General features: G+C 55.7%; 44 protein-coding genes, 4 tRNA genes and 1 pseudogene (2 of these 49 cut by a window edge). 17 read left to right on the forward strand and 32 right to left on the reverse strand.

Annotated elements, in window-relative coordinates:
• On the forward strand, positions 1-375 hold the 3' end of the coding sequence (locus ACOTX7_RS06265) for a MurR/RpiR family transcriptional regulator (RefSeq protein ID WP_221256403.1). The gene continues 450 nt to the left of window position 1, outside the view; 375 of the gene's 825 nt are visible here — the last part of the coding sequence; its start codon lies beyond the left edge, outside the window; the stop codon is at positions 373-375.
• 52 nt (positions 376-427) lie between these two features.
• Here ACOTX7_RS06265 and eno read toward each other — a convergent pair whose 3' ends face one another.
• From eno to rlmD, 5 genes are all read right to left on the reverse strand, one after another.
• A complete protein-coding gene (eno, locus tag ACOTX7_RS06270; RefSeq protein WP_006811784.1) occupies positions 428-1,726 on the reverse strand; it encodes a phosphopyruvate hydratase in 1,299 nt (432 codons plus the stop codon).
• A gap of 82 nt (positions 1,727-1,808) precedes the next feature.
• Positions 1,809-3,446, reverse strand: a complete 1,638-nt coding sequence (gene pyrG, locus ACOTX7_RS06275; protein WP_003862718.1) for a glutamine hydrolyzing CTP synthase — start codon at positions 3,444-3,446, stop codon at positions 1,809-1,811.
• A 223-nt stretch (positions 3,447-3,669) separates the two neighbouring features.
• On the reverse strand, positions 3,670-4,461 hold the full coding sequence (mazG, locus tag ACOTX7_RS06280) for a nucleoside triphosphate pyrophosphohydrolase (protein ID WP_006811785.1): 792 nt from the start codon (positions 4,459-4,461) through the stop codon (positions 3,670-3,672).
• Between the two features lie 66 nt (positions 4,462-4,527).
• Positions 4,528-6,759 carry a GTP diphosphokinase gene (gene relA / locus ACOTX7_RS06285; RefSeq protein ID WP_221256404.1) on the reverse strand — a complete coding sequence of 744 codons (2,232 nt, stop codon included), beginning with the start codon at positions 6,757-6,759 and terminating at the stop codon, positions 4,528-4,530.
• A gap of 51 nt (positions 6,760-6,810) precedes the next feature.
• Positions 6,811-8,109, reverse strand: a complete 1,299-nt coding sequence (gene rlmD, locus ACOTX7_RS06290; protein ID WP_221256405.1) for a 23S rRNA (uracil(1939)-C(5))-methyltransferase RlmD — start codon at positions 8,107-8,109, stop codon at positions 6,811-6,813.
• 57 nt (positions 8,110-8,166) lie between these two features.
• Between rlmD and barA the strand changes: the two genes are divergently transcribed.
• Positions 8,167-10,926 carry a two-component sensor histidine kinase BarA gene (barA, locus tag ACOTX7_RS06295; protein WP_006811787.1) on the forward strand — a complete coding sequence of 920 codons (2,760 nt, stop codon included), beginning with the start codon at positions 8,167-8,169 and terminating at the stop codon, positions 10,924-10,926.
• A gap of 49 nt (positions 10,927-10,975) precedes the next feature.
• Here barA and ACOTX7_RS06300 read toward each other — a convergent pair whose 3' ends face one another.
• From ACOTX7_RS06300 to syd, 8 genes are all read right to left on the reverse strand, one after another.
• Positions 10,976-12,121 carry a glycerate kinase gene (locus ACOTX7_RS06300; RefSeq protein WP_000706496.1) on the reverse strand — a complete coding sequence of 382 codons (1,146 nt, stop codon included), beginning with the start codon at positions 12,119-12,121 and terminating at the stop codon, positions 10,976-10,978.
• A 77-nt stretch (positions 12,122-12,198) separates the two neighbouring features.
• Entirely contained in the window at positions 12,199-13,536 is a 1,338-nt protein-coding gene (gene gudD / locus ACOTX7_RS06305; RefSeq protein ID WP_006811788.1) for a glucarate dehydratase, read from the reverse strand.
• 15 nt (positions 13,537-13,551) lie between these two features.
• Positions 13,552-14,892: an enolase C-terminal domain-like protein gene (locus tag ACOTX7_RS06310; RefSeq protein WP_221257283.1), complete on the reverse strand. Its 1,341-nt coding sequence runs from the start codon at positions 14,890-14,892 to the stop codon at positions 13,552-13,554.
• The gene (gudP, locus tag ACOTX7_RS06315) at positions 14,892-16,247 is read right to left on the reverse strand and encodes a galactarate/glucarate/glycerate transporter GudP (protein ID WP_006811790.1); all 1,356 of its coding nucleotides are present in this window, start codon (positions 16,245-16,247) and stop codon (positions 14,892-14,894) included. Before gudP ends, ACOTX7_RS06310 begins: the two co-directional genes overlap by 1 nt.
• 334 nt (positions 16,248-16,581) lie before the next feature.
• Positions 16,582-17,031 (reverse strand): flavodoxin, encoded by a 450-nt coding sequence (locus tag ACOTX7_RS06320; RefSeq protein WP_047353856.1) that lies wholly within the window; start codon positions 17,029-17,031, stop codon positions 16,582-16,584.
• 15 nt (positions 17,032-17,046) lie between these two features.
• A complete protein-coding gene (gene truC, locus ACOTX7_RS06325; protein WP_006811793.1) occupies positions 17,047-17,832 on the reverse strand; it encodes a tRNA pseudouridine(65) synthase TruC in 786 nt (261 codons plus the stop codon).
• Positions 17,829-18,158: a YqcC family protein gene (locus ACOTX7_RS06330; protein WP_006811794.1), complete on the reverse strand. Its 330-nt coding sequence runs from the start codon at positions 18,156-18,158 to the stop codon at positions 17,829-17,831. Before ACOTX7_RS06330 ends, truC begins: the two co-directional genes overlap by 4 nt.
• 632 nt (positions 18,159-18,790) lie before the next feature.
• Positions 18,791-19,336 carry a SecY-interacting protein gene (gene syd / locus ACOTX7_RS06335; RefSeq protein ID WP_221256406.1) on the reverse strand — a complete coding sequence of 182 codons (546 nt, stop codon included), beginning with the start codon at positions 19,334-19,336 and terminating at the stop codon, positions 18,791-18,793.
• A gap of 69 nt (positions 19,337-19,405) precedes the next feature.
• Between syd and queF the strand changes: the two genes are divergently transcribed.
• The 5 genes from queF to xni all read left to right on the forward strand — a co-directional run bounded on the left by queF (position 19,406) and on the right by xni (position 25,821).
• Positions 19,406-20,248 (forward strand): NADPH-dependent 7-cyano-7-deazaguanine reductase QueF, encoded by an 843-nt coding sequence (gene queF, locus ACOTX7_RS06340; RefSeq protein WP_221256407.1) that lies wholly within the window; start codon positions 19,406-19,408, stop codon positions 20,246-20,248.
• A gap of 116 nt (positions 20,249-20,364) precedes the next feature.
• Positions 20,365-21,729 carry a nucleotide 5'-monophosphate nucleosidase PpnN gene (gene ppnN, locus ACOTX7_RS06345; protein ID WP_221256408.1) on the forward strand — a complete coding sequence of 455 codons (1,365 nt, stop codon included), beginning with the start codon at positions 20,365-20,367 and terminating at the stop codon, positions 21,727-21,729.
• 504 nt (positions 21,730-22,233) lie between these two features.
• Positions 22,234-23,523: an HAAAP family serine/threonine permease gene (locus ACOTX7_RS06350; protein WP_032674027.1), complete on the forward strand. Its 1,290-nt coding sequence runs from the start codon at positions 22,234-22,236 to the stop codon at positions 23,521-23,523.
• A gap of 62 nt (positions 23,524-23,585) precedes the next feature.
• Positions 23,586-24,953, forward strand: a complete 1,368-nt coding sequence (locus tag ACOTX7_RS06355) for an L-serine ammonia-lyase (RefSeq protein ID WP_221256409.1) — start codon at positions 23,586-23,588, stop codon at positions 24,951-24,953.
• A gap of 112 nt (positions 24,954-25,065) precedes the next feature.
• The gene (gene xni, locus ACOTX7_RS06360; protein WP_006811800.1) at positions 25,066-25,821 is read left to right on the forward strand and encodes a flap endonuclease Xni; all 756 of its coding nucleotides are present in this window, start codon (positions 25,066-25,068) and stop codon (positions 25,819-25,821) included.
• 88 nt (positions 25,822-25,909) lie between these two features.
• Here xni and rlmM read toward each other — a convergent pair whose 3' ends face one another.
• The 4 genes from rlmM to ACOTX7_RS06380 all read right to left on the reverse strand — a co-directional run bounded on the left by rlmM (position 25,910) and on the right by ACOTX7_RS06380 (position 28,933).
• A complete protein-coding gene (gene rlmM / locus ACOTX7_RS06365) occupies positions 25,910-27,010 on the reverse strand; it encodes a 23S rRNA (cytidine(2498)-2'-O)-methyltransferase RlmM (RefSeq protein ID WP_006811801.1) in 1,101 nt (366 codons plus the stop codon).
• Positions 27,003-27,398, reverse strand: coding sequence for a DUF423 domain-containing protein (locus ACOTX7_RS06370; RefSeq protein WP_003862756.1), 396 nt, complete (start codon positions 27,396-27,398; stop codon positions 27,003-27,005). The genes rlmM and ACOTX7_RS06370 overlap by 8 nt, the downstream gene beginning before the upstream one ends.
• A gap of 39 nt (positions 27,399-27,437) precedes the next feature.
• Entirely contained in the window at positions 27,438-28,355 is a 918-nt protein-coding gene (gcvA, locus tag ACOTX7_RS06375) for a glycine cleavage system transcriptional regulator GcvA (protein ID WP_003862758.1), read from the reverse strand.
• Positions 28,356-28,705: 350 nt separating this feature from the next.
• Complete coding sequence (locus tag ACOTX7_RS06380; RefSeq protein ID WP_003862759.1) at positions 28,706-28,933, reverse strand: YgdI/YgdR family lipoprotein; 228 nt, start codon at positions 28,931-28,933, stop codon at positions 28,706-28,708.
• 192 nt (positions 28,934-29,125) lie between these two features.
• Between ACOTX7_RS06380 and csdA the strand changes: the two genes are divergently transcribed.
• The gene (gene csdA, locus ACOTX7_RS06385) at positions 29,126-30,331 is read left to right on the forward strand and encodes a cysteine desulfurase CsdA (protein ID WP_205921523.1); all 1,206 of its coding nucleotides are present in this window, start codon (positions 29,126-29,128) and stop codon (positions 30,329-30,331) included.
• Positions 30,331-30,777, forward strand: coding sequence for a cysteine desulfurase sulfur acceptor subunit CsdE (csdE, locus tag ACOTX7_RS06390; protein ID WP_006811803.1), 447 nt, complete (start codon positions 30,331-30,333; stop codon positions 30,775-30,777). Before csdA ends, csdE begins: the two co-directional genes overlap by 1 nt.
• Here the strand turns inward: csdE and tcdA are convergent.
• Positions 30,768-31,574 (reverse strand): tRNA cyclic N6-threonylcarbamoyladenosine(37) synthase TcdA, encoded by an 807-nt coding sequence (gene tcdA / locus ACOTX7_RS06395; RefSeq protein ID WP_006811804.1) that lies wholly within the window; start codon positions 31,572-31,574, stop codon positions 30,768-30,770. The genes csdE and tcdA overlap by 10 nt on opposite strands.
• A 75-nt stretch (positions 31,575-31,649) precedes the next feature.
• Positions 31,650-32,747: a murein transglycosylase A gene (gene mltA, locus ACOTX7_RS06400; protein WP_006811805.1), complete on the reverse strand. Its 1,098-nt coding sequence runs from the start codon at positions 32,745-32,747 to the stop codon at positions 31,650-31,652.
• Positions 32,748-32,955: 208 nt separating this feature from the next.
• Between mltA and ACOTX7_RS06405 the strand changes: the two genes are divergently transcribed.
• The 4 genes from ACOTX7_RS06405 (at position 32,956) to ACOTX7_RS06420 (ending at position 33,522) form a co-directional block, all read left to right on the forward strand.
• Positions 32,956-33,032: transfer RNA gene (locus tag ACOTX7_RS06405), tRNA-Met, on the forward strand.
• 171 nt (positions 33,033-33,203) lie between these two features.
• A tRNA-Met gene (locus ACOTX7_RS06410) sits at positions 33,204-33,280 on the forward strand.
• Between the two features lie 44 nt (positions 33,281-33,324).
• A tRNA-Met gene (locus ACOTX7_RS06415) sits at positions 33,325-33,401 on the forward strand.
• Positions 33,402-33,445: 44 nt separating this feature from the next.
• Positions 33,446-33,522, forward strand: a tRNA-Met gene (locus tag ACOTX7_RS06420).
• Positions 33,523-33,610: 88 nt separating this feature from the next.
• Here the strand turns inward: ACOTX7_RS06420 and amiC are convergent.
• Positions 33,611-34,864, reverse strand: a complete 1,254-nt coding sequence (amiC, locus tag ACOTX7_RS06425; protein WP_003862766.1) for an N-acetylmuramoyl-L-alanine amidase AmiC — start codon at positions 34,862-34,864, stop codon at positions 33,611-33,613.
• 227 nt (positions 34,865-35,091) lie between these two features.
• Here amiC and argA point away from each other — a divergent pair, with 227 nt between their 5' ends.
• A complete protein-coding gene (gene argA, locus ACOTX7_RS06430) occupies positions 35,092-36,423 on the forward strand; it encodes an amino-acid N-acetyltransferase (RefSeq protein WP_221256410.1) in 1,332 nt (443 codons plus the stop codon).
• A 33-nt stretch (positions 36,424-36,456) separates the two neighbouring features.
• On the opposite strand, the gene recD is transcribed toward argA, so the two are convergent.
• The 12 genes and pseudogenes from recD to rppH form a co-directional block, all read right to left on the reverse strand.
• Entirely contained in the window at positions 36,457-38,277 is a 1,821-nt protein-coding gene (gene recD, locus ACOTX7_RS06435; RefSeq protein ID WP_221256411.1) for an exodeoxyribonuclease V subunit alpha, read from the reverse strand.
• Positions 38,274-41,816 carry an exodeoxyribonuclease V subunit beta gene (gene recB, locus ACOTX7_RS06440; protein ID WP_221256412.1) on the reverse strand — a complete coding sequence of 1,181 codons (3,543 nt, stop codon included), beginning with the start codon at positions 41,814-41,816 and terminating at the stop codon, positions 38,274-38,276. The genes recD and recB overlap by 4 nt, the downstream gene beginning before the upstream one ends.
• Positions 41,813-44,695: a pitrilysin gene (gene ptrA, locus ACOTX7_RS06445; protein ID WP_205924572.1), complete on the reverse strand. Its 2,883-nt coding sequence runs from the start codon at positions 44,693-44,695 to the stop codon at positions 41,813-41,815. The genes recB and ptrA overlap by 4 nt, the downstream gene beginning before the upstream one ends.
• Before the next feature lie 139 nt (positions 44,696-44,834).
• The gene (gene recC, locus ACOTX7_RS06450; RefSeq protein ID WP_047353865.1) at positions 44,835-48,209 is read right to left on the reverse strand and encodes an exodeoxyribonuclease V subunit gamma; all 3,375 of its coding nucleotides are present in this window, start codon (positions 48,207-48,209) and stop codon (positions 44,835-44,837) included.
• Positions 48,210-48,221: 12 nt separating this feature from the next.
• A pseudogene (locus ACOTX7_RS06455) lies at positions 48,222-48,545 on the reverse strand (prepilin-type N-terminal cleavage/methylation domain-containing protein).
• Positions 48,530-48,928: a DUF2509 family protein gene (locus tag ACOTX7_RS06460; RefSeq protein WP_032674030.1), complete on the reverse strand. Its 399-nt coding sequence runs from the start codon at positions 48,926-48,928 to the stop codon at positions 48,530-48,532. The pseudogene ACOTX7_RS06455 and the gene ACOTX7_RS06460 overlap by 16 nt, the downstream one beginning before the upstream one ends.
• Complete coding sequence (locus tag ACOTX7_RS06465) at positions 48,925-49,485, reverse strand: prepilin peptidase-dependent protein (RefSeq protein ID WP_221256414.1); 561 nt, start codon at positions 49,483-49,485, stop codon at positions 48,925-48,927. The genes ACOTX7_RS06460 and ACOTX7_RS06465 overlap by 4 nt, the downstream gene beginning before the upstream one ends.
• Positions 49,476-49,940, reverse strand: a complete 465-nt coding sequence (locus tag ACOTX7_RS06470; protein ID WP_221256415.1) for a prepilin peptidase-dependent protein — start codon at positions 49,938-49,940, stop codon at positions 49,476-49,478. The genes ACOTX7_RS06465 and ACOTX7_RS06470 overlap by 10 nt, the downstream gene beginning before the upstream one ends.
• 184 nt (positions 49,941-50,124) lie before the next feature.
• Positions 50,125-50,919: a thymidylate synthase gene (thyA, locus tag ACOTX7_RS06475; protein ID WP_006811817.1), complete on the reverse strand. Its 795-nt coding sequence runs from the start codon at positions 50,917-50,919 to the stop codon at positions 50,125-50,127.
• A 6-nt stretch (positions 50,920-50,925) separates the two neighbouring features.
• On the reverse strand, positions 50,926-51,801 hold the full coding sequence (lgt, locus tag ACOTX7_RS06480) for a prolipoprotein diacylglyceryl transferase (RefSeq protein WP_045342379.1): 876 nt from the start codon (positions 51,799-51,801) through the stop codon (positions 50,926-50,928).
• A 209-nt stretch (positions 51,802-52,010) separates the two neighbouring features.
• On the reverse strand, positions 52,011-54,257 hold the full coding sequence (gene ptsP / locus ACOTX7_RS06485; protein WP_006811818.1) for a phosphoenolpyruvate--protein phosphotransferase: 2,247 nt from the start codon (positions 54,255-54,257) through the stop codon (positions 52,011-52,013).
• 12 nt (positions 54,258-54,269) lie between these two features.
• Positions 54,270-54,800: an RNA pyrophosphohydrolase gene (gene rppH / locus ACOTX7_RS06490; protein ID WP_003862791.1), complete on the reverse strand. Its 531-nt coding sequence runs from the start codon at positions 54,798-54,800 to the stop codon at positions 54,270-54,272.
• Positions 54,801-55,483: 683 nt separating this feature from the next.
• Between rppH and mutH the strand changes: the two genes are divergently transcribed.
• The 3 genes from mutH to ACOTX7_RS06505 form a co-directional block, all read left to right on the forward strand.
• Positions 55,484-56,176, forward strand: a complete 693-nt coding sequence (gene mutH, locus ACOTX7_RS06495) for a DNA mismatch repair endonuclease MutH (protein ID WP_421626065.1) — start codon at positions 55,484-55,486, stop codon at positions 56,174-56,176.
• A gap of 128 nt (positions 56,177-56,304) precedes the next feature.
• Positions 56,305-56,523, forward strand: coding sequence for a YgdI/YgdR family lipoprotein (locus ACOTX7_RS06500; protein ID WP_003862794.1), 219 nt, complete (start codon positions 56,305-56,307; stop codon positions 56,521-56,523).
• Between the two features lie 132 nt (positions 56,524-56,655).
• Positions 56,656-57,671: the 5' portion of an NADP(H)-dependent aldo-keto reductase gene (locus tag ACOTX7_RS06505; protein WP_221256417.1), read on the forward strand. It continues 25 nt past the right edge of the window; 1,016 of the gene's 1,041 nt are visible here — the first part of the coding sequence; its start codon is at positions 56,656-56,658; its stop codon lies beyond the right edge, outside the window.

A 57,671-nucleotide genomic window follows, 5' to 3' on the forward strand; every position in this document is an offset into this window, starting at 1 on the left:
AAACCTGCACAGCTATTTAGCGATATGCATCGTGCCGCCATGAATGCGACGACGCTCACGAAAGAGACGCTGGTCGTGGCTATCTCAAGCTCTGGCTCGACACGGGATCTGCTTCACGTGGTGAAACTCGCCCGCAAGCGCGGCGTTAAGGTACTGGCGCTCAGCAATACGCCACGCAGCCCGCTGGCCTCCCTGAGCGATTTACAGCTGGTTGCAGCCAAGCCCGAGGGACCGCTGAGCGCGGGTGCGCTCAATGCCAAGGTTGGCGTGATGCTGCTGGTTGAACTGCTAACCACGTCCCTTATTGCAATAGACAGCCATTACGGTGACGTCAGCCAGCAAACGGCAAGCGCCACGCTGCCGCTTCTGCTTTAGAAAATAAAAAACCCGCCGAAGCGGGTTTTTTCATCAGAACGAAGGTTCAGGCTTATGCCTGGCCTTTGATCTCTTTACGACCATTGTATGGTGCTTTTTCACCCAGCGCTTCTTCGATACGAATCAGCTGGTTGTATTTAGCAACACGGTCAGAACGGCTCATAGAACCGGTTTTGATCTGGCCAGCAGCAGTACCCACCGCCAGGTCAGCGATGGTAGCGTCTTCAGTTTCGCCAGAACGGTGAGAGATAACAGCGGTGTAGCCAGCGTCTTTCGCCATTTTGATCGCAGCCAGCGTTTCGGTCAGAGAACCGATCTGGTTGAATTTGATCAGGATGGAGTTAACGATGCCTTTCTCGATGCCTTCTTTCAGGATCTTGGTGTTGGTTACGAACAGATCGTCACCAACCAGCTGGATTTTGTCGCCCAGTACTTTGGTCTGGTATGCGAAACCATCCCAGTCAGACTCGTCCAGACCGTCTTCGATAGAAACGATTGGGTACTGTTTGGTCAGGTCTTCCAGGAAGTGGGTGAACTCTTCGGAGGTGAACGCTTTGTTGCCTTCGCCAGCCAGAACGTATTTACCGTCTTTGTAGAATTCAGATGCTGCACAGTCCATCGCCAGGGTGATGTCTTTACCCAGCTCGTAGCCTGCTGCTTTAACCGCTTCAGCGATAACAGCCAGTGCTTCTGCGTTAGAACCCAGGTTTGGCGCGTAGCCACCTTCGTCACCAACAGCGGTGTTCATACCTTTAGCTTTCAGAACTTTAGCCAGGTTGTGGAACACTTCAGAACCCATACGAACCGCTTCTTTCAGGGTTTTCGCGCCAACTGGCTGAATCATGAATTCCTGAATATCAACGTTGTTGTCTGCGTGCTCACCACCGTTGATGATGTTCATCATTGGTACAGGCATGGAGTATTTGCCTGGAGTGCCGTTCAGTTCAGCGATGTGCTCGAACAGTGGCATACCTTTAGCAGCCGCTGCTGCTTTGGCGTTCGCCAGGGAAACCGCCAGGATTGCGTTCGCACCGAAGTTAGATTTGTTTTCAGTACCGTCCAGATCGATCATGATCTTGTCGATGCCAGCCTGATCTTTAGCATCTTTGCCAACGATAGCCTGAGCAATAGGACCGTTCACAGCGCCAACCGCTTTCAGTACGCCTTTGCCCATGAAACGGGATTTGTCGCCATCACGCAGTTCCAGCGCTTCGCGGGAACCCGTAGAAGCACCTGATGGAGCCGCTGCCATACCGACGAAACCACCTTCCAGATGAACTTCAGCTTCAACGGTCGGGTTACCACGGGAGTCGATGATTTCACGACCGATGACTTTAACGATTTTGGACATTAGATTTTCCTCAGTACAAGTTAAACTAAAACTCCAGACAAACAACGCGTACCAAAGGTACGCGTTGCCGTTCTAACTTTTTTTACTTCGCCTGACGCTTCTGGTACTCGCTGGCGGCTTTCACGAAGCCTGCAAACAGCGGATGTCCGTCACGCGGCGTTGAAGTAAATTCCGGGTGGAATTGGCAGGCCACGAACCACGGATGGTTAGGCACTTCGATGATCTCGACTAACTGATCATCCCCGGAACGGCCCGCAACACGCAGACCCGCAGCTTCAATTTGTTTCAACAACATGTTGTTGACTTCATAGCGGTGACGATGGCGCTCGGTAATGACCGGCTCGCCGTACAGCTTGCGAACCACGCTATCGTCGGACAGCTGGCAGGCCTGTGCGCCAAGACGCATGGTGCCACCCAGATCGCTCTTCTCGGTACGGACTTCGACGTTACCGTCTTCGTCGCGCCATTCCGTAATCAGCGCCACGACAGGGTACTTACAGTCTGGCACAAATTCCGTAGAGTTCGCGTTTTCCATTCCCGCTACGTTGCGCGCAAATTCAATCAGCGCAACCTGCATACCCAGGCAGATGCCGAGGTATGGAATATTGTTTTCACGCGCATAGCGTGCAGTGGCGATCTTGCCTTCAACACCACGGTAGCCGAAGCCGCCAGGGATGAGAATCGCATCCAGATCTTTGAGAATTTCGACGCCGCGCGTTTCAACATCCTGCGAATCAATCAGCTTGATGTTGACGGAGACGCGATTCTTCAGACCACCGTGTTTCAGCGCTTCGATAACGGACTTATAGGCATCCGGCAGTTCGATGTACTTGCCGACCATACCGATAGTCACTTCACCGCCCGGATTGGCTTCTTCGTAGATCACCTGTTCCCATTCAGACAGGTTAGCTTCCGGACAGTTCAAGCTGAATCGTTTACAAATATAATCGTCCAGACCCTGTGATTTCAACAGGCCCGGGATTTTATAAATGGAATCGACATCTTTCATTGAAATAACGGCTTTTTCAGGCACGTTACAGAACAATGCAATTTTCGCACGTTCGTTCGCCGGAATGGCGCGATCGGAACGGCAAACCAGGATGTCTGGCTGAATACCGATAGAGAGCAGCTCTTTAACAGAGTGCTGAGTCGGTTTGGTTTTCACTTCACCCGCGGCTGCCATGTAAGGCACCAGCGTCAGGTGCATGAACAGCGCGTGCTCACGACCAATATCTACCGCCAGCTGACGAATCGCTTCGAGGAACGGCAGGGATTCGATATCCCCTACGGTACCGCCGATTTCAACCAGCACAACGTCATGCCCTTCGCCACCGGCAAGGACACGCTCTTTGATAGCGTTAGTGATGTGTGGGATAACCTGCACGGTCGCGCCCAGATAGTCACCGCGGCGCTCTTTACGCAGAACGTCAGAGTAGATGCGGCCAGTCGTAAAGTTGTTACGACGGGTCATTTTGGTACGAATGAAACGCTCGTAGTGGCCAAGATCCAGATCGGTTTCAGCGCCGTCTTCAGTAACGAACACTTCCCCGTGTTGGGTTGGGCTCATGGTGCCAGGATCGACGTTGATGTACGGATCCAGTTTCATCATGGTCACATTGAGGCCACGGGCTTCAAGAATGGCTGCGAGGGAGGCTGCGGCAATGCCTTTACCCAGAGAGGATACGACCCCGCCGGTCACAAAAATATAGTTCGTTGTCATGCTGAACCTGAGAAGTTAGGGTGAAACGATGGAATAACCAGGACGGGAAAGTAGTATACCCGAACACGACGAGCGCCACAAACTTTCATTCTCCGTCTCCTTCCCAGGCCATGACAAACATAAGGAGTGAGAAAATAGCCCCTTTTGGGTAAATGTTTTTGACGCAAATCAAGCGCTTGTCATTTAAAAAATCACACAAATTGCGCTTGATCGCAAAATTTCGTTAGAGATCATGTTCCTGGCGTTTTACTTCCTGCCAGACTTCTTCCATCGCGTCGAGGTCAATCCCGCTCATTTCCAGGCCGCGCGAGGCCACAATCCGCTCTACTTCACGAAAGCGTCGTTCGAATTTGATGTTCGCTTTTTGCAGAGCGGTTTCCGCTTTTACACCGAGGTGGCGCGAAAGGTTGACGGTCGCAAACAGCAGATCGCCCATCTCCTCTTCCAGTTTTGCTTCATCCACAACGGCCTGCTGCGCTTCATGCATCACTTCGTCGATCTCTTCGTGCACTTTTTCCAGCACCGGACCGAGAGAGGTCCAGTCAAACCCTACCGCCGAGCAGCGCTTTTGAATTTTGTGGGCACGCATCAGCGCGGGAAGGTTAAGCGGGATATCGTCCAGCGCCGAGTGCTGGGATTTTTCAGCGCGCTCGGCGCTTTTGATCTGCTCCCAGCGTGCCAGCACTTCCGCACTGTTGCCTGCGCTGGCATCGCCAAAGATATGCGGATGACGACGCTCCAGCTTGTCGCTGATAGCGGCGCAGATATCGTCAAAATTAAAGCGCCCTTCTTCCTGCGCCATCTGGGCGTAAAACACCACCTGGAACAGCAGGTCGCCCAGCTCACCGCGCAGGTCGTCGAAATCTTCGCGCGAAATCGCGTCCAGCACTTCGTAGGTCTCTTCAAGGGTGTAAGGCGCGATGGTGGCGAAAGTCTGCTCTTTGTCCCACGGGCAGCCGTTTTCCGGGTCCCGCAGGCGTTTCATGATGCCGAGCAGGCGCTCGATTTGAGTCATAGTTCTGTCCTGATGTCAAAATGCCGGGTGGCGGCATTGCCTTACCCGGCCTAAAGAAGAGGATGTTTAGCCGCCGTGCAGACGACGCGCGTCAATCACATCCGGCACCTGGTTCAGTTTGCCGAGTACGCGGCCCAGCACCTGAAGGTTATAGATTTCGATAGTCATATCGATGGTGGCAAGCTGCTCCCGGGTATCGCTGCGGCTGGCAACGCCCAGCACGTTGACCTTCTCGTTAGCGAGAATCGTGGTGATGTCGCGCAGCAGGCCGCTGCGGTCGTTGGCAGTGACGCGCACCACCAGCGAGTAACCCGCCGAATAGCTCTCCCCCCAGACGGCTTCCACGATACGTTCCGGCGCATGCGATTGCAGCTCTGCAAGCTGATCACAGTCGGAGCGGTGAATCGAGATCCCGCGCCCCTGGGTAATAAAGCCGACAATATCGTCCCCCGGGATCGGCTGGCAGCAGCGGGCAATATGGTGCATGAGGTTACCCACCCCTTCGACCACCACGCGGCCATTGTCTTTGCTGCGCTGCTGCGGAGCGTAGGTTTTCTGCTGTAGCTGTTTCAGCGCTGCCGCATCCTGCTCTGCCGCGCTTGGCTCATTAAACTGCGCTTGCAGGAAATTCACCATCTGATTCAGACGGATATCGCCGCCACCAATCGCCGCCAGCAGTTCATCCAGCTCGTTGAAGTTGTAGCGCGGCAGCAGGAATTTCTCCGCCTCTTTCAGGCTAATCCCGATATGCTCCAGCTCGTCGTCAAGGATCTGGCGACCGGCAAGGATATTCTTGTCACGATCCTGCTTACGGAACCAGGCGTGAATTTTTGAGCGCCCACGGCTGGTGGTGACATAACCGAGGTTCGGATTCAGCCAGTCGCGGCTTGGGTTTGGCTGCTTCTGGGTGATGATTTCAATCTGGTCGCCCATCTGTAGCTGGTAGGTAAACGGTACGATACGTCCGCCGATCTTCGCCCCGATGCAACGGTGTCCCACATCGCTGTGGATGTGGTAGGCGAAATCGAGCGGCGTGGAGCCTGCCGGCAGATCAACCACATCCCCTTTCGGGGTAAAGACGTAGACGCGATCGTCGAAGACCTGACTGCGCACTTCGTCGAGCATTTCGCCAGAGTCAGCCATCTCTTCCTGCCACGCAATCAGCTTACGCAGCCAGGCGATACGATCCTCGTGACCCGAGCGACCGCCGCCGGAGGTCCCCTCTTTATATTTCCAGTGCGCCGCCACGCCCAGCTCGGCGTCTTCGTGCATCTGTTTGGTACGGATCTGAATTTCCACCGTTTTGCCGCCAGGGCCGAGCACCACGGTATGAATAGACTGATAGCCGTTTGGTTTGGGGTTGGCGACGTAGTCATCGAACTCATCCGGCAGATGGCGGAAGTGAGTATGTACTATCCCCAGTGCGGCATAGCAGTCCTGGAGACGCTCCGCCACGATACGCACGGCGCGCACGTCAAACAGCTCGTCAAAGGCGAGATGTTTCTTCTGCATTTTGCGCCAGATGCTGTAGATGTGCTTCGGACGCCCGTAAACCTCAGCGCGCACATTCTCCTCTTTCATCGACTGGCGCAGCCCGCTGACGAATTCCTCGATATAGTGCTCACGGTCAATGCGGCGTTCGTGCAGCAGTTTTGCGATGCGTTTGTATTCCGCCGGATGCAGGTAGCGGAAGCAGTAATCTTCCAGCTCCCACTTCAGTTGCCCGATACCGAGACGGTTCGCCAGCGGAGCATAGATATTCGTACACTCTTTGGCGGCCAGGACGCGCTCGTCTTCCGGCGCATCTTTCACTTCGCGCAGATGGGCAACCCGTTCGGCCAGCTTGATAACCACGCAGCGGAAATCATCTACCATCGCCAGCAGCATACGACGGACGTTATCCACCTGCTCGGAAGAGACAGAATCCGTTTGCGCGGCTTTTAGCTGTCGGATGGCGGCCATGTCACGCACGCCGTGGATGAGCGCCACAACGGACTGGCCGACGCTTTCACGCAGCACGTCTTCCGTCACCACGTCGGCGTCCGCCAGCGGGAACAACAGTGCAGCCTGTAGCGTTTCGATGTCCATATTCAGCATGGAGAGAATTTCAACCATCTCCACGCCGCGCCACAACAGCAGTTCCGCATCCGGATGCCCCTGCGTTGTGCGTAAACAATAGGCCCAGGTTTCGGTTAAGCGTTCACACGACTGCTGGCTGGAAATCCCCAGACTTGCGATCCATTTTTGAGGGTCAAACTCACCAGCTTTATTTAAATGTGCACTTCTTACCGCAACCATCGTCCTCTCCTTTAGGGACAAGGGCCTGTCGAAGTCGACAAGCCAAACTCATTAGATGTGCTCGAACAACACCATCGATTCCAGATGTCCAGTGTGCGGGAACATGTCCAGCATTGCCAGACGCCGAATCTGGTAACCCCCGCTCAATAATGCTTCGCTGTCACGGGCGAGCGTCGCCGGGTTACAGGAAACATAGACCACGCGTTCAGGCGCGAGTTTAATTATATGCTGCATCACGCCCGGCGCACCTGCGCGCGCCGGATCGAGCAGGATCTTATCAAAGCCCTGCTTAGCCCACGGTTGCTGCGTAACATCATCTTCAAGATTCTGATGAAAGAATGTCACATTTTGCAAGCCGTTCTGCCGGGCGTTCTCCTGGCCTTTCGCCACCAGCGCCTCAACGCCTTCCACCCCGACCACGCTTGCTGCTTTACGGGCCAGCGGCAGGGTAAAGTTCCCCATACCGCAGAACAGATCGAGCACCCGATCGACAGGCTGTACGTCCAGCCACGCCAGCGCGTTCGCCACCATTTGCTGGTTCACGCCGTCGTTAACCTGGATAAAATCCCGCGGGCTGAACGTTAAGCGTAGCCCGTCTGACGCATACCAGGGCGCTTCTCCGGTGACCTGCTCAAGTATCTCGCTTTGCGGCGCGAGGAAAAGCGCCAGCTCATGAGAATGCGAAAAGCGTTCCAGTTTTTCGCGATCTGCCTTTGACAGCGGCGCGGTGTGGCGCAGCACCATCAGCGAGCCACTGTTGGCCTGCACCAGTTCGACATGGCCCAGCGAACGCACCCCATCCAGCGATGCAAGACAGTGGTGCACATCCGGGAGTAACGCCTCAAGATGGGGCACCAAAACAGGGCACTGCGTAATGGAGACGATATCGCTGGCGCCGGCTTTGCGAAAACCCATCTCCAGCCGCTCGGTTTTTGGCTGGTAGCTGAGGCTCAGGCGAGCGCGGCGACGGTAGCCCCAGGGCCGATCGGCAATAATGTCATTAACGTCGTGACCGACCAGGCGGGCCAGCGCGCTGCTTTTACTTTTTTGCTGTAATTCTGTGCTGGCATGCTGTTGCTGACAGCCCCCACAGACGCCAAAATGGGGACAGCGAGGCGTCACGCGCTCCGGGCTATCATTAAGACGGCGCTTGACCTGGGCGCGCGCATACTGACGTTTGTCTTCCGTCAGCGTAATATCTGCACGTTCTCCTGGCAGCAAACCTGTGATAAACAGTGTCTTACCCTTGTGACGCGCCACCCCCTGTCCAAAGGGATCGAGGTCAGTGGCTTCAACAGTTATGATCTGACGCGTCGTCACGCGTCGTTTTGCAGAGTAGAATTGCGCCATCGCCGAGATTGTTCTCAAATAAACATAATTAGCCTGATTGTCCCATAACGGAACTCCATGACCAACTACAGCCTGCGCGCGCGCATGATGATTTTGATCCTCGCTCCTACCGTTCTCATCGGTTTGCTGCTGAGCATTTTCTTTGTGGTGCATCGCTATAACGATTTGCAGAGACAGCTTGAAGATGCCGGGGCCAGCATAATCGAACCGCTGGCCGTCTCCAGCGAGTACGGCATGAACCTGCAAAACCGTGAATCCATTGGTCAGTTAATCAGCGTGCTGCACCGCCGTCATTCAGAGATCGTGCGCGCCATTTCCGTTTACGATGAGCATAACCGCCTGTTCGTTACCTCGAATTTCCATCTGGATCCCACGTCGCTGAAAATTCCGGAAGGAACCCCCTTCCCGCGCCATCTGACGGTGCTGCGGCGCGGCGATATCATGATCCTGCGCACGCCGATTATCTCCGAAAGCTATTCACCCGATGAATCCGCCCAGTCCGATGCGAAGTCCAGCAATAATATGCTGGGATATGTGGCGCTGGAGCTGGATCTCAAGTCGGTGCGGCTCCAGCAGTACAAAGAAATTTTCATCTCCGGCGTGATGATGCTGTTCTGTATCGGCATCGCGCTGATCTTCGGCTGGCGACTGATGCGCGACGTCACGGGGCCTATCCGCAACATGGTGAATACCGTTGACCGGATCCGCCGGGGTCAGCTCGACAGCCGCGTAGAAGGCTTTATGCTCGGCGAGCTGGATATGCTGAAAAACGGCATCAACTCAATGGCGATGTCGCTGGCGGCTTATCACGAAGAGATGCAGCACAACGTTGACCAGGCCACCTCTGACCTGCGCGAAACGCTGGAACAGATGGAGATCCAGAACGTGGAGCTGGATCTGGCGAAAAAACGTGCGCAGGAGGCGGCACGTATTAAGTCTGAGTTCCTGGCGAACATGTCGCACGAGCTGCGAACGCCGCTGAACGGCGTGATTGGCTTTACCCGCCTGACGCTTAAAAGCGAGCTGAACCCGACCCAGCGTGACCACCTGCATACCATTGAACGATCGGCCAACAACCTGTTGACCATTATTAACGACGTACTGGACTTCTCGAAGCTGGAGGCGGGCAAGCTGATTCTGGAGAGTATCCCCTTCCCACTGCGCAGCACGCTGGATGACGTGGTCACGCTTCTTGCCCACTCATCGCATGACAAGGGTCTGGAACTGACGCTTAATATTAAAAATGATGTGCCGGATAACGTCATTGGCGACCCGCTACGCCTGCAACAGGTCATTACCAATCTGGTGGGTAACGCCATTAAGTTCACCGAAAGCGGCAACATTGACATTCTGGTCGAAAAAAGGTCGCTCAGTAATAACAAAGTCCAGATTGAAGTGCAGATCCGGGATACCGGCATTGGTATTCCGGAGCGCGATCAGACGCGTCTGTTCCAGGCTTTCCGCCAGGCCGATGCGAGCATTTCCCGTCGTCACGGCGGAACGGGCCTGGGGCTGGTGATCACCCAAAAGCTGGTGAAAGAGATGGGCGGCGATATCTCCTTCCACAGCCAGCCTAACCGAGGCTCAACCTTCTGGTTCCATATCAATCTTGATCTTAACCCGAACGTGCAGACCGACGGTCCGGTCACCGGCTGCCTGAAAGGGATGCGTCTGGCCTATGTGGAACCGAACGCTGCGGCGGCACAGTGTACGCTGGATGTATTAAGCAGCACGCCGCTGGAGGTCGTCTACAGCCCGACCTTCTCCGCGCTGGCGAACGACCATTACGATATCCTGTTGTTGGGTATTCCGGTGACGTTTACCGGAGAACTGACCATGCAGCAGGAACGCCTGGCGAAAGCGGCCTCAATGACGGACTACCTGCTGCTGGCGCTGCCGTGCCACGCCCAAATCAACGCCGAAGAGCTGAAAAACGACGGGGCGGCGGCATGTCTGCTGAAACCGCTCACCGCCACACGGCTGTTACCTGCGTTGACCGAATATTGCCGTCTGACGCATCAGTCCCTGCCGCTGGAGAACGACGAACATAAGCTGCCGATGACGGTGATGGCCGTGGACGATAACCCGGCGAACCTGAAGCTGATTGGCGTGCTGCTTGAGGATCAGGTTCAACACGTGGAGCTGTGTACCAGCGGTGCCGAAGCCGTCGAGCAAGCCAAACAGATGCAGTTCGACCTGATCCTGATGGATATTCAGATGCCGGGGATGGATGGCATCCGCGCCTGTGAATTGATTCGTCAGCTTCCGCACCAGCAGCAGACGCCGGTGATTGCCGTGACGGCGCACGCGATGGCGGGACAAAAAGAGAAACTGCTGGGTGCGGGCATGAACGATTATCTGGCGAAACCGATCGACGAAGAGAAGCTGCACAGCCTGCTGCTGCGCTACAAGCCGGGTCACATTGGCGGGACATACACCATTACAGCTGAAGCACCGGAAATTAGCGTTAACCAGAATGCCACGTTTGACTGGCAACTGGCGCTGCGGCAGGCGGCGGGCAAACCCGATCTGGCCCGCGATATGCTGCAAATGCTGGTGGACTTCCTGCCTGAGATTCGTAACAAGGTTGAAGAACAACTGGTGGGTGAAAACCCTGAAGGACTGCTGGAAGCCATTCATAAATTGCACGGCAGCTGCGGCTACAGCGGCGTACCGCGGCTGAAAAACCTCTGCCAGCTGCTTGAACAGCAGCTTCGTGCGGGTACGCCAGAATCCGATCTCGAACCGGAGTTCCTGGAGCTACTGGACGAGATGGACAACGTGACGCGGGAAGCAATGAAGGTGCTGGGGAGCTAAGACAAAGCCCGGTGGCGCTTCGCTTACCGGGCCTACAGGAGCATGAACGTTAACGGGACATCCCCTGCCCCATCTTTATCACCGCCGCAATATTCCTTGCGGCCATCTGCACATTCTGTTGCGCATTTTCCAGCGCATCTTCCAGCGAGCAGATGGTGTAAATCACACTGAATACGGCATCCAGTCCGTGCTCATGCACCACGCCAACATCCGCCGTCAGGCTGCCGGCAATGCCGATAACCGGTTTGTTATAGCGTTTCGCGACTCTCGCTACGCCAACGGGCACCTTGCCGTGGATCGTCTGGCTGTCGATACGCCCTTCGCCCGTGATCACCAGATCGGCGTCTGCGACCTGTTCATCGAGATGCAGGGCATCGGTGACAATTTCAATTCCCTGACGGAGCTGTGCGCCGCAAAATGCATACAGCGCCGCACCCATGCCGCCAGCCGCACCGCCGCCCGCCAGGTTTAAGACGTTAATATCCAGATCCCGGGCGATAATTTTTGCATAATGCGCAAGCGCGTCGTCCAGCGTTCTGACCATCTCCGGCGTCGCCCCTTTCTGCGGACCGAATACCGCAGAAGCGCCAGTCTCACCGATCAGGGGATTGGTCACATCGCAGGCCACTTCAATTCGACAGTCTGCCAGTCGCTTATCCAGCCCGCTAAGATCGATATGCGCAAGGCCTGCCAGTTCGCCGCCGCCCGGCCCAACGGGCTGCGCTTTCGCATCCAGCAGTTTTACGCCCAGCGCCTGCACCATGCCTGCGCCACCGTCATTGGTCGCGCTGCCTCCAATACCAATAATGATATGCTTAACGCCTGCATCCAGCGCATGACGGATGAGTTCTCCGGTCCCCCACGAGGTGGTGATTAACGGATTACGCTTTGCGGGAGCAACAAGCTCCAGGCCGCTCGCTGCCGCCATCTCGATAAAGGCGCTTTTCCCGTCTCCGGATAACCCGAAAAACCCTTCCACCCGTTCACCCAAAGGCCCGGTAACGGGAACATGGACAAGACGCCCATGCGTGGCGGCTACCATTGCTTCCACCGTCCCTTCGCCACCATCGGCAACCGGTAATTTGACATAGTCCGCTGACGGGAAAATGTCGCGAAAACCGACCTCTATCGCTGTCGCTACCTCCAGCGCGCTCAAGCTTTCCTTATACGAGTCCGGAGCGATAACAATTTTCATAAGCCATCCTTACGCATGTTAGTTACGTTAAGCATACACCACGTAAGGGACCACTCGTGGGAGCGGTCCCAATGCGCTTATCGTACCATGCACGGACGTTTATTGTCGAATGTCCACTCTGGGATCAGGTATTGCATCGCCAGGGCGTCATCACGCGCGCCCAGACCGTGTTTCTGATACAGCTCGTGCGCTTTCATGACCTGATCCATATCCAGCTCAACGCCCAGACCCGGCGTGGCAGGCACCTGCACCATGCCGCCTTTGATTTCAAACGGCTGTTTGGTCAGGCGCTGGTTGCCCTCCTGCCAGATCCAGTGGGTGTCGATGGCGGTAATGTTGCCCGGCGCAGCAGCCGCCACATGGGTGAACATCGCCAGCGAGATATCGAAGTGGTTATTGGAGTGCGAGCCCCAGGTCAGGCCAAACTCATGACACATCTGCGCCACGCGAACCGAGCCCTGCATCGTCCAGAAGTGCGGGTCTGCCAGCGGGATATCCACCGATTGCAGCGAGAGCGTATGCCCCATCTGACGCCAGTCGGTCGCGATCATATTCGTGGCGGTCGGCAGACCGGTGGCGCGACGGAACTCCGCCATCACTTCCCGGCCGGAGAAGCCCTGCTCTGCACCGCACGGATCTTCCGCGTAGGCCAGCACGCCTTTAAGCTGCTTACCGATTTTGATCGCCTCATCAAGCGACCAGGCACCGTTCGGATCCAGCGTGACGCGCGCCTGCGGGAAGCGCTTCGCCAGCGCGGCGATCGCCTCTGCCTCTTCTTCACCCGCCAGCACACCGCCTTTCAGCTTGAAGTCATTAAAGCCATATTTTTCATACGCGGCTTCCGCCAGGCGCACCACCGCGTCCGGGGTCATCGCTTCATCGTGACGCACACGATACCAGTCGCATTTTTCGTCTGGCTGGCTCTGGTACGGCAGCGGGGTGAGTTTGCGGTTGCCGATAAAGAACAGGTAGCCGAGCATTTCCACTTCGCTGCGCTGTTGGCCGTCTCCCAGTAGGGAGGCGACATTGACGCCCAGATGCTGGCCTAACAGATCCAGCATCGCGGCTTCAATGCCCGTGACCACGTGGATAGTGGTGCGCAGATCAAACGTTTGCAGGCCACGACCGCCCGCATCACGATCGGCAAAGGTAGTACGCACGCTTGTCAGCACATTTTTGTACTCGCCCAGCGTTTTACCCACCACCAGCGGAATGGCGTCCTCCAGCGTTTTACGGATCTTCTCCCCACCCGGGATTTCACCGACACCGGTATGCCCTGAGTTGTCCTTGATCACCACGATATTACGGGTGAAGAACGGCGCATGGGCGCCGCTCAGGTTCATCAGCATGCTGTCATGCCCCGCGACAGGAATGATCTGCATGGAGGTGACTACAGGGGTAGAAAATGTGCTCATCGTTCGATCCTTTTATCAGTGACGTCCAAATACAGGGCGCTTACGGTCAAATGTCCAGCCGGGGATAAGGTACTGCATCGGGCCTGCGTCGTTGCGCGCGCCGCCTGGCAGTTTTTTATACGCTTCATGCGCCTTGTGGATCTGATCCCAGTCAAGCTCCACGCCCAGCCCCGGCGTATCCGGTACGGCAATTTTGCCGTTTTTGATTTCAAGTGGATTTTTGGTCAGGCGCGCTTCGCCTTCCTGCCAGATCCAGTGCGTATCGATGGCGGTCGGGTTGCCCGGCGCCGCTGCGCCAACGTGGGTAAACATCGCCAGCGAAATGTCAAAATGGTTATTGGAGTGGCAGCCCCAGGTAAGCCCCCAGTCATCGCACAGCTGCGCCACGCGCACCGCGCCGGAAAGGGTCCAGAAGTGCGGGTCCGCCAGCGGAATGTCCACCGCATTCAGCATTACCGCATGGCCCATTTCACGCCAGTTGGTGGCGATCATGTTGGTTGCGACCGGCAGTCCGGTGGCGCGGCGGAACTCCGCCATCACCTCCCGGCCCGAGAAGCCCTGCTCTGCGCCGCACGGATCTTCCGCGTAGGTCAGCACATCGCCCAGCCCTTTGCACAGCGTGATAGCTTCATCCAGCAGCCATGCGCCGTTCGGATCGACGGTGATGCGCGCCTCCGGGAAGCGTTTTTTCAACGCGCGCACGCTGTCAATCTCCTGCTCGCCTGGCAGAACGCCGCCTTTCAGCTTGAAGTCTTTAAAGCCGTAGCGATCCTGCGCCGCCTCTGCCAGACGCACCACCGCCTCGCCAGAGAGCGCCTCCTGATGACGCAGGTGATACCACTCATGGCTGCCCGGTGAGCGTTCCAGATACGGCAGATCGGTTTTAGTCCGGTCGCCAACATAGAACAGATAGCCCAGCACCGTTACCGCATCACGCTGTTTGCCCGGCCCCAGCAGTTCGCAGACCGGCACGTTCAGCGCCTTGCCGAGTAAATCGAGGAGAGCCGCCTCCAGCGCCGCCACCGCGTTAACGCGCAGTTCAAAGGTCCAGGCGCCTTTTCCGAAGGTATCAAAATCCGCCGACTGGTTGCCCTTATGTACTCGCTGAACCACTTTGTTCAGGCGGGCCACTTCCTGCCCAACCACCTGCGGGATGGCGTCGACCAGCGTCTGGTAAATCACCTCTCCGCCAGGCGCTTCCCCGACGCCGGTATTCCCTGCGCTGTCGGTCAGTACCACGATGTTGCGGGTAAACCAGGCATTATGCGCGCCACCAATGTTGAGCAGCATGCTATCCTGCCCCGCAACCGGGATGACCTTCATCTCCGTCACGATCGGGCTTGATTGCGTCGTCATCATCCGCGCTCCACAACAGGTTTCAGTTCGATACGTTTGATGTCACCCACCAGCACCAGGTAACTGAGTACCGCCACCAGCGCATGGACGCCTACATAAATCAGCGCACCATTGAAGGAGCCGGTGGTGCCGACGATGTAACCGATAGCGATTGGCGTGACAATGCCGGAAATGTTGCCAAACATGTTGAACAGACCGCCGCTCAGACCGCTGATCTCTTTCGGCGCGGTATCCGCCATGACTGCCCAGCCCAGCGCGCCAATGCCTTTACCGAAGAAGGCCATCGCCATGAAACCGATAATCATCCACTCCGCGTTGACGTAGTTACAGAACACCATGGTCATGGAGAGCAGCATGCCGAGCACGATTGGCGTTTTACGCGCGATATTCAGCGAACCGGTACGACGCATCAGCCAGTCGGAGATGACCCCGCCAAGCACCCCGCCCACGAAGCCGCAGATGGCCGGCACGGAGGCGACAAACCCCGCCTTCAGAATCGACATCCCACGCGCCTGCACCAGGTAAACCGGGAACCAGGTGATGAAGAAGTAGGTTAAGGCGTTGATGCAGTACTGGCCGAGATAGATACCGATCATCATCCGTGTGCCAACGAGCTGTTTGATCTGCGCCCATTTCTGGCTGAACGGGACTTTTACTTTCTGGGTTTTCTGATCCATGTTGATCAGCGCCCCACCTTCAGCAATGTAGTCCAGCTCTTTCTTGTTCACGCCCGGATGCTGATTTGGTTCGTGGATCACTTTCAGCCAGATGAAGCTGATGACGATCCCCAGCCCGCCCATGAAGAAGAAGACGTGTGACCAGCCCACTTCGTGCGTCAGCCAGCCCATGATGGGTGCGAAAATCACTGTCGCAAAGTATTGCGCCGAGTTAAAGATCGCGACCGCCGTTCCCCTCTCCTGCGCCGGGAACCAGGCGGCCACAATGCGGCTGTTGCCAGGGAAGGATGGCGCTTCCGCTAAGCCCACCAGGAAGCGGAGGGTAAAGAGCGCAATGATGATGCCGAAGCCGCTGAAGATATCCACGAAGCCCTGTAAGAGGGTAAACATCGACCAGATAAAAATGGACCAGAAATAGACCCGTTTTGAACCAAAGCGGTCCAGCAGCCAGCCGCCAGGGATTTGGCCGATTACGTAGGCCCATGAAAATGCGGAGAAAACATAACCCATACCCACCGGGTCAAGTCCGATGTCCTTTGCCATCTCAGAGCCGGCAATGGACAACGTGGCGCGGTCGCCGTAGTTGAAAGAGGTGACGATAAACAGCATCACCACTATCCAGTAGCGAGCGTTGGTGCGCTTCTCAGCGCTGCTCGCCGCGTGGCTTAATGTACTCATTGTGGCACTCCTGAAACATAGCTTTCGCCTGGTTCATTCTGTACAGCACCTGTAGGGTAATCAGAATGAGAGATTTGTGTTTGGTTTTGGTACGGCCAGAAGCCGTTTTATAGTGACGGGAAAAGTATATGAAGGAGTGACAGGTTCTCTCACCGTGCAGGAACACAACATTGAAGGGTGTGGGGAACGTGGTTTGGGGCATAAGCCCAAAGTGGTGGAAGATACTTCACGGAATTGAGGATTTAGTGCGGTTTCGATGCCGGGTGGCGGCTTCGCCTTACCCGGCCTGAAAGACCCGCAGGCCCGCGCAAGCGAAGCGCCGCCGGGCAGAATGTTATTTGAGAAGTGTGGCCCAGTTCTCCACCCACGGGTTCGACTCGCTTTCTGGCTCCGGGTGCTCGCCCGCATCAATCAGCAACATCTCCCCGACGCGCTGGGCGCTCTGCTCCTGCAACAGCGCGTCGAACTGCTTACCGCCGCCGCAGAAGTTAGCGTAAGAGCTATCACCGAGGGCAATGATGCCGTAGTGCACATCTGGCTGATAGCCAAGCTGGTCTTTAATGCCCTGGAAAAGCGGGGTAATGCTGTCCGGAAGATCGCCCTGCCCGGTGGTGGAGGTCACCACCAGAATGTATTTATCTTTATATTTTTCCCAGTCTGCCAGCTCCGGGTCTTCATACACCGTTGCTTTATGGCCCTGATTTACGAGGATTGCTTCCGCCTCCTCCGCCACCAGCAGCGAGTTGCCGTACATCGTGCCGACAAAAATGCCTACTTCAGCCATGCTTTGCTCCCGTCATTATTGCGTTTGCTGTTCATCCTGAACGTTGCCTGCGGCAAACTCAACCCTTTCATTTTCGGGGAGTTGTCCCAGCCAGCCAAACTGTGACAGCGCCTGCATCCAGACCTCATCCAGCCCCGCGCGGATCATCAGCGGTTCGCCGGTAAACGGGTGCGTCAGGGTCAGCTCGCTGGCGTGCAGCATCAGCCGGTTGCAGCCAAAATGCGCTGCCGCGCTGCGGTTCTGGCGCAAATCGCCATGCTTACTGTCGCCGATAATCGGGTGGCGCAGGTGCGCAAGGTGACGGCGAAGCTGGTGCTTGCGTCCGGTTTTGGGCAAAAGCTCAACCAGACTGTATCGCGTGGTCGGGAATTTGCTGGTCGCCACCGGCAGTTCTGTGGTCGCCATACCGCGATAGTCGGTTACCGCAGGCTGCGGGCCTTTATCTTCACGGGCAAATTTATCGGCAATTTTATCCAGCTCCTCCACCAGGGGATAATCAAGCGTGGCGGCGTCTGTCAGCCATCCACGCACAATGGCGTGATAGCGTTTCTGGATCTGGTGCTGTTCAAACTGCTGCGCCAGCAGGCGCCCGGCCTCACTGGAAAGCCCCATCAGCAGAACGCCGGAGGTGGGCCGATCCAGACGGTGGGCGGTAAAGACGTGCTGACCGATTTGATCGCGCACGGTCTGCATGACCACCACTTTCTCATCGCGATCGAGCCAGCTTCGGTGCACCAGCCAGCCGGACGGTTTATTCACCGCCACTAACCACTCATCCTGATAAAGGATCTCAAGCGTCATGCATCGTCACCGGCGAAAAGCGCATCCAGCTTTTCCAGCTCCACCAGCATCATCGCGCGCGCCGGGTGGGTCGCTTCCAGCGCCATTTCGTAATAGGGAGAGACGGCAAAAGACGCGGGCAACGCGTGGCCACCTTCCAGCAGCGCGTGCATACGCGGAATTAAGACCCACTGGAGCCACTCGAACGGGGCCAGCGTATCCAGACAAAACGGTTGGGTGCTGGCGAACGCTTCTGGCTGCGGCGCGTTATCCTGCCACAGCTGATGCTGGCGCATAAGGGCTTCGATGGCGTGCAACTGCGCACGAACGCTATCGTGATGCGACATATATACCTCAACTGAAAAACGGAATGGCGCGAAGCATAGCATTGCGGAAGACAGAAATAAAAAAAGGGAGCACTGTAAAAACAGTGCTCCCGGTTCGTTTCGCAGCATTCCAGCTACAATACGTGCTCCCTGCTCATCCGTGACAACTTTTCCTGATGCCCGAAGGCCCGGTCATCCCTTTACCTTTTGCGTCCTGCTCACATCATCCTGATGTGTAGGTTTCATCCTGAAACGTCCTGGCCATCCTGACCCACCGACCATCCTGACCGGCTCTCGTTCTCCTTCCTGGAGGTGTCCCTTACGCATCCTGCGTGATCCCCTTTGCTTCATCCTGAAGCCTTCCTGCGGCGTCGTCCTGACGTGTTCCTGGTAAGAAACGTCATCATCCTGATGTTCGTTTCTCGTGTCGGCATCCTGTCGACACAGATAGAATCCGCTATTCTGCCTCGTCTTACAACCCACCCTGTGAGCAATGTAAGCCAGGCGAAACGGGAGATCTTCTTTCAGAAAAACACTAACCCATTGAAAGAGAAGTTAATATTAATCTGAAATTCCCAAGACAATGCTAATTGTTTCAGTGATGTCTCACAGAGCGTGTAAGAGATCTCTCACACGCTCTGTAGCATAATGGATTACAGAAGCGGCTCAAGTTGGGTAAGGAAATCCGCAAGTGAAGGCGCGAGAACGTCGCGATTGCGGGTGCCGAGCGTTTCTTTAATGACCTCACCAGACAGGTTGCAGACAGAAATGACGTCCAGTTCACTGTCGAGCGTCGCAATAAAGAGAGTCGGAGAGAGCTTAAGGCGTTTTTGCGTGACCAGGTGACCAATGAGGTTTTCCTGAACGCGTTGAAGATCGTCTTCGCTCCAGGTTTGCAGCAGCGTCAGCGGCTGTCGTGCAAAACATGCCGTCATATCCCCGGCAAACTGCGTGGTATAAAATGCATGAAGCGCAGGTTGTACCACAATGTCCATTGCGCGTTCAACCGCATTTACATTCTGCTCGCCCGCGAACGGTTTCGGTTGCCAGATTACGTAATCATCCTGCGAAGCGATAATGCACGGTGACGGCACGCCATATAAATCAGTACTTTGTGGCCACGTCCCCCGCTTTTCATGCCAGGCATCGCAGTAGCGGGTCGTGAAGGACGTCAGGGCATTTGCAGTTTCGATATCCACCGATTTCTCTCTTCTTGTAAGACAGGATAAACTCAGCCCATAAGTGTACCTGTAAAGTGGCTATGAAACATGTCTTACGAAAATCATCAGGCGTTAACGGGCTTAACGCTGGGTAAATCGACCGATTACCGCGACACCTACGATGCAAGCCTGTTGCAGGGCGTGCCGCGCAGTCTGAACCGCGATCCGCTCGGCCTGCACGCTGACGCGCTGCCGTTTTTCGGCGGCGACATCTGGACGCTGTACGAACTCTCCTGGCTGAATGCGCGCGGTCTGCCGCAGGTGGCCGTGGGCCACGTCGAGCTGGATTACGCCAGCGTAAATCTGGTCGAATCCAAGAGCTTTAAGCTCTATCTCAACAGCTTTAACCAGACCAAATTTAACAGCTGGGACGAGGTACAACAGACGCTTGAGCGTGATTTAAGCGCGTGCGCGCAGGGAAACGTGACCGTCTCGTTATACCGTCTGCATGAGCTGGAAGGACAGCCCATCGCCCATTTCCACGGCACCTGCATCGACGATCAGGACATTGAGGTGGAGAGCTATGAATTTAGCACTGACTACCTGGAAAACGCGGCGGGCGGAAAAGTGGTCGACGAGACGCTGGTCAGCCATCTGCTGAAATCCAACTGCCTTATCACTCATCAGCCGGACTGGGGCTCGGTGCAAATTCAGTATCGCGGCCCAAAAATTGACCGTGAAAAGCTGCTGCGTTACCTGGTGTCTTTCCGTCATCATAACGAATTCCACGAGCAGTGCGTGGAACGCATCTTCAATGACATCCAGCGTTTCTGCCAGCCTGAAAAGCTGAGCGTTTACGCCCGCTATACCCGTCGCGGCGGCCTGGACATTAACCCGTGGCGCACCAATACCGATTTTGTGCCTGCCACCGGACGGCTGGTGCGCCAGTAAGATAAATATTTTCACAATATGCGGGCGGTATTCCGCCCGAAGTGTTGTGAAACGTCATAAGCCAGGGCTATTGTAATCAACAGGGAAAGACGATAATCGTCCCGTAAGGAGCTCACTTGATTACACATATTAGCCCGCTTGGCTCTATGGATATGTTGTCGCAGCTGGAAGTGGACATGCTTAAACGCACTGCCAGTAGCGACCTTTATCAACTGTTTCGTAACTGTTCACTTGCCGTACTGAACTCCGGAAGCCTGACCGACAACAGTAAAGAGCTGCTGTCCCGCTTCGAAAGTTTTGATATCAACGTGCTGCGCCGCGAGCGCGGGGTGAAGCTGGAAGTGATCAACCCGCCGGAAGAGGCGTTTGTCGACGGGCGTATTATCCGCTCACTACAGGCCAACCTGTTTGCCGTGCTGCGCGACATCCTGTTCGTTAACGGGCAGATCAGCAACGCCGGTCGTTTCCAGCATCTGGACCTGGAAAGTTCCGTTCATATCACCAACCTGGTCTTCTCCATTCTGCGTAACGCCCGTGCCCTGCACGTGGGCGAAGCGCCGAACATGGTCGTCTGCTGGGGTGGTCACTCCATTAATGAAACCGAATACCTGTATGCCCGCCGCGTGGGAACGCAGCTTGGCCTGCGTGAACTGAATATCTGTACCGGTTGCGGTCCTGGCGCGATGGAAGCGCCAATGAAAGGCGCGGCAGTAGGACACGCGCAGCAACGCTATAAAGAAGGCCGTTTTATTGGCATGACCGAGCCGTCGATCATCGCCGCTGAGCCGCCTAACCCGCTGGTTAACGAACTGATTATTATGCCGGATATCGAAAAACGTCTTGAGGCGTTTGTCCGTATCGCGCACGGCATCATCATCTTCCCGGGCGGCGTGGGGACGGCCGAAGAGCTGCTTTATCTGCTGGGGATCCTGATGAACCCGGCCAACAAAGATCAGGTTCTGCCGTTGATCCTGACCGGCCCGAAAGAGAGCGCCGACTACTTCCGCGTGCTGGACGAGTTTATCGTGCATACGCTGGGCGAAAATGCGCGCCGTCACTACCGCATTATCATTGACGATGCCGCAGAAGTGGCCCGTCAGATGAAAAAAGCGATGCCGCTGGTGAAAGAGAACCGTCGTGATACCGGGGATGCCTACAGCTTTAACTGGTCCATCCGTATTGCACCGGACCTCCAGATCCCCTTCGAACCGTCGCATGAGAACATGGCGAACCTCAAACTCTATCCGGATCAGCCGGTAGAAGTACTGGCAGCCGACCTGCGTCGCGCCTTCTCTGGCATCGTGGCGGGGAACGTGAAAGAGGTAGGGATCCGTGCAATTGAGGAGTTCGGGCCGTATAAGATCCACGGTGACCCGGAGATGATGCGCCGCATGGATGACATGTTGCAGGGCTTTGTCGCCCAGCACCGCATGAAGCTTCCTGGCTCTGCCTATATTCCGTGTTACGAAATCATCAAGTAACGCGTCCTTTCCCTCCTCCCAGGCCGGATCGTCATCCGGCTTTTTTATTCGTGATGCAATTCATAGCGTTCTTCAATGGTATTAACAAATCTGACGCCAGCGCAAACGATTACCTCGTTTTTGAAACCATAAATAATCAGCCTTAATCGAAATTACCCGCCAGAAAATCCTAAAATCCCATTTCTTTACAGCGAAAGACACCTATCTCGCGGGGCCACCTTTTCTAAAACATGTCGTTAATGGTAGCCTTCGCGCCCGTAAATTCTCTTTGATGTTTTTTTAACAGATAAATGGTCTAAAGATACCCACATCATAAGTGGATTATTGCATTTGGGATCGCGATCACTGATAGATTCATAACTAGAATGTATCTTTCCGCCCGCCAATAGTTACGGGCAAAAATTATTAAAAAACCGTCACTGAACGAATTTCATATTACCGTCAGGCACTTTTTCATCGGATTTGACTAAAAACCTGACAATTTGCTTCCTCCAGGAGATACAGATGGAAACCACTCAAACCAGCACCGTTGCTTCGATTGAATCCCGAAGCGGTTGGCGCAAAACGGATACCATGTGGATGCTTGGCCTGTACGGCACAGCAATCGGCGCTGGTGTACTGTTCCTTCCTATCAACGCAGGTGTCGGCGGTCTGATCCCGCTGATCATCATGGCCATCATCGCCTTCCCGATGACTTTCTTTGCACACCGCGGTCTGACCCGCTTCGTGCTGTCCGGTAAAAACCCGGGCGAAGACATCACTGAAGTCGTTGAAGAACACTTCGGCGTCGGCGCAGGTAAGCTGATTACCCTGCTCTACTTCTTCGCGATTTACCCGATTCTGCTGGTGTACAGCGTCGCTATCACCAACACCGTTGAAAGCTTCATGATGCACCAGCTTCAGATGACCCCGCCGCCGCGTGCGATTCTGTCTCTGATCCTGATCGTCGGTATGATGACCATCGTGCGCTTCGGCGAGCAGATGATTGTGAAAGCGATGAGCGTGCTGGTGTTCCCGTTTGTGGCGGCTCTGATGGTGCTGGCTCTGTACCTGATCCCACAGTGGAACGGCGCAGCGCTGGAAACCCTGTCTCTGAGCAGCGCATCCGCGACCGGCAACGGCCTGCTGCTGACCCTGTGGCTGGCGATCCCGGTAATGGTGTTCTCCTTCAACCACTCGCCAATTATCTCTTCCTTCGCGGTGGCGAAGCGTGAAGAGTACGGCAATGGCGCAGAGAAGAAGTGCTCCAGCATCCTGGCTCGCGCGCATATCATGATGGTCCTGACCGTAATGTTCTTCGTGTTCAGCTGCGTGCTGAGCCTCTCCCCGGCGGATCTGGCGGCGGCGAAAGAGCAGAACATCTCGATTCTGTCTTACCTGGCCAACCACTTTAACGCACCGCTGATTGCGTGGATGGCACCGATCATCGCGATTATCGCCATCACCAAATCCTTCCTGGGCCACTACCTGGGCGCACGTGAAGGCTTCAACGGTATGGTGATTAAATCTCTGCGCGGTAAAGGCAAGAGCATTGAAATCAATCGTCTGAACAAAATCACTGCGCTGTTCATGCTGGTGACCACCTGGGCGGTAGCGACTCTGAACCCAAGCATTCTGGGTATGATTGAAACCCTGGGCGGCCCGATTATCGCGATGATCCTGTTCCTGATGCCGATGTACGCGATTCAGAAAGTGCCTGCGATGCGTAAATACAGTGGCCATGTCAGCAACGTGTTTGTTGTTGTGATGGGTCTGATTGCCATCTCCGCTATTTTCTACTCGCTGTTCAGCTAATACCTCCTGCGCCGTCTGCGGACGGCGCACTTCTCCCCTCTGACTGAAGCAATGGACGCATCATGATTAGCGTATTCGATATCTTCAAAATCGGTATTGGTCCTTCCAGCTCTCACACCGTCGGACCAATGAAAGCCGGTAAACAATTCACGGATGACTTGATTGCACGCGGCATTTTGCACGACATCACCCGCGTGGTTGTCGATGTATACGGTTCCCTTTCCCTGACCGGTAAAGGCCACCATACCGATATTGCCATTATCATGGGGCTGGCGGGTAATCTGCCAGATGCCGTTGATATTGATGCAATTCCTGCCTTTATCCAGGACGTAAACACCCACGGTCGTTTGCTGCTGGCGAACGGCGAGCATGAGGTTGAATTCCCGGTTGACCACTGCATGAATTTCCATGCGGATAACCTGTCGCTGCACGAGAATGGCATGCGCATTACCGCGCTGGCTGGCGATAAAGCGGTTTACAGCCAGACGTATTACTCCATCGGCGGCGGGTTTATCGTCGACGAGGACCATTTTGGTCAAAGCAGCAATTCCACCGTTGATGTGCCGTACCCGTACAAAAACGCGGCCGACTTACAGCGTCACTGCCAGGAGACAGGCCTTTCTCTCTCCGGCCTGATGATGAAAAACGAGCTGGCCCTGCACAGCAAAGAGGAGCTGGAACAGCACTTTGCTAACGTCTGGGAGGTGATGCGCAGCGGCATTGAGCGCGGGATCACCACCGAAGGGGTACTGCCGGGTAAACTGCGCGTACCGCGTCGTGCAGCGGCGCTGCGCCGTATGTTGGTGAGTACCGATAAAACGACCACCGACCCGATGGCGGTTGTCGACTGGATCAACATGTTCGCGCTGGCGGTGAACGAAGAGAACGCCGCGGGTGGCCGTGTCGTCACCGCGCCAACCAACGGGGCGTGCGGGATTGTTCCGGCGGTCCTGGCGTATTACGACAAGTTTATCCGTGAAGTGAACGCAAACTCACTGGCACGCTATCTGCTGGTCGCCAGTGCGATTGGCTCACTGTACAAGATGAACGCCTCGATTTCCGGCGCGGAAGTGGGCTGCCAGGGTGAAGTGGGCGTAGCCTGTTCAATGGCGGCGGCGGGTCTCGCCGAACTGCTGGGCGCAAGCCCTGCTCAGGTCTGTATTGCGGCGGAAATCGGCATGGAACATAACCTGGGGCTGACCTGCGATCCGGTCGGCGGACAGGTCCAGGTGCCGTGCATCGAGCGTAACGCCATCGCCTCTGTAAAAGCGGTGAACGCGGCACGTATGGCGCTGCGTCGTACCAGTGAACCGCGCGTCTGCCTCGACAAGGTTATCGAAACCATGTACGAAACCGGTAAAGACATGAACGCCAAATACCGCGAAACCTCCCGCGGTGGCCTGGCGATGAAGATCGTCACCTGCGATTGAGCCTTTCAGGAAGCCTCGTTTTGCGAGGCTTCTTCCTGTTTTCCCCACCATCGATAGTTTCATGCTGCGCTCAGTGTTACCCTTCCCCCATTAAACAGAAGGGAGATTATCTGTGGCCGTTCATTTGCTTATCGTCGATGCACTTAACCTGATTCGCCGTATTCATGCGGTACAGGGCACCCCCTGCAAGGACACCTGTTTACACGCGCTGGAACAGCTCATTCGCCATAGCGAACCCACCCACGCTGTTGCCGTATTCGACGATGAAGCACGCAATACCGGCTGGCGGCACCAGCGCCTGCCGGACTACAAAGCCGGACGCGCGCCGATGCCGGACGATCTGCACGCCGAAATGCCCGTTATCCGCGCGGCCTTTGAGCAGCGCGGCGTTCCGTGCTGGGGCGCGCACGGTAATGAAGCTGACGATTTAGCCGCAACGCTGGCGGTGAAAGTCGCGGGCGCCGGGCATCAGGCGACTATCGTTTCAACCGACAAAGGCTACTGCCAGCTGCTCTCTCCAACGATCCGCATCCGCGACTACTTTCAAAAACGCTGGCTGGACGCGCCATTTATTGCCAGCGAGTTTGGCGTATCGCCTGAGCAACTGCCCGATTACTGGGGGCTGGCGGGGATCAGCAGCTCTAAAGTACCGGGAGTCGCCGGTATTGGCCCCAAAAGTGCCGCACAGTTGCTGACGGAGTTTCAGGATCTGGAAGGCATTTACGCCAGGCTTGATGAAGTGCCGGAAAAATGGCGCAAGAAGCTGGAGGCGCATAAAGAGATGGCGTTTATCTGCCGCGAGGTGGCGACGCTACAGACGGATTTACAGCTGGACGGGAATTTGCAGCAGTTAAGGTTAGAGCGTTAAGATCCCCCTCACCCCAAAGGGGCGAGGGGGAAAAGACCGCACGGAGCAGTCCCCTCTCCCCTTTGGGGAGAGGGTTAGGGTGAGGGGACTATCGCTCGTCGCGACGTCCACCCACAGCCGCCCACCAGCGACGGATATGCACCGTCACTTCTTCACGGTCGTGATACAGCTGACGCGCCTGGATTTCCGCGTTAATCCCGTGTTCGTCCAGCTGCTGCTGAATATAAGCCAGGTTCTGCGACACCTCTTCGTAGCGCTTTTTCATCGGCAGCTTGAGGTTGAAAATCGTCTCACGGCACCAGCCGTTCACCAGCCAGGAGGCCATCAGCGCCGCGACCTTCGCCGGTTTCTCTACCATGTCGCACACCATCCAGGAGATGTTGTTGCGGTTCGGGCGATAGCGGAAGCCGTCCTCACGCAGCCAGGTAACCTGTCCGGTGTCCATCAGGCTTTGCGCCATCGGGCCGTTATCCACGGACGAAACCCACATGTTGCGTTTCACCAGCTGATAGGTCCAGCCGCCCGGGCACGCGCCAAGGTCGACGGCATACATGCCGTTTGCCAGACGTTCGTCCCACTCGTCCGCCGGGATAAAGACGTGGAACGCCTCTTCCAGCTTGAGGGTTGAACGGCTCGGCGCATCTGCCGGGAAGCGCAGACGCGGGATCCCCATAAAGAACGGCGAGTTATTGGTGGTATACGAGTAGCCTGCGTAGCAGCATCCTGGCGCAATAAAGAAGATATGCACGACCGGGCGCTTTGGCGTTTCGTAGTTTGTCAGTACTCCCGCATCACGTAGCGCCGCGCGCAGCGGCACGGTGAACTTACGGCAGAACTTCATCAGCTCTTTGCTTTCGTTGGTGTCGGCCACTTCCACGCGCAAATCGCCGCCCTTCTCCACCACGCCTTGTAGCATGCCCACAATCGGCGTGATGCGATCTTCCGGCGGGAGATCTTTCAGCAGTTCGCCCGCGACAAACATCTGGCGAGCGAAAATCAATGAGCTGAAAGGCAACTCGCGCGCCAGCTTGTCGGCATCATCAGGCTGATAGCATTCAAATACCACATAGCCCGCGTTCTCTTTGACGCGAGCAAATCCGAAGACTTCACGCTTCGCCGCCTTATCGGTAATTTCCGCGGCGCACTCTTTCTCAAACCCCGGGCGACAATATAAAACAACCTTATTCATGAACAACGCCCTTGCGTTTCAGACGGATAGCTCCGATAAACATTAAAACCCAACCCGCCAGGAAGCTGACGCCGCCGACGGGTGTAACAAACGCCCACAGGCGTAAATGCGACAGCGCCAGACAGTAGAGGCTGCCGCTGAACAGTACGGTACCCAGCGCCAGAAAGACGCTGCTCCAGTAAAACCAGATGCTGATGCGGCGCTGCATCGCTACCGCCAGCCCAAAAATAGCCAGCGTGTGGAACGCCTGATATTCAAGGCCGGTCTGGATCCAGCCCATCTCCACAACGCCCAAAGACTTGCTTAAGACATGCGCGCCAAACGCGCCCAGAGCTACAAAAATAAAGCCACTCACCGCGGCGAAAATCAGCATGAATCGGCTGGTCATGTTTAAGTCCTGAATTGATGCGTGCCCGGCACACAAACGTTATTGTTCATACCTGAAGCGGAATTTTTCTTGCTCGCTTGCCGCTTTTGCCAGTATCCACTGCCGGAAAGCGGCTATTTTACCCAGTTCTGCCTGACTGTCATGACAAACCAGATAAAATGCATTCTTGCTGACCAGTACATCGTTAAATGGGCAAACCAGACGGCCTGCCTCAATTTCGGACTGCGCCATCACGTTGTTTGCCAACGCCACGCCCTGCCCGTGAATGGCGGCCTGTAGCACCATCGCGCTGTGGCTAAAAATGGGCCCCTGCTGCACGTTTATATGATTAAGACCTAGCTGGCGGGTATAAGTTTGCCAGTCGCGACGCGAGGCATCGTGTAAAAGCGTATGTTGCGCCAGATCGGCGGGCGTTTTGAGCGCTTTATCCCCCGTCAGCAGCAGCGGTGAACAGACCGGCAACAGATATTCTGCGTATAATTTCTCAACACGCAAGCCTGGCCAGTTACCACGACCGTAAAAAATCGCCACGTCCACATCATCCGCCAGCTTGTCTTCCTGACGGTCCACCGCCTGGATTCGGACATCGATTCCCGGATAAGTTGAGTTAAAGCTTGAGAGTCTCGGCACCAGCCACTGAATGGCAAAACTGGGCAATAAACTGACAGTCAGGGCACCTTTTGCACTCCGGGCCTGAAGTTTGCGAGTGGCTTCCGTCAGCTGGGAAAAAATCTCTTTAATATCCTGAAAATAGCTCTGCCCCTCTTCAGTCAGCAGCAGCGAACGGTTGCGTCGACGAAACAGCTTAAGCCCCAGAAAATCCTCCAGAGACTTGATTTGATGACTTACTGCGGCCTGTGTCACAAAAAGCTCATCGGCTGCGCGGGTGAAGCTGAGGTGGCGTGCTGCTGCATCAAAAACACGTAATGCATTTAGGGGTGGCAATCGCTTGGACATGGTTATCTGGCTTAGATGTTAACGAGATTTAACATATAGGAAACAACGTTTAACCTATTAGTTTTTTTTATCTGAGCCATTATAATTTGTCCGTTGAGGAACTACCAGCAAATACCTATAGTGGCGGCACTTCCTGAGCCGGAACGAAAAGCTTTTTTTGGAATGCGTGTTCTGAAGGGCTTTTGGCTTACGGTTGTGATGTTGTGTTGTTGTGTTTGCAATTGGTCTGCGATTCAGACCACGGTAGCAACGCTACCAATTTTTCACTTCCTGTACATTTACCCTGTCTGTCCATAGTGATTAATGTAGCACCGCCAACTTGCGGTGCTTTTTTTTCGCTTGTCTACCTGTTAATGCTCGATTTCTTTCATCTCTTTCACGTCAGTGCGATTGATCTGCTGTTTGTTCCCGTTAGCATCTTTGTATGAAATCATCCCGGTATCATTATCGGTTGTCGGTTTCCCTTCAGAGACGATAGATCGACCATCGTTGGTATGCATTACGTAGTTATTACCAGAACAGGCGCTCAGGGCAAAGGTCAACGCACAGGCAGAAATGATTGCAGCTGTCTTTTTCATGATTATTCTCCTTTAGCAATTAATGCTATTCAAACCTCGATTTATAACAGGCTAAAACATCCGCCTAACACTATTTAGCATAACCTGCTTTTTCAGACTCGCCAGGATAAGCAGACAAATCTGATAGATATCAACTTCCTTGCCCTGTCGATGAATTTGCGCGACGATCGTAGAATCGATATGAGGAATTCCATGAACGCTTTCAGCCCTGCGCAGTTTCGCGCACAGTTTCCGGCGCTGGCCGATGCCGGCATTTACCTTGATAGCGCCGCCACGGCCCTTAAGCCGCAGGCGGTGATTGAGGCAACTCGTCAGTTTTACAGCCTGAGCGCCGGGAACGTGCACCGCAGCCAGTATGCCGACGCGCAGCGCTTAACGGCACAATACGAAGCCGCACGGGATCAGGTGGCGCGCCTGATCAACGCTGACAGCGGTAAGAACATCGTCTGGACACGGGGCACCACCGAGGCCATTAACATGGTGGCGCAATGCTACGCGCGTCCGTTATTGCAGCCCGGAGATGAGATCATCGTCAGCGAGGCGGAACACCACGCCAACCTGGTGCCCTGGCTGATGGTAGCCGAACAAACCGGAGCACGCGTTGTGAAGCTCCCGTTGGGTGCTGACTTCCTGCCTGACGTGGCGCGTCTGCCTGAACTGATAACGTCCCGCAGCCGAATTCTGGCGCTGGGGCAGATGTCCAACGTCACCGGCGGCTGCCCGGATCTGGCACGCGCCATTAAAATTGCCCATGCCAGCGGCGTGGTGGTGATGGTCGACGGTGCGCAGGGGGTGGTGCATTTTCCGGCTGACGTTCAGGCGCTGGATATCGACTTCTACGCCTTCTCAGGGCACAAATTGTACGGGCCAACCGGTATCGGCGCGCTGTACGGCAAACCTGAACTGCTGGCCCGGATGACGCCGTGGCTCGGCGGCGGCAAGATGATTACCGAGGTGACCTTCGACGGCTTTAAAACGCAGGATGTTCCTTACCGCCTGGAAGCCGGTACACCGAACGTGGCCGGGGTTATCGGCCTGAGCGCGGCGCTCGAATGGCTGGCTGAAACGGACGTGGCTCAGGCTGAAAGCTGGAGCCGGGGGCTGGCGACGCTGGCGGAAGAAGAACTGAAAAAGCGTCCGGGTTTCCGCTCGTTTCGCGTTCAGGACTCCAGCCTGCTCGCCTTTGATTTCACGGGCGTACACCATAGCGACATGGTGACGCTGCTGGCCGGATACGGCATTGCCCTGCGTGCCGGACAGCACTGCGCCCAGCCGCTGCTGGCGGCTATCGGCGTGAGCGGTACGCTGCGCGCCTCGTTTGCCCCGTACAATACAAAAAGTGACGTCGACGCGCTGGTTTCCGCCGTCGACCGCGCCCTGGAATTACTGGTGGATTAATGACAAGTTCAGCTCTGGCCGGGCACCCGTTCGGCACCGTTATTACTGAAGAGACGTTAAAACAGACCTTTGTCCCGCTCACGCAGTGGGAAGATAAATACCGTCAGCTGATCCTGCTGGGCAAACAGTTGCCCACGCTGTCAGACGAACTGAAATCACAGGCGAAAGAGATCGCAGGCTGCGAGAACCGCGTCTGGCTTGGGGTTAGCGTATCCGGTGAGAAACTGCATTTCTTTGGCGACAGCGAGGGACGCATTGTTCGCGGTCTGCTGGCGGTGCTGTTGACCGCAGTCGAAGGGAAAAGCGCCGCAGAGCTGCTGGCGCATTCTCCGCTGGCGCTGTTCGATGAACTGGGACTTCGCGCGCAGCTTAGCGCCTCGCGCGGTCAGGGCTTGATCGCGCTCAACGACGCGGTGCTGGATGCCGCACGTCAGGCTCAGGCCTGACGTTCCGCCTTCGCCATCATCTTCTTCAGGGCGTGAGAGACCGCCACAAAGCCGAAGGAGGCGGTCACCATGGTGGCCGCCCCAAACCCAGAGGCACAATCCATCCGCTTTGGCCCTTCCGCCGTGCTTTTCATTGCACAGACCGAACCATCCGCCTGCGGATAAACCAGCGCTTCTGTCGAGAACACACAGTCCACGCCCAGCTTGCCTTTACTGTTCTTCACCACGTTGAAGTCGCTTTTTAAGCGCTCGCGCAGCTTAGCGGCCAGCGGATCCTGAATGGTTTTGGCCAGATCCGCTACCTGGATCTGCGTCGGATCAATTTGTCCGCCCGCGCCGCCCGTTGTCACCAGCGGCACCTTGTAACGACGACAGTAAGCGATTAGCGCCGCTTTAGGCCGCACGCTGTCGATGGCGTCAATCACATAGCTGTAGCCTTTGCTCATGTACTCCGCGACGTTATCTGCCGTCACAAAGTCGTCGATCACCGTCACCCGGCACTCCGGGTTGATGAGACGAATACGCTCTGCCATCACTTCAGATTTTGCCAGACCGACGTTATCACGCAGGGCATGGATCTGACGGTTAGTGTTAGTAACGCAGACGTCATCCATATCAATCAACGTAATTGCGCCAATACCGGTTCTCGCCAGCGCCTCTGCCGCCCACGAACCCACACCGCCAATGCCCACCACGCAGACATGCGCATCCGCGAACAGTTGCAGGGCTTTTTCACCATATAACCGTGCCGTGCCGCCGAAACGCTGGCGCCAGGCATCGCTGATTACCACAGACATAAAACCTCAGATGTAAAAAGGGTGAGGTATTCCTCACCCTGAACCGTAATCCGTCTTGCCCTCAGAATACCACAATCAGCCGCTGAATACGTTTCCGGTACCCGGTGCCGCCTTCAGTACCCAAACGCGTCCGTAGTGGTTATACCAGCCTGCACGGTGACCGGCATCCGGGCCGATGCCCTGATAAATGTCGAAGTGCTGGCCTTTGATCGCCCCGCCCACATCCAGCGCCACCATCAGGCGCAATTCATACTTGCCGTTGAATTTGCCGTTGTTGTCGAGGAGAGGAACTTCCGCCAGCAGCGTAGTACCCGCCGGGATAATCGAACGATCCGATGCAACAGAAGCGCGGCCAATCAGCGGTACGGCGCTCGCCCCTTTCACTGGCGCAAAGTTCTGTGGTTTAAAGAAGACAAACGATGGGTTCTGCTCAAGCAGCTCACGCACTTCCGCTTCGCTGTGTTTTTCGCCCCACTCGCGGATCGCCTGCATCGACATGTCTTCTCGTTTCACTTCACCACGGTCGATGAGCACCTTACCGATGCTGCGATAGGCATGGCCATTTTTCCCGGCATAGCTAAAGAAGTTCAGCGGCGAGCCGTCGCCAAAATCAATATAGCCGCTGCCCTGCACGTCCATAATGAAGTTATCCATCAGCGAGTTGCTGTAGGCCAGAACATAATTTTCGCTAAGCGCACCGGCGTAGATCTCTGCGCGGGACGGCAGACGACCGCGTTTCGGCGGCATACGGTAAATGGGATACTGGAACTCGCCCTGGCGCGTGTGTCGTGCCTGGACTACCGGGGTGTAGTAACCGGTAAACTGGACGTTACCGTAGTTATCCGCCCCTTCCATCTGCCAGGCATCGATACCAAACTGGCGCATATTGCGGGTATCACCGCCTGCGCGCAGCCAGTCCTGTACGGCGCTATAGACATTGTTCTGCGAACTGTATAAACGCGGAGAAGCATTGCGGATCTGGTAGACCTGCTCGGAGAAATCCCCGGCATTGATCGGAGCACCCACGGCATCTGGCTGGTTAACTAAAGAGAAAGGCTGGGATAACTTCCCGTCTTTATACTGTTGACCGCGATCGGTCGGTTTGGAAGAGCAGGCCGCAAGAATTGCTACCATTGCGCCTGTCATCAGATACTTCGCCCAACGTCCTTTCATTATATCTCGTCTTTTAGTTGCCCAATTCCGCGTGATGAAGATAACAAACCCACCGTGTTAATGAAATGCAATCGCCTTCCCTTTGGCAAATTCTGCACAAAAAATAGCCTGAGGAGGCTATTCCCGTTCATTTTGCATACAAAATAATGAATTATGCGAAAAAGGGGTTGCATCACAAACCTATCCGAGTATAGTGCGCTTCCACGGACGCGGGGTGGAGCAGCCTGGTAGCTCGTCGGGCTCATAACCCGAAGGTCGTCGGTTCAAATCCGGCCCCCGCAACCAATTAAAATTTGATGAAGTATCTTCTACGACAGTAGAAGTTTTTGCGAAGTGGTTCGAATCACAGCAAGGCGACGACGCAGTGAATCCTTAGGAACTTACTCCAGTAAGTGACTGAGGTGAACGAGGAAAGTCAACGCAGATGTGGTTTGAAATACGAAGCAAAAAGACGGACGCGGGGTGGAGCAGCCTGGTAGCTCGTCGGGCTCATAACCCGAAGGTCGTCGGTTCAAATCCGGCCCCCGCAACCAAGCAAATTTGAAGACGTAAGTTTCTACAAGTGTAGAAAGACGGACGCGGGGTGGAGCAGCCTGGTAGCTCGTCGGGCTCATAACCCGAAGGTCGTCGGTTCAAATCCGGCCCCCGCAACCAATCAAATTTGAAGAAGTAAGTTTCTACAAGTGTAGAAAGACGGACGCGGGGTGGAGCAGCCTGGTAGCTCGTCGGGCTCATAACCCGAAGGTCGTCGGTTCAAATCCGGCCCCCGCAACCAACACTTCTTAAACAATAAACACCCTGAAGGGTGTTTTTTTGTATCTGGCGTTTGTGAAAAGGCCGGGCAAGATACCCGGCTTACTGCCCTACCCCCGCCGCGCCAGCGTTTCCCCGTCTGAGAAATAGGCCCGGATCCCCGCCAGAATGGACTCCGCCACTTCCTGCTGGAATTTAGCGGTCTTGAGCTTGCGTTCCTCTTCCACGTTACTGATAAACGCGGTTTCGACCAGAATGGATGGAATATCCGGCGCTTTCAGTACCGCAAATCCGGCCTGCTCGACGCTGTTTTTGTGCAGCTTGTTGACCCGGCCCAGTTTGCCCAGCACCGCTTTACCAAATTTCAGGCTGTCGGTAATGGTCAGCGACTGCACCATATCAAACATTGTGTGGTCGACGTAACGGTCGCCGCTTTTGCTCACGCCACCGATTAAATCCGAGGCGTTCTGCGTGTCCGCCAGATATCTCGCTGCGGTACTGGTCGCCCCCTTCGTTGACAGGGCAAACACCGATGATCCGCTCGGCTGGCGACTGGTGAAGGCATCTGCGTGGATAGAGACAAACAGATCCGCGCGCTGCTTCTGCGCTTTCGCGACACGAACTTTAAGCGGGATAAAAACATCTTCGTTGCGCGTCATGTAGGCGCGCATATTGCCTTCTTTGTCGATCAACGCTTTCAGACGACGGGCAATTTGCAGCACCACATCTTTTTCGCGGGTGCGATATTTCCCGACGGCGCCGGAATCTTCTCCGCCATGACCAGGATCGAGCATGATCACAATCGGGCGATCGCGCCCCGCTTTGCCCGGCTTTGGACCGCTTTGCGCTGGCGGAACCTGACTGTCGAGATCGCCTTTGTTGTAATCCTCAAGTAATGCCAGGAGCGGATCCTGAATATCCGTTGCATTCGCCGGATAGAGATCCATCACCAGGCGCTCCTTAAAGGCGGCAACAGGCGCAAGGGCAAAGAGCTGCGGTTTCACGTTCTGCTTCAGCTCAAACACCATCCGCACGGTTTGCGGATCGAACTGCCCGACGCGCGCCGATTTGATAAACGGATCGTCGCCCCGGATCTGAGCCGCCATGCCCTTAAGCACGGAGTTGAGGTTCACACCTTCGAGATCAACCACCACACGTTCAGGATTGCTGAGGGCAAATTGCTTGTATTTCAGCACGCGGTTGGACTCGACCGTCACGCGCGTATAGGTCGACGACGGCCAGACGCGCACCGCGACTACTTGGCTTGTGGCGGCAAGACCCACCTGGCTGACGCTAAGCAACCACATCGCCCCGGCCCCTTTTAACAGGCGGCGGCGGCTTATTGCTGAATTGGATCCCGACATGCTTCTCCCGAGCAAGAAATCTGATTGATGAACAAAACGCCCAAATTGACCGAAAACTTTAACGAATGACGCATAAACTGTCATCCATAAAAGGGTAAACAATCATACGTTAACGCACGGATTACTTATTATTTTCTGTAGGTCGCAGAAAATTTAGGCTTGCACACGCGGTCACAATCGAATAAAAATACATAAATTACGAATAAACATTCACTAAGGGTTGTGTCATGGTTAAGGAACGCAGAACCGAACTGGTCCAGGGATTCCGCCATTCTGTTCCCTATATCAACACCCATCGGGGAAAAACGTTTGTCATCATGCTTGGCGGCGAAGCCATTGAGCATGAAAACTTTTCCAGCATCGTCAATGACATCGGCCTGCTGCACAGCCTCGGTATCCGTCTGGTGGTGGTATATGGCGCACGTCCGCAAATCGAAGCCAACCTGGCCGCTCATCACCATGAGCCGATCTACCACAAACATACCCGCGTGACGGATGCGAAAACCCTCGAACTGGTCAAGCAGGCGGCGGGTCTGTTGCAGCTGGATATCACCGCCCGCCTGTCGATGAGCCTGAATAACACGCCGTTGCAGGGTGCGCACATCAACGTGGTGAGCGGCAACTTCATCATCGCTCAGCCGCTCGGCGTGGACGATGGGGTAGATTACTGCCACAGCGGCCGCATACGGCGTATTGATGAAGAAGCCATTCACCGCCAGTTAGACAATGGCGCGATCGTCCTGATGGGACCCGTTGCCGTCTCCGTAACGGGTGAAAGTTTTAATCTGACCTCGGAAGAGATTGCCACCCAGCTGGCCATCAAGCTGAAAGCGGAAAAAATGATCGGGTTTTGCTCCTCGCAGGGCGTCGTGAATGATGAGGGCGTGATTGTGCCAGAACTTTTTCCGAATGAAGCCCAGGCGCGCGTCGAAGCGCTGGAAGCACAAGGTGATCACTATTCCGGTACCGTGCGTTTTTTGCGCGGTGCCGTTAAAGCCTGCCGCAGCGGGGTGCGCCGCAGCCACCTGATCAGCTATCAGGAAGACGGCGCGCTGTTGCAGGAGCTGTTCTCCCGGGATGGTATTGGTACGCAGATCGTGATGGAGAGCGCCGAGCAGATCCGCCGTGCCACTATCAACGATATCGGCGGCATTCTGGAGCTGATCCGTCCGCTGGAGCAACAGGGGATCCTGGTTCGCCGCTCCCGCGAGCAGCTGGAGATGGAGATCGACAAATTCACCATCATTCAGCGCGATAACCTGACCATTGCCTGTGCGGCGCTTTATCCGTTCCCGGAAGAGCAGATTGGCGAAATGGCGTGCGTCGCCGTACACCCTGATTACCGCAGCTCCTCGCGGGGCGAACTGCTGCTTGAACGCGTGGCGGCACAGGCGCGCCAGATGGGGCTAAGCAAGTTGTTCGTGCTCACCACGCGCAGCATTCACTGGTTCCAGGAGCGCGGCTTCACACCGGTAGATATTGATTCCCTGCCGGAAAGTAAGAAAGAGATGTACAACTATCAGCGCCGCTCGAAGGTGTTAATGGCGGACCTGGGATAACAGTCACCCTCTCCTGTCGGAGAGGGCGTTCACTCAGACAGATTCAAATATTGCGCTTAATCCGCTTCTGCGCTCGGTACGGGTGGCAATCGCCTGTCCCAGCACGCGCTCATCCGCATACAGCGACAGACGCTGGCGTGCGCGGGTAATGGCGGTGTAGACCAGTTCACGGGTCACTACCGGCGACAGCTGTGTCGGCAGGATCAGCGCCGCATGGTTGAACTCGGAACCCTGAGATTTATGTACCGTCATCGCCCATGCCGTTTCATGCTCTGGCAGGCGGCTGGGTTGAACGGACTTCACGCTGCCGTCCGGCAGCTGGAACCAGACGCGCAGGCCGTTACCGCGATCGAGCGCAATGCCGATATCCCCGTTGAACAGCCCCAGCGCACTGTCGTTGCGGGAGATCATTACGGGTCGGCCTTCATACCATCGCGAATGCGGTGGACGGTTAATTTTGCGTTTCTGCACCAGCAACTGCTCCAGCCTGTCGTTCAGGCCCGTGACGCCAAACGGCCCTTCCCGCAATGCGCACAGAAGCTGGTATTCGCCAAATGCGGCGATGACCTGCTCGGGCTGACTGCGCTGTTGCACGCAGCTCAGAAAACGCTGGTATCCCTGGAGAGCCTCCTCAAGCATTGCCTGATACTCTTCCCCGCTTTGCAGCGATTTCTTTTCAATGTCAGTGAAGGAACCGTCAAACACCGTGCGCGTGGCATGCCTGTCGCCACGGTTGACCGCCGCAGCCAGCTGGCCGATGCCGGAATCGCTACCGAAACGGTAGCTTTTTTGCAGCAGGCACAGGCTGTCACGCAATGCGCCCGCAACCGGCGTGTGATCGGGTTCAAGCGAGCAACCGGTCAGACGGGCAAGCTCCTGCGCCCGCGCGGCGGTATAACCGTAACTGGCGTAGGTACAGATATCCCCCAGCACCGCCCCGGCCTCAACGGAGGCGAGCTGATCGCGATCGCCCAGGAAAACCACGCGCGCATGGGGCGGCAGAGCATCGATCAGGCGCGACATCATGGTCAGGTCGATCATGGAGGCTTCATCCACCACCAGCACGTCCAGATGCAGCGGATTACCCGCATGGTAGCGCAGCCGCTGGCTACCCGGCTGAGCACCGAGCAGACGGTGCAGGGTGCTCGCTTCACCCGGGAAAAGCGCCAGCTGCTCCTGCGTGAGCGGCAGCTGTTGCATCGCGCCGCCCAGTGATTCGGTCAGACGCGCCGCGGCCTTCCCGGTAGGCGCCGCCAGACGAATACGGCATCGCTGCTCGCCTGAAAGCTGTATCAGGGCTGCCAGCAGTTTTGCGACGGTGGTTGTTTTCCCGGTCCCCGGGCCGCCGGAGATCACCGAGATCCGCCGCGTCAGGGCGACAGCCGCCGCCACTTTCTGCCAGTCTGTGGCCTCACCGGAGCCAAACAGCCTGTCCAGCGTCTGGCGAAGCTGCACCTCGTCGCAGGGAAGCGGCGCATTGGTCTCACTAAAGAAACGCGCTACCGTCAGTTCGTTTCGCCACAGGCGGTTCAGGTATAAGCGCTCCCCCGTCAGGATCAGCGGAGCCTGGTTTTCTCCCGGCCCGACGGCTGACGATTCTCGCAAAACGTTCTGCCAGTCCACCGTATCACCCAGCAGCGCAAAGCAGGACTGGATAACAGGCGGCGTTTTCTCATCAACCACCAGACGCGAGAGCGGCAGACAGACATGTCCCTCCCCGGCGTCTTTACTTAAAAGGGCTGCGGCAAGCATCACGGCGGGCTGGTCAGCGGCAATCATCATGGCAAACTGCACGTCCAGCTGGCGCAGCACGTGTTGCTCTACCGCATCCAGCAATAATTCCTGCATCGTCATGCCATCTCCTCCGTGTTTGCTGCAAACAGGTTATCCATTTTATCAATCAATTCCGCATCCGGACGGGTGCTGAAGATACCAGAGCGCGGATCGGCAGCGTCGACCCCGCGCAGGAACAGGTAGATGACGCCACCAAAATGGTCGTCGTAGCGGTAGTCCGCAATACGGTGGCGCAGATAGCGATGCAGCGCCAGGGTATAGAGCTGATACTGGAGATCGTAGCGATGCATCTGCATGGCTGCCGCCATCGCCTGCTGGGTATAGGCTTCGCTGTTCTCGCCTAACCAGTTTGATTTGTAATCCAGCAGGTAATAACGCCCGTCGTGACGGAAGACCAGGTCGATAAACCCTTTCAGCATGCCCTGCACCTGACGGAAGTTCAGCGGCGGGCAACCGGCTGACAGCGGATCGTACTGACGGATCAACGCATCGAGCGCCTCGGCCTTAAGGGGGCCAGCGACAGGAAGATAAAACTCCATCTCAACCTGCTTATTTTTGGCCGTTAACTGGCTAAGTGAAAAGCCCTGCTCCGACAGCGGCGCCTGCAAAATGGCGTTGATCCAGCCTGTAAGCACGGGCTGCCAGTGCGCGTCGTAGCCCCCGCTCTGCAACATTTTCGACACCCACTCCTCGCTGACGGGCTGGGTGAAATCCAGTTCTTCAAACAGGCTATGTAAAAACGTTCCCGGTGACGCGCCGCGCGGAAACTGATGGGGGGTTAACGTCGGTTCAGCCAGAACATCGCCCACGCCTGCGGCATCAATATCCAGCTTTGGCATGAGATCCTGCGCAATACTTTGCCCGTGCTGTTGCAGACCAGAATAGCTGGTGACGCGCCAGTCGTCGGCAAGCACCCGGGTGATCTGGCGCGCATTAAGATCGGTCGCTGGCTCTTCTGCCATTTGCCAGCGGCTGTTATCTGGCAGAGAGGGGATATGCAGGGCGATATCATCACCGCAAAGCGACTCAATACAGAGGCGCAACCCCGCCGCATCTTTCGGCTCACCACGCTGGATAAGCCGCCCTAACGCGCTTAAATGGAAATCGCTCTCCCCTGTTTTCTCCCCGCGACGGCGGAATACCGGCGCGACGCCCAGGCTGCAATGCCAGACAGAACGGGTTAGCGCCACGTAAAGCAGGCGCAAATCCTCCGCCAGACGCTCCGCTTCTGCCAGTTCAACGCTGGTTTCCGCTTTGCTGAGATCAAGCACCGCATCGAAAGTTTCCCGGTCATGGTAAAAGGCCTGATCCTGAACGCGGTAGTTCGCGATAAAGGGCAGCCAGACCAGCGGATATTCGAGGCCTTTCGATTTATGAATGGTGACAATTTGCACCAGATGCTTATCGCTCTCCAGACGCATCTGCTGGCTTGAGGCGTTACTGTTTGGATCTGCGATTTGCTGCGCCAGCCAACGCACGAGGGCATGTTCACTTTCAAGCTGAGTACCGGCTTCCTGCAACAGTTCGCTGATGTGTAAAATATCGGTCAGACGCCTTTCACCGCCGGATGACGCCAGCATATTTTCAGCAATCTGACGCCACGTCATCAATTCGCGAAGCATCGCCATAACGCCCCGTTTTTGCCAGCGTTCACGGTAATGGACAAACTCTTCCACCACCGCATCCCAGGCCTCTTCATCATGGTTGAGCGCGTCAATATCCCGCGCGTTCAACCCCAGCATAGAGCTGGCCAGTGCGCTTCGAAGCGTATTTTCGCGCTCCGGCGCCAGCACCGCCTGAAGCAGCCAGAGCATTTCCTGGGCTTCCAGCGTGTCGAACACGCTGTCGCGGTTAGAGAGATACACTGACGGAATATCCAGCAACGTTAGCGCATCGCGGATTAGCGCCGCTTCCTGACGACTGCGCACCAGCACGGTAATATCAGAGGCCTTAACAGGATTTGCCTGTTCCCCCTTCCACAGCAGCGCCTCACCGCGCGCGCCTGCGCTCAGCCAGTCACGGATCTGCGCGGCGCAGTGCTGGGCCATCGCCGCCTGATAGTCAGCAACGCCATAGCCTTCCCCTTCAAGCAGCCAGAAGGTCATGGCGGGTTGCACCTTTCCACTGACTTCAAAGCGCAGGGTCGCGTTTTTTGGGGCGGATTTCACCGGCAGGAAAGGGATTTCATTGAACATGAACGCCGTCTCCATACGGCTGAACAGCGCATTGACGCTTTCAACCATCCCCGGAGCGGAGCGCCAGTTCGTGTCTAACGTGTAATGCGCGACAACCTCACTACGAGCTTTCATGTAGGTGAAGATATCTGCCCCACGGAAGGCGTAAATCGCCTGTTTTGGGTCGCCTATCAACAGCAGGGCTGTATCGGGCTGCTGTCGCCAGATACGGCGAAAAATGCGGTACTGCTGGGGATCGGTGTCCTGAAATTCGTCTATCATCGCCACCGGAAAACGGGTACGGATCGCGCTGGCGAGCGCTTCACCATTCTCACTGGACAGGGCCTCGTCCAGGCGACTCAACATGTCATCAAACCCCAACTCACCCCGGCGACGTTTTTCGCGCGCGACGGCCTGGCGGATCTCGGTCATGGCGCGGGTGATCATCAGATCATTGAGCGATAATGGCTCCGCAAGCAGCGCTTCAATCGCCACAAACAGGGGATGCTCAGGCACAATGCCGTCGGCTTTGGTTCGCTCGGCCAAAAAGCGCTGCGAAAATTTCTCCAGCGCGTCCGGGAGCTGGTAGCCCCGCGTCTCCTCCTCGGCCCAGGCGCTGATCTTTTCAATCCATTTCCCCTGGTTCCCACGGTTGAACTTGCGTCTGTCGATGCCTGAGTTTTCGATGATCGCATCGATTTCTCCAACCGATTCATTCCACTTCTGCTTCAGCGCGGCAATTTTGGCGACGATCTTTTCATGGCGCGAGGCCAGCGTTTCATCGGCAGGTGGCGGAGATTTAATGACCGGCGCTTCGCCTTGCAGGTAACGGTCGATGGCGCGAAGCAGCTCTTCCGGACCTTTCCACAGGGCGTGAACCGCTTCGGCAATGTCGCGCTGCAAGGGATAACAGTGACGACGCCAGAAATCCGCGCAGGCCTGATAGCGAAGCTCGGATTCATCTTCAATAAGCTGTTGCTCAAAGAGCATGCCGGATTCAAACGCATTCAGGCTCAGCATGCGCTGACAAAAACCGTGAATGGTGAAGACGGATGCCTCGTCCATTTGCCGTTCGGCCAGCAGCAGCCATTGCGCAGCCTGTTGCTTATCCGCAATCTCGTCCAGCAGGCTCGCGTAGAGGGGGTTATCCGTCGTCTGGCGCAGACAGGCGATGCGCAGTTCATGAATGTTGCTGCGAATACGGCCACGCAGCTCGGCAGTGGCCGCTTCGGTGAAGGTTACCACCAGCAGCTCCTCCACGCTTAACGGGCGCGAAAAAGCGGCGTTGCCGCCCAGTCCTAACAGCAGGCGCAGATAGAGCGCGGCGATGGTATAGGTTTTTCCCGTTCCCGCTGAGGCTTCAATCAGTCGCTCACCCTGTAGAGGTAATCTGAGGGGATCAAGCGGCTCAGCGGTATGGGTCATTCTTTCTTACTCCAGGGCAAAGTTTGTTGCAGTGCGCTGACGCTCTTCCAGACGGTCCACTCTTTCGATTTTACGTAGTCCGTTTTCCCGTTCTGGCTGCCAGAAACCTGTGACAGGATGGCCATACCTTGCGGTTTTACCACCGCCTGATGGAAGAAATCGGCAACCTTTTGTGGCGTCAGCTGTTTTATTTCGGCCACTATTTTATCACGCGAATCAAATTTCATATTACCGCGATCAAAATCTTTGCTCAGTTGCGAGGCTTCTTCGCCCAGCGTTTGCGGCGGCTGCATCACCTGAGCGATAACCGCCTGCTGGATCTGGGCAAATTCTTCCGGCTTCATGGCGCGCAGTTTTGCTTCCGCCTGCGGGAAGAACGCCTGATAACGTTGCCACAGGTAAGCGGGTTGCTTGTCGCTGCTTTGCAGAAGGAAGCCCAGCCCCCACTGACGGCCCACGTTCATGGAGAAGGCGAACACCGCGTAGCCCAGCTGCTCTTCGGTGCGCAACTGGTTGTAGAACCACGGCTGAATAATTTGACCGAGCACGGCACTCCGGGCAGAGCTGGTAAATTCGTCGTAACCGACAGGGACAAACACCGCGGCCAGCGCGGAGTCCGTGCTGCTCCCCGCTTTTTCGAAGATCACGTTCTGCTTTTTCTCTACCAGCACATCCTGGTTACGGCACCACTCATCCCCTTTTGAACCCAGCTGCGCACGGACGTTTTGCGCCAGCGTTTTAGCCTGATCTTCGCTCATATTCCCCACGACCAGGAACTCCGGACGGGTATTGGTTTTCAGCGCATCACGGTAAGCCAGCACCTCTTTTAAGGTGATAGAGGGCAGTAACGCACGGCGATCTTCGCGCTGGAAGTACGGAATTTGCGACAGCATTTGCGCTGGCATAATCGCCTGATCGTAGGCTTTACCCTTTTCGGCAGAATCCATCATCTGGGCATACCAGGACTTAGCCTGCTCGAGCTGTTCTTCCGTAGGCGTATAGCTGAAATAACCTTCCAGCAGCGCCTGGAAAAGCTGCGGCAAACGCTGGGTATAGCCGTTGGCATTCACCATCAGGCCGTTATTGGCGTTGGTGGAGAAGCTGATGCCGCCAACGGCAGCCTGGTTGCTGAGCTGATCGAGGGCAATCCCGGCCAGATAATCGTTCAGCGCAAACAGCACCTGGTTTCTGGCGCTGTCCATTGCTTTAGGGTTGCGCAGCACCACGCTGACATCGGCTTTTGGCTCGTCGGTGAAATAGCGGCTTGGGGTGTAGACCACGCGCAGCGTTGGCTCATCGACAATCAGTTCCGGATGCGGATACGCCTTTGCAGGTTTGATCAGCGAGAAATCGTCCGGGATGTAGGGGTTAAGCTGCGGTAACGTCAGCGCAATCTCCCCCGCCTTTTTCTGCCAGTCCGCGAAGGTTTGTTCGCTGATTTTTTCAACCTGATACGGGGCATCAACGAAGTAGGCCGTTTTGTTATGCGGTTCGTTCGGACTGATGTACCAGACCCGGGCATTCTGCGGGGTCATCATCGCCAGACGCGCTTTAACGGCCCCGGCGTCATACTGATCGGCAATATTTACCGCATCCAGCGTATGTTCCACCGGCACGCGGATCATGGTATCTGCCAGCCACTCAACGTAGTCCATGTCACGCGTGATAGAGGGGTAGCGGAAATCGAGATCCAGCACGTGCGCCAGCTCGTCAAAGTAGCGTTTATCGACGCCTTTCTCGCGCAGTAAAGAGAGATAGCTGAAAATGGCCGCAACAACGTCGTCACGGTGAGCCTGCCCTTTATCGGTCAGCGTCGCGGAAATGGCCAGCACGCCGCTGTTACCGTTTACGACCGGATCGGAGTCAGCGCGAATACCTTCCACCAGCCCCTGCTTTTGCAGCCAGTCGGAGAGCGTACCCGGGCTTCGGTTGCCAATAAGATAGGTCACCAGCTCGTCGGTTTTACTGCGGAACTGCGCCGTGTTGTTATCAATACGGAATTCAACGCGTAATACCTTGCGCGGCAGTGCCGGAACGTAGTGAATAACAATGCCTTTTTGCGCGTCCGTAACAACCGGCACGTTAATCTGCGGCAGTTCGATATGTTTATTTGGCACCCTGCCAAAGGTTTGCGCGGCCAGGTTTGCCAGCGTCGGCAACGGTTTATTGCTGTAGATAACCGCTTTCATCAGATTGGCGGAATAGTATTTTTCGCGAAACGCATGCAGCGCATCGAGCACCGGGCTACCCGGCTTGTCGCTCAGCGTTTCAAGGTTGCCGCCAGAGAAGCGCGAACCCGGGTGCGCCGGGTTGATGGTTTCAGCACTTACCTGCGCCATGCGCATCCCGTCTCGCGTGCGCGCCATCGTCAGTTCGGCGTTCACGGCGTTGCGTTCCCGGTCAGCGTATTTTTTATCCAGCAGCGGTGCGGCGATAGCATCCGCCAGACGGTCTACCGCCCCGTCAAGCGCATCATTTTCCACTTCCAGGTAAAACGCGGTGCGATACGGCGCGGTACTGGCGTTGTGGCTGCCGCCATGCATTTTGAGGAATTCAGACAGGCTGTCCGGCTGCGGGTATTTTTTAGAACCCATCAGCGTCATGTGTTCGAGGTAGTGCGCCAGCCCCGGATGGGCGTCAGGATCTTCCAGCGAACCGACCGGCACAACCAGTGCGGAAAGCGATTTCACCGCCTGAGGATCGGAAACCAGCAGCACGGTCATCCCGTTATCAAGACGAATTGCCTGATACTGACGGGTGTCCTTTTCGCTCTTACGGATTGTTTCCTGGACAGGTTGCCAACCGGCATCAGCCTGAGTGACGGGTGCCCAAAGGGCGATAAACAAAACAAACGCTTTGAACAAGGTGCTGCCTGGCATTACGACCTCTTTATCACGGCTACATCATTAACAACGTGCGTGCTGGACACGCCAGCATCTCTTTCTTTGGGTACATCAGTCCGTGATAAGAGGTGCATCATAAATGAACACCTCATGCTGCGCAATTTTTATACAGCACTCAGGACTGATTAAATTTGAACAACGGTAACAGGTAGCGTTGCGCCTCTTCCGTGATAGTGTCGAAGTATTCTGGCTCCAGCGTTCGCCATAAACGTTGATACCAGACATCGTCGCCTTCTCCACGTACCATCATGTTCCCTTCGTAGGCCTGCAAAAACTTGCTGCGCGCTTTCTGAAGCGAAGCCTCATCCGTTAACATGGCATCATTCTTCGCGTCATAACAGGCTTTTATCCATGCCCCCCCACTTTCAGGCAGCACAAGCAGAGGTTTGTTCATGCCCTGACGGTAACCTTCAATATAAAGCGACAGATACGTCAACGCCTGCTCAGGCTCCATCGGCGGGAAGCGCCACTCGCCGTCCTTGCGTACAAACAACCGGCTTTCACCTTCGTAACCACTCGCACTGTAGACAAGATGTTCGAGCCAGAGTTGCAGGCCATGTGCAACGCTGAGCATGGATGGACGCCAGCGCAACAGCCCGTCGGACTGCACGTGCGTGAGCCAGCCGCTGAGGTGCACACCGTTACAATCGAGATCAATTTCAATGCTGCTCGCTGGCTGCCGACACGCGATAACGCGGTCAGCAAGCGCTCGCATCTCTTCGCACTGGGCATCCCAGACGATTTCGCCGAATGCACCATACGGAAGTAATCCCGACGCCCTGTAACGTCTGAACAGTTTGCTGGCATCTTCTTCGTCAACCAGCGCATTCAGAAGCTGGGAATTAAGCTTAAAACGCTCCAGCCCATCAAGAATAAACGGTTCCGCATCGGGGATTTCGCTCTCTTCCGAGCGGAAATTCACCTGTAAGCGTTGCTGGAAAAAAGCCCGAACCGGGTGCGCCCAAAAGCGCTGTAGCTGCTCAAACGTAAGGGTGTCCGTGGCGCGCGGTTCGAGCGCCTGAATGAAATCGGTTTGCGGCGTCCCCGCTTTCTTCGCGGCGGGAAGCCACTCGCGGGCGTAGCTTTGCAATTCATCAGGAACGTAGTTGACAGGATCAAACGGCATACGGCTGTGGTGACAGGTGATATGCGCTTTGACCCGACGTTCGCTTTCGTCGCAGTTACAGGCTTCATCGCCCGGCAGATAGTGGCTCTGTCCGATGTAGTCCACCAGCTCCTGCACCAGCACAGACGGGAAACGCTCGCTGTTATCCTGAATTGAACGACCGATATAGCTGATATACAGCCTGCTTTGCGCAGAAATCAGCGCCTCAAGGAAAAGATATCGATCATCATCGCGGCGGCTGCGGTCGCCACGCTTCGGTTGTGCGCTCATGAGATCAAAGCCCAGCGGCGGCAGCGCACGCGGGTAAATACCGTCGTTCATGCCAAGCAGACAGACCACTTTGAACGGGATTGAACGCATGGGCATCAGGGTACAAATATTCACTGGCCCTGCCAGGAAGCGCTGGCTGATGCGCTCCTGATCGAGACGTTGCGTCAGCTCATCACGCAGAAGTGAAAGGGGAACCGCCTCGTGATAGTGCGAATTAACCCCCTCATCAACGATGGCCTGCCACTGCTTCTCAATAAGCGCCATGGCGGCTTCCGTTTCACTGTCCGGCAGGAAGAAATCATTCAGCATTTCGCGGCAAACTGGCAGCCACTCTTCGAGCGGGCGAGGCTGCATCAACGCACGGCGCCAGCGGTTAAGCTGCATCAACAGCGAGGCCAGGTGCCCCACCAGTTCCGCGATTAACCCACTGGACTCATCATAGGGCAGCACGTCATTCCATTCGCCGTGGATGCTTTCCATCGCATACCCCAGCAGCATACGCGTCAGGCCAAACTGCCAGGTATGCTGCCCGGTCGCAGGTAGCTCGAACTCCTGGACGTTATCATCGTCAATACCCCAGCGGACACCGGATTCGTTGACCCACTGGCGCAGGTAGCGCAGCCCCTCTTCATTAATGTTGAAACGTGCGGCCAGAACAGGCACATCCAGCAATGCCAGCACATCCTCAGAGATAAACCGGCTATCGGGCAGCGAAAGCAGGCTAATAAAGGCCTGTAGCGCCGGGTGTGACTGACGAGCGCGGCGGTCAGAGATCGCGTAGGGAAGATAGCGGTCGCCCGTTGCGCTGCCAAATACCGCCTGAATGAACGGGCTATAGCTGTCGATATCCGCCACCATCACCACGATATCGCGCGGTGTCAGGGTTGGGTCATCCTGCAACATGGCCAGCAGACGGTCATGAAGAATTTCAACTTCACGCTGTGGGCTGTGGCAGACGTGGATCGCGATACTGCGATCGTCAGGATCCAGTTTTCGCTTCTTATCGCTTCGCGCAAACTCCTCGGCGGTGATCCCGGCAACGGCACGGTTTTCTAAATCCAGAATATCGAGCTGAATATTGTGTAGCAGGCTGTCCGGCGTAATATCTGCAAACGCATCCACATCCCCTTCTCCCGAGGAGGTGATATCTGAAAGCAGATAAATATAGTCGCGTCCCAGCTTGCCCCACGAGGCAAGCAGCGGGTTCGGCAGGTTCTGAATCCCCTCTTCATCAAAAAGCTGCGCCGCGTTTTCACTGTCTTTAAACAGCGGCACGGCGCGTTCCTCAAAGAGGCGTTTTCTCTGGCGGGTGACCAGACGTGAAAGCCAGCGCGGATCCTGAATATCTCCCCAATAGTGCCGACACGGGTTGGTAAAAAGGATATGGATATCAGTGTGCTTACCGAGCGCTTTTAGCGCATTCAGGTAGACAGGCGGCAGCGCGGAGATCCCGCAAATGAACACGCGTGACGGCAAACGGGCTGGCCGTTCTGCGCTGTTTTCAAGTATCGAGATAAAGCGATCGTACAAGTTAGCACGATGCCACTTCGGCTGACCGAGTTTCCCGGTATGCTCGACCAGCGCTTTCCAGAGCGGCGCCTGCCAGATTTGCGCTTCCGGCAACCCTTCGACTAATTCTCCCGCTTCCCAGCGAATCAGCCATTCTGCACGATAAACCAGATACTGGTCGTAGAGGTCGGCGGTGCGTGAGGCCAGCTGAAAGAGTTTACGCTTGTCGGTGTCGTCATTCAGGTAGTGGCGCAGCATGGCGAACTCATCATGCGCCAGCATGTCCGGCAGCAGCGTCATCAGTTTCCAGGCCATGCTTTGTTTGTTGAAAGCGCTCTGCTCAGGGATATCCGGCAGAACGCGAACAAACATCTCCCAGATAAAGCTCGCGGGCAGCGGAAAATCAATGTTCGCCGCAATGCCAAATTTCTGCGAAAGGGACATTTGCAGCCACTGCGCCATACCGGTGCTTTGCACCAGCACCATTTCTGGCTCAAACGGATCGTCAAGACGCTCTTGCTCAACGATATACTCCATCAGTGCTTCCAGCACATCCAGACGATTTGAGTGGTAAACCCTTAGCATAAACGCTCCCGACTACCGGCTAACCGGGCAATGCAGACGCGTCAACGCACCCTGCCGCCCCATAGGAGAAATAAGTGTGACCGTGATGCTGACACATCCGGACTATGTTGTCTGCCCCCGACTGACCTGCCAGCCCGGCGGGAGCGTCACTGTTGAGATCTGCGACTGATTCCACGCATGATGCCATAGCTGACGATACTGGCTAAGCGCCGCAAACCGTGATGCCAGCGCGCGATGATAGCCGGATAACGCCGTCACAACCATAACCAGCAACATCATTGCCAGCAAAACCTCAACCATGCTAAATCCTTTTTGCCTGCTCAGGGTAACTGACATAGCGCACTTTCCTTAAGGGGACAGAAATCACTCCAGCCGTGGGCTGAAAAGCGTATCTGCCCTTCCGCGATGTCCCCACCTCGCCATAGCAACAGATCGTCATTTCCGGCAATAAGCAAAACACGCTCTCCAGACAGCCTCACACAGACCCGCAAACGTTGTGTCTGTTTGCACTGAACCTCTGGCTGTAAAGCCCAGCCCTGAACGCGTCCCCACTCCAGTGCAGATTGCACGGCAGCCTGCTGTCGAACAGACTGACTCTCCCCACTCACCAGCGTACTAAAGGTTTGCAGCTGCTGATTTAATCCGGTGAGGATCAGCGTGCCGAGCACCAGTAACAGCAGAACCAGCGCCAGCGATGACATACCCCGTTGACGATTCACAGATTAAACCCTGTTACGGTGTGGCGGGCCGAAAAAGGTGCGGTCAGTTCACCTTTGAGGCGGGCACGTAGCTCAATACTGACTACCGGGGCGAAGCCAGCATGATCGGTTTTAGTGACCATAAACTGCTCTATCAGGATCCGATCGGGGTCAGTGAGCTTATCCCACCCCTTACCTTCACAGGAGGTGGCGCCCCGCAGCGTTTCGAGCGCCCCTGACTCAAGCCGGCATCCCGTGCTGTCATTTTCTGACGCGGAGCTATCCCACTGGCCGTTGCTGTTTGCATCCCATTGCACAATTACACATCGTCCTTGCCTGCCGATGAGTATCCCCTGCCCCTGGCAATGCCCTGCACAGTATCCTGCTCTCTGAAGCTGTTTACCGATCGCGAACAGACGTTGCCAGACCTCATCCTCCAGCGTCTGTTGCCCGGATTGCAGTAAAACACCCCGCTGTAGCCCCGGTAAAAAACGTGACGTGCTGAGTAACAGAATGCTGCTTATTGTCATCGCAATCAGCACTTCCAGGAGGGAGAACCCTTTTCGATTTACTGGCATACACCCTCTCCCGCAGCATTACAGAGCCTGATACGTCCGCCATTTGAGACAATAACCCACCACGCACCAGCGCGGCTCTGCACGCGGATATGTCCGGCCCACGCGGTATCCCTTAAGCCGTAAAATCCCAACGCCGGTGTAATGTCGCTTATCGTGACGCCGGGCCACAGCGGCTTCATCACGAACGGGCCACCGCTGTCACAACCGGAAGCCGCAGAACTCACCAGACAGTCCTTTTCACCGTCGCTTTGCAGCGCAATCTTGTGCTCGCTGTTGTGACGGTTAGCGTCATTGCGCAAAAACACCAGGTAATCCCGCACCTGGCAGGCGGTTTGCCAAAGCCGCTGCCGCTGTTGCCAGCTGTCCCAGCCATAGAGCCCTGTGGCGCTAAGGATCACGACCAGCGAGATGGCGATAAGGGTTTCGATAAGCGTGAAGCCATGTTCGTTTTTCATGGCAGGAGTGTGGCGGAATAGCAGAAACGGTGCGAGCGTCAAACCAGAACATTACGAGCCTGTTTCCAGAGATTTTCACCCCTTGCAACGCGTTGCATCATCTCTGGAAACAGGCTCGAAAAACAAAACGGGCGTGAAAAAAAACCGGCGCTAAAGAGCACCGGTTGTGTCAGGATTTGCCGTATCAGATGGCGACAGGAGCTTTAATGCCGGGATGCGGGTCGTAGCCCTCAATCTCGAAATCATCAAAACGGTAATCGAAGATCGAGTCCGGTTTACGTTTGATCACCAGCTTCGGCAATGCACGCGGTTCGCGCGTCAGCTGGAGGTGCGTCTGTTCCATATGGTTGCTGTAAAGGTGGGTATCACCGCCCGTCCAGACAAAATCGCCTACTTCGAGATCGCACTGCTGCGCCATCATGTGCACTAACAGCGCGTAGCTGGCGATGTTAAACGGCAGGCCGAGGAACACATCGCAGGAACGTTGATAGAGCTGGCAGGAGAGCTTGCCATCCGCCACGTAAAACTGGAAGAAGGCATGGCAAGGCGCCAGCGCCATTTTATCCAGTTCACCCACGTTCCAGGCAGAAACAATGATACGGCGCGAGTCCGGATCATTTTTCAGCTGATTCATGACGGTTGTGATCTGGTCGATATGGCGACCGTCCGGGGTAGGCCACGCGCGCCATTGCTTGCCGTAAACCGGCCCAAGGTCGCCGTTTTCATCTGCCCACTCGTCCCAGATGGAGACATTGTTTTCATGCAGATAAGCAACGTTGGTATCGCCTTGCAGGAACCAGAGCAGTTCATGAATGATCGAGCGCAGATGGCAGCGCTTCGTTGTCACCAGAGGAAAGCCTTCTTGCAGATTGAAGCGCATCTGGTGGCCAAAAATGGAGAGCGTCCCGGTACCGGTGCGGTCGTTTTTCGGCGTGCCCTCGTCGAGCACTTTTTTCATCAATTCAAGATACTGTTTCATGATTCCTCAGGAAAGTTGTTGCTGTGGACGACGACGATACGCCCAAATCATCATAATGGCACCCGCGACAATCATCGGGATGGAGAGGATTTGCCCCATGCTGATGTACTGTACCCATTCGCCGGTAAACTGCGCATCCGGCTGGCGGAAGAACTCGACGATGATACGAAACGCGCCGTAGCCAATCAGGAACAGACCAGAGACGGCCCCCATTGGGCGCGGTTTGCGGATATACAGATTCAGGATGATAAACAGCACCACGCCTTCCAGCGCCAGCTCATAAAGCTGAGACATATGGCGCGGCAGAACGCCGTAAGTATCGAAAATAGACTGCCACTCAGGATGCGAAGGCAGCAGCGCGATATCCTCTGCGCGAGAGCCCGGGAACAGCATGGTAAACGGCACGCTCGGATCGACACGCCCCCACAGTTCACCGTTGATGAAGTTGCCCAGACGCCCTGCGCCCAGCCCAAACGGAATTAACGGCGCAATAAAGTCAGCCACCTGGAAGAAGTTCCGTTTGGTGCGTCTGGCGAAGATCACCATAACCAGGATCACACCAATCAGCCCGCCGTGGAAGGACATGCCGCCGTCCCAGACGCGGAACAGATAGAAAGGGTCGTTCAGGAATACCGGGAAGTTATAGAACAGGACATAACCGATACGGCCGCCCAGGAAGACGCCGAGGAAGCCAGCATACAGCAGGTTTTCCACTTCGTTCTTCGTCCAGCCGCTGCCCGGACGACTGGCGCGACGGCCAGCAAGCCACATGGCAAAGACGAAGCCCACCAGGTACATCAGACCGTACCAGTGAAGCGCGACGGGTCCTATAGAGAAAATTACCGGATCGAATTCCGGAAAATGCAGATAACCACTGTTCATCTGTCACCACAAGATGTTGTTATTCCGCTGAAAGTGGACAGCGGGTGAATTGCATTCCCGCCGTTGGCAGGTGCTCCAAAGTTGCGAATCATAGCATAAGGCAGGCGCGGAGGATGCGCCTGAGATGTAAAAGATGTGTATAGGGTTTTATGCGTGCAGGTCCCCCCTCACCCTGGCCCTCTCCCCAAAGGGGAGAGGGGGGAAAGGCTTTAGCGACCACCGCGGATCAAACCGCCCATACCGCGTCGTTCCATAAACGCAGCCACCTGATGGCGCACTTCGGCTGCCAGCTGTGCTTCCAGGCTACGCGCGGCCAGTTCACGCGCCTCATCTTGTTCGATGTGACGTAACAGGTATTTCACCCGCGCGACGGTACGTCCGTTCATTGACAGGTGACGGAAACCGAGGCCAATCAGGATCGCCACGCACATCGGATCGCCAGCCATTTCACCGCACAGGCGCAGGTCGATATTATGCTGCTCGGCTTCGCGGGCGATCATCGCGAGGGCACGAAGCATCGCCGGATGCAGGCTGTCATAGATGCTGGCAACGCGCGTATTGTTGCGATCGACCGCCAGAATGTATTGCGTTAAGTCGTTGGTGCCAACGGAGATAAAATCAACGCGGGTCGCCAGCTGCGGCAGCATAAAGACCATCGAAGGCACTTCAAGCATCACGCCGATACGGGGTTTAGGGATCGCATAGCCGATCATCTCTTCCACTTCGCGCCCTGCACGTTCTATCAACCGCCGCGCTTCGTCGATCTCGTCAATACTGGTGACCATTGGCAGCAGAATACTGAGATTCCCCGTGGCAGCGTTGGCGCGCAGCATCGCACGAACCTGGATAAGGAAGATTTCAGGCTGATCGAGGGTAATGCGGATCCCACGCCAGCCGAGGCAGGGGTTCTCTTCACTGATGGGCATATAAGGCAGTTGTTTATCTGCGCCGACGTCCAGGGTGCGCAATGTGACGGGTTTATCGTTAAACATCTGCAACATGCCCTGATACTGCGCAACCTGCTCCTCTTCTGAAGGGAAGCCGCTTTGCAGCATGAACGGTATTTCGGTGCGGTAGAGACCAATGCCATCAATGCGGCTGCCGAGTTTCTCTTCGTGCTCGGGGCTTAAGCCAGCGTTGAGCATCACCTTCACCCGCTCACCGCTTTTCAGATGCGCGGGCAGGTTGACGTCGTCTTCCGCCAGCTTGCTTAATTCATTTTCTTCACTGATAAGACGCTGGTACTCCTGGAGGAGAACCGGCTCAGGATCCACCAGCAACTCACCGCGATATCCATCCACCACCAGCGTGCGGCGATGCAGTACGGAAGGCTGAATATCCGCCCCCATCACGGTCGGAATACCGAGCGCGCGCACCATAATGGCGGCATGGGAGTTCGCAGCGCCATCGCGCACCACCACGCCCGCCAGCCTGTCCTGCGGTAACTCCGCCAGCGTTGTTGCCGAGAGTTCGTCGGCGACCAGCACAAACCGGTTCGGCCACGCATTCGCCCCCTGAATAGTATCATCGAGGTGGAACAGCAGACGTTGCCCAAGCGCGCGTAAATCACCGGCGCGCTCTTTCAGATAACCGTCAGTCAGCACCGCAAACTGCTCGGCAAATTTTTCTATGACCTTTTTAACCGCCCACTCTGCCACCGAACCTTTATCGACCTCGGCAAACAGCTCCCGGCGCAAACGCGCATCGGAAAGCAGGTGTGAGTAGAGATCGAAAATAGCCGCCGTCTCTTTTTGCGCGCCAGCGGCAAAGCGTTTGCTGTAGCGACGAAACTCATTCGCCGCCTCTTCCAGCGCAGCGGTAAGCCGCTCGCGCTCAAGCGCTTCATCGAGCGTAGAGGCTTCGTAGACCTGCTCCATCAGCGGCAGCGTGGCATCCATCCAGCCTTCGGCGATAGCGACGCCCGGCGAAGCCGGAAGCGCGCGGATACGCGTATGACGATACTGACCAAAAAGGGCTGCCAGCTGGGACTGAGAGAGGATCGCAGCCATCTGCGTTGCCAGCGTGACGAGGAAAGACTCCTCACTTTCGTCGTACTGGCGCAACTCTCGCTGCTGGACAACAAGCACGCCGAGCAGTTGACGGCGCTGAATAATTGGCACGCCAAGGAAAGCGCGGAAACGCTCCTCTTTAACGGAAGGGATATATTTGAAGCTGGGGTGTTTTTGCGCATCGGCAAGGTTGATGGGCTCCGCCAGTCGCCCGACCAGGCCAACAATACCTTCATCAAACGCGAGCGTGACGGTGCGTCCCCGTGGTTTTTTTAAACCGCGGGTTGCCATCAGGTAGTAGCAACGTCGGTCATGGTCGGCCAGATAGACCGAACAGACCTCGGTTTCCATCGCAAGACAGATGTCCGTCACCAGAATATTCAGCGCCTCGTTGAGGCGAGGCGCACTGGCAACCTTTTCAACTATTTCTCGCAAGCGGGTGAGCATGATTTGCGTAGCTTAACCTCTTTTACGTCGCCAGGCAGGTGCGCTCTGTGGCTTCGGAGGGGTCTCCTGAAGCTGCATAACGACACTTGCGAACTCTTTCATCACCCTACGGTATACATCGCGCTTAAATGACACGACCTGACGAACCGGATACCAGTAACTTACCCAGCGCCAGCCATCAAACTCTGGCGTACTGCTGGTTTGCATATTGATATCTGAATCGTTGCCTACCAACTGCAAAAGAAACCACTTTTGTTTCTGGCCGATACAAACCGGCTTTGTGTCCCAACGCACCAAACGTTTCGGTAACTTGTAACGCAACCAGTTGCGGGTCGAAGCCAGGATGCGAACATCTTTTCGGCTTAAACCAACCTCTTCAAACAGCTCCCGGTACATCGCTTGTTCTGGGGACTCTCCAGGATTGATCCCGCCTTGCGGGAACTGCCAGGAGTGCTGACCATATCGCCGGGCCCACATCACCTGGCCCTGACGATTACAAATTACTATTCCTACGTTTGGGCGGTAGCCATCGTCATCAATCACCGGACTACCCCAAACTAAATCTGATATATGAATGATTGTTTCACACTACAGGGAGGCGGTAAACCACTCTCTTACAGGCCTGCAACCTAATAACATTTGAATAACTCACAATTTTGCCAGGAGTTATGAACAGATGCAGGCAATCGAGACCATTTTTATTCACTTTTTCTGTGGATAGAGTTGTGAAGAAGTACGGAATTACCGATGAACAACCTTGTAGCCCGACGAGTCGCCAGTTTATCCAGCTTAAAATAATTCCTCTATATTCAATCGGTTAAACTGAAATCCAGGGTACTAAAGGCGATTAACGTGACGATCGTCACATCAAAGATCCTCCTGCTGATGAAAGATCGAACAGCGTCGGTTTTATCCACAGATTGTGCCAATAAGTTAGGCACAATTTGTGTGAAAATTCGATTTTCATCGCACGTCAAGGCTGTAAATTGAAACAGTAGTGGCGGTTATTCCCAGTTATCCCATTTTTCTGTGGATAACATGGTGTAAGATCCTGTTTATTGTCAGTGACCAGAATTGCACAACCTGTTTTTTAGCGGCGCCATGACGGAATAAATCCTGAAAAAGATGATATAAATCATCCACATGGAATATGTACTCAGAAAAAGTTAAACTCTATCCACAAGGGATAAAATATCAGCTCATTTTTTAACCAGAAGGTTGTTAGCATGCATTCTCTCGCCCCCCTGCTCTCCCCTCCCGTCAGTGAAGTGCAATTGCTCCAGCAGGCACAACGTCTGGCAGGCTATTCACTGGGTGAGCTGGCCGTAATGGCGGGATTGACGATACCCAACGATCTGAAGCGTGATAAGGGCTGGATTGGCGTGTTGCTGGAGCGCTGGCTGGGCGCAAGCGCGGGCAGTAAACCCGAGCAAGATTTTGCGGCGCTGGGCGTTGAGCTAAAGACGATCCCCATCGATAGCCAGGGGCGGCCGCTGGAAACGACCTTTGTCTGCGTTGCGCCGCTAACGGGAAACAGCGGAGTGACATGGGAAACAAGTCACGTCAGGCATAAGCTGAAGCGGGTGTTGTGGGTACTCGTTGAGGGCGACAGGCAGATCCCGCTGGCCGCGCGTCGCGTTGGGGCGCCGCTGCTCTGGAGCCCGAATGAAGAAGAGGAGAGACAGCTTTCCCAGGACTGGGAAGAGTTGATGGATATGATTGTGCTGGGACAGGTTGAGCGGATCACCGCCCGGCATGGCGAAGTACTGCAACTTCGTCCCAAAGCCGCCAACAGTAAAGCGCTCACTGAAGCGGTAGGTGCCCAGGGGGAACCGATCCTGACGTTGCCGCGCGGTTTCTATCTCAAAAAGAATTTCACCGGGGCGCTGCTGGCACGCCACTTCCTGTTGAAAACATAGTTTTTTACTAATTTTGCGCTCCGGCTAACAGAATCTCCTCCTTTTTAAGATTTCCCCCCTTTCACCTGTCGTAATATCAGGTTATTACTACACTATGATTTGATACGAGCCAGGTGAGGATGAGAACGATGAAAAAATGGGCAGTAATTATCTCAGCAGTCGGTTTAGCGTTTGCGGTATCGGGTTGTAGCAGCGATTATGTCATGTCAACGAAAGATGGTCGTATGATCCTGACCGATGGCAAACCCGAAGTCGACGACGATACCGGTCTGGTGAGCTACCGCGATCGCGAAGGCAATCAAATGCAGATTAATCGCGACGAAGTCTCCCAGATCATCGAGCGTTAAACAGATAAAGGTCAGTAGCTTGCTGGCCTTTTTGATTTTTTCCTTCCCCTTTTGTCTTCCCTCTGCCATGTTTATATTCCTTTGTCGGGAGGTTCCTGACGCGGTCTGTATGTCTAAAAAAGGAAAGCGGCTATGCATTATCACCGTATCCCCCACAGCGCTCTGGAGATCAGCCAACTGGGGTTGGGCACCATGACATTTGGTGAACAAAACAGCGAAGCCGATGCCCATGCACAACTCGATTACGCCGTCAGCCAGGGCATTAACCTGATTGACGTGGCAGAGATGTACCCTGTTCCTCCACGCCCGGAAACACAGGGGCTTACCGAAACGTATGTCGGCAACTGGCTGGCGAAACGCGGCAATCGCGAAAAGCTGGTCATCGCCTCTAAGGTTAGCGGCCCCTCCCGTAATAACGATGCCGGGCTCCGCCCTAACCAGATCCTCGATCGCAAGAATATCCGTGCCGCGCTGGATGCCAGCCTCAAGCGCCTGCAAACCGACTATCTCGATCTTTATCAGGTGCACTGGCCGCAGCGTCAGACGAACTGCTTCGGTAAACTTGGCTACACCTGGAACGAGAGTGCCCCGGCCGTTAGCCTGCTGGAAACGCTGGAAGCGCTTACGGAGTGCCAGCGCGCGGGTAAGATCCGCTACATTGGCGTGTCCAACGAGACGGCGTTTGGCGTGATGCGCTATCTGCATCTGGCCGATAAACACGACCTGCCGCGCATCGTGACCATTCAGAACCCGTACAGCCTGCTAAACCGCAGTTATGAAGTGGGTCTGGCGGAAGTAACGCAGTACGAAGAGGTGGAACTGCTCGCCTACTCATGTCTGGGCTTCGGTACCCTGACGGGCAAATACCTGAACGGCGCGAAACCGGCTGGCGCGCGTAACACGCTTTTCAGCCGCTTCACCCGCTATAGCGGTGAGCAGACGCAAAAAGCCGTTGCGGCCTATGTGGATATCGCGAAGCGTCACGGGCTGGATCCGGCGCAGATGGCGCTGGCCTTTGTACGTCGTCAGCCATTTGTGGCGAGTACCCTGCTCGGCGCAACGACGATGGATCAGTTGAAAACGAATATTGAGAGTTTCCATCTGAACCTGAGTGAAGAGGTGTTAGCGGAGATTGAAGCGGTGCATCA

This window comes from Enterobacter cloacae complex sp. IR5418 (assembly GCF_049238105.1).
In the GTDB taxonomy this organism is placed as follows: Bacteria; Pseudomonadota; Gammaproteobacteria; order Enterobacterales; family Enterobacteriaceae; genus Enterobacter; species Enterobacter hormaechei.

Coding starts and splice junctions, on each gene's coding strand:
- eno (WP_006811784.1), bottom strand. CDS start 1,726: ATGTCCAAAATCGTTAAAGTCATCGGTCGTGAAATCATCGACTCCCGT.
- pyrG (WP_003862718.1), bottom strand. CDS start 3,446: ATGACAACGAACTATATTTTTGTGACCGGCGGGGTCGTATCCTCTCTG.
- mazG (WP_006811785.1), bottom strand. CDS start 4,461: ATGACTCAAATCGAGCGCCTGCTCGGCATCATGAAACGCCTGCGGGAC.
- relA (WP_221256404.1), bottom strand. CDS start 6,759: ATGGTTGCGGTAAGAAGTGCACATTTAAATAAAGCTGGTGAGTTTGAC.
- rlmD (WP_221256405.1), bottom strand. CDS start 8,109: ATGGCGCAATTCTACTCTGCAAAACGACGCGTGACGACGCGTCAGATC.
- barA (WP_006811787.1), top strand. CDS start 8,167: ATGACCAACTACAGCCTGCGCGCGCGCATGATGATTTTGATCCTCGCT.
- ACOTX7_RS06300 (WP_000706496.1), bottom strand. CDS start 12,121: ATGAAAATTGTTATCGCTCCGGACTCGTATAAGGAAAGCTTGAGCGCG.
- gudD (WP_006811788.1), bottom strand. CDS start 13,536: ATGAGCACATTTTCTACCCCTGTAGTCACCTCCATGCAGATCATTCCT.
- ACOTX7_RS06310 (WP_221257283.1), bottom strand. CDS start 14,892: ATGACGACGCAATCAAGCCCGATCGTGACGGAGATGAAGGTCATCCCG.
- gudP (WP_006811790.1), bottom strand. CDS start 16,247: ATGAGTACATTAAGCCACGCGGCGAGCAGCGCTGAGAAGCGCACCAAC.
- ACOTX7_RS06320 (WP_047353856.1), bottom strand. CDS start 17,031: ATGGCTGAAGTAGGCATTTTTGTCGGCACGATGTACGGCAACTCGCTG.
- truC (WP_006811793.1), bottom strand. CDS start 17,832: ATGACGCTTGAGATCCTTTATCAGGATGAGTGGTTAGTGGCGGTGAAT.
- ACOTX7_RS06330 (WP_006811794.1), bottom strand. CDS start 18,158: ATGTCGCATCACGATAGCGTTCGTGCGCAGTTGCACGCCATCGAAGCC.
- queF (WP_221256407.1), top strand. CDS start 19,406: ATGTCTTACGAAAATCATCAGGCGTTAACGGGCTTAACGCTGGGTAAA.
- ACOTX7_RS06350 (WP_032674027.1), top strand. CDS start 22,234: ATGGAAACCACTCAAACCAGCACCGTTGCTTCGATTGAATCCCGAAGC.
- ACOTX7_RS06355 (WP_221256409.1), top strand. CDS start 23,586: ATGATTAGCGTATTCGATATCTTCAAAATCGGTATTGGTCCTTCCAGC.
- rlmM (WP_006811801.1), bottom strand. CDS start 27,010: ATGAATAAGGTTGTTTTATATTGTCGCCCGGGGTTTGAGAAAGAGTGC.
- ACOTX7_RS06370 (WP_003862756.1), bottom strand. CDS start 27,398: ATGACCAGCCGATTCATGCTGATTTTCGCCGCGGTGAGTGGCTTTATT.
- gcvA (WP_003862758.1), bottom strand. CDS start 28,355: ATGTCCAAGCGATTGCCACCCCTAAATGCATTACGTGTTTTTGATGCA.
- ACOTX7_RS06380 (WP_003862759.1), bottom strand. CDS start 28,933: ATGAAAAAGACAGCTGCAATCATTTCTGCCTGTGCGTTGACCTTTGCC.
- csdA (WP_205921523.1), top strand. CDS start 29,126: ATGAACGCTTTCAGCCCTGCGCAGTTTCGCGCACAGTTTCCGGCGCTG.
- csdE (WP_006811803.1), top strand. CDS start 30,331: ATGACAAGTTCAGCTCTGGCCGGGCACCCGTTCGGCACCGTTATTACT.
- tcdA (WP_006811804.1), bottom strand. CDS start 31,574: ATGTCTGTGGTAATCAGCGATGCCTGGCGCCAGCGTTTCGGCGGCACG.
- mltA (WP_006811805.1), bottom strand. CDS start 32,747: ATGAAAGGACGTTGGGCGAAGTATCTGATGACAGGCGCAATGGTAGCA.
- amiC (WP_003862766.1), bottom strand. CDS start 34,864: ATGTCGGGATCCAATTCAGCAATAAGCCGCCGCCGCCTGTTAAAAGGG.
- argA (WP_221256410.1), top strand. CDS start 35,092: ATGGTTAAGGAACGCAGAACCGAACTGGTCCAGGGATTCCGCCATTCT.
- recD (WP_221256411.1), bottom strand. CDS start 38,277: ATGACGATGCAGGAATTATTGCTGGATGCGGTAGAGCAACACGTGCTG.
- recB (WP_221256412.1), bottom strand. CDS start 41,816: ATGACCCATACCGCTGAGCCGCTTGATCCCCTCAGATTACCTCTACAG.
- ptrA (WP_205924572.1), bottom strand. CDS start 44,695: ATGCCAGGCAGCACCTTGTTCAAAGCGTTTGTTTTGTTTATCGCCCTT.
- recC (WP_047353865.1), bottom strand. CDS start 48,209: ATGCTAAGGGTTTACCACTCAAATCGTCTGGATGTGCTGGAAGCACTG.
- ACOTX7_RS06465 (WP_221256414.1), bottom strand. CDS start 49,485: ATGCCAGTAAATCGAAAAGGGTTCTCCCTCCTGGAAGTGCTGATTGCG.
- ACOTX7_RS06470 (WP_221256415.1), bottom strand. CDS start 49,940: ATGAAAAACGAACATGGCTTCACGCTTATCGAAACCCTTATCGCCATC.
- thyA (WP_006811817.1), bottom strand. CDS start 50,919: ATGAAACAGTATCTTGAATTGATGAAAAAAGTGCTCGACGAGGGCACG.
- lgt (WP_045342379.1), bottom strand. CDS start 51,801: ATGAACAGTGGTTATCTGCATTTTCCGGAATTCGATCCGGTAATTTTC.
- ptsP (WP_006811818.1), bottom strand. CDS start 54,257: ATGCTCACCCGCTTGCGAGAAATAGTTGAAAAGGTTGCCAGTGCGCCT.
- mutH (WP_421626065.1), top strand. CDS start 55,484: ATGCATTCTCTCGCCCCCCTGCTCTCCCCTCCCGTCAGTGAAGTGCAA.
- ACOTX7_RS06500 (WP_003862794.1), top strand. CDS start 56,305: ATGAAAAAATGGGCAGTAATTATCTCAGCAGTCGGTTTAGCGTTTGCG.